Source organism: Microbacterium sp. JC 701, assembly GCF_021026215.1.
In the GTDB taxonomy this organism is placed as follows: domain Bacteria; phylum Actinomycetota; class Actinomycetes; order Actinomycetales; family Microbacteriaceae; genus Microbacterium; species Microbacterium algihabitans.
The window spans coordinates 1-57,671 of sequence record NZ_JAJNCV010000004.1 but is presented as its reverse complement, the minus strand read 5'-3'; the positions used below and the strand labels follow the sequence as shown (position 1 = coordinate 57,671).

The following is a 57,671-nucleotide window of genomic DNA, read 5'->3' as shown; positions in this document are numbered from 1 at the left end:
CAGTGGGTGCATCGCACCCCGGATGCCGTGGCATCCCATCCGAGCAGGTCGTCGAGGCGACCGGCCAGGGCATTGCCGTCGAGAAGCGTCATCACGAACCTCCGAAACGTTCGGTGCGGATGCGGGCGGCTGAGTGGCCCGCCTCGATGAGCCAGCCCGAGACCGCCTCGACGAAGGGGGTCGGTCCGCAGACGAAGACGCGCGGCCGCTGGTCGGCCGGGATGACCGCGGCGCGTAGGCCCTCGACGGTCAGTCGTGCGGGGGCACGCTCCGCGTTCGCGGGGGCCCGGCGGGTGTAGACGAGGTCGAGGGCGAACCGTTCGCCGACCAACGCCTCGAGCTCGTCAGCGAAGAACACGTCGTCGGGGGTGCGAACGGAGTAGAGCAGCCGGAAGGGGGTCGCGTCGGCGCTCGCCGCGTGCGCCGAGGCCATTGCGAAGAGGGGGACGACCCCGGAGCCGCCCGCGATCAGTTGCACCGGTACGGGGCCATCGGAGGGCATCCACACGAAGAACGCCCCGAGCGGCCCGTGCACCTCGATCTGGTCGCCGTCACGCAGGTCGTGCACGAGGAAGGGCGAGACCTCCCCGTCGGGCACCTCGTCGACGGCGAGGACGATGCGCGTACCCGGGCCGGCCGAGGCGATCGAGTACGACCGGCTCGCCTGGTAGCCGTCGGGTGCGGTGAGGCGCACGTCGAGGTGTGAGCCCGCCTCGTTGCCCGGCCAGGTGGGCACCTCGAGCTCGATGCGCCGGGCCGTCGCGGTCTCGGGGCGCGAGGCGACGACGGTCGCGGCGTGCCAGGCCGCGGTGCGCGCGGTCACCCGTACCGTTCCTCGCGCCAGGGGTCGCCGTGCAGGTGATAGCCGTTCTGCTCCCAGAAGCCGGGCTTGTCGGCCGGCATGGTGATGAGCCCCTGCACCCACTTCGCGCTCTTCCAGAAGTACAGGTGCGGCACGAGCAGGCGAGCGGGGCCGCCGTGCTCGGGCGTCAGGGGTGCCCCGTCGGCCTCGAAGGCGATCCAGCTCTTGCCGCCGAGCAGGTCGTCGAGGGCGACGTTCGTCGTGTAGCCGCCGAAGGAGTGCACCATCGCGAAGCGATGCGAGGTCTCGACCCCGGCGAAGAGGCGATCGAGCGAGACACCGCGCCACGGCATGTCGAGCTTCGTCCAGTGCGTGACGCAGTGGATGTCGACGGTGATGTCCTCGACGCCGAGGGCCTCGAGCTCGGCGCGGCTCCAGCGGTGCACGCCGTTCTCGGTGCCGATCGCGAACTCCCAGTCGTCGTCGGCGATGCGGGGTGTCGGCCCGGCCGACAGCACGGGCCAGTCGCCCACGAGGGTCTGACCGGGTGGGAGTCGAGGATCGCGCTCGCGTCGTCGTCCCGAGAATCCGCGTGTGATGAACGACATGGCTCTCCTCTGCGGTGGCGGTGGCTTCACCCTAGCGACGGCCGCGCGGCGACGACAGAGTGCCGACGCCGGCGCCACCCCGTCGGCGACGACCCCGCACCCCGATAGGGTCGTGCCTGCGGTGCGCACCTCGCGCGCCCTCGCACCCCGGGAGAAGCGCATGTCCGTCGGACTCCTCGCCGTCGTCGATGACATCCTCAGCGCCGCGATGCGCGCGAGTGCCAAGACGGCCGGCGTCGTGATCGACGACGCGGCCGTCACTCCGCAGTACGTGCAGGGGCTGACGCCCGCGCGCGAGCTGCCGGTGGTGTGGAAGATCGCGCTGGGCAGCATCATCAACAAGTACGTGATCATCATCCCGATCGCGTTGCTGCTCACCGCGTTCGCTCCGTGGGTGCTTCCCTACCTCCTCATCATCGGCGGCGGGTTCCTCTGCTTCGAGGGTGCCGAGAAGGTGCTCGAGTGGTTTGGCGTCCACCACTCCGAGGGCGACGCCGACGAGCCGCGCGACGAGAAGAAGCTCGTGCTGGGCGCCGTGCGCACCGACCTCATCCTCAGCACCGAGATCATGCTCATCGCCCTCTCGAGCCTCGACCCCGACTTCGGCATCTGGATGACGCTGGGGGCGCTGCTCATCATCGGCCTGGCCATGACCGTCGTCGTCTACGGCGCGGTGGCCCTGCTGGTGAAGATCGACGACATCGGTCTGCGTCTCATGAAGAGCGAGTCGCGGGGCGCCCGCCGCTTCGGGGCCCGGGTCGTGGCATCCATGCCCGCCGTCTTCCGCGTGATCAGCGTCATCGGCACGGTCGCGATGCTGTGGGTCGGTGGGCACCTGGTGCTGCAGAACCTCGCCGACACCTTCTGGTCGGGTCCCTACGACCTCGTCCACGTCGTCACTCACGCGATCGAGGCCGCAGGCCCGGTCGTCGAGTGGATCGTCGAGACGGCCATGTCGGCGGTGTTCGGGTTGATCCTCGGCCTGATCATCGTGGGGATCGTGACGGGCATCTCGCGGCTGACGCGCCGCGGAGCGACCGCCGCGCACTGACGCTCAGGCGCGGGCGGGTCGCTCGCGCAGCTCGACCCTCGACGGCGACATCGGCCACCGCGACGTGTTCTCCCGCGAGCGGCAGAAGAACGCCCGCTCGAAGATGTGCTCGTGGGAGAGTACGAAACGCGGTGCGGTGGTCGACATCGTCACGACGTAGGGCGCTCCTCAGTGACGGGCCTCGCCGGCCGCGACGGTGCGCGCGATCCCCGCGACCAACTCGGGCCAGAGCTCCGGCACGATGTAATGCCCCATTCCGGGGTGCACCTGGAGCTCGGCGGCGACGAGGGCCTCGGCCATGTCGACCGCGGCGCTCCAGTGCAGCACGTCGTCATCGCGGCCGTGGAACACCAGAACCGGGACGTCGACGTCTCGCAACAACTCGAGCCTCTCGGGCGCGCGCATCAGCGCCGCCCATTGCCGCGAGAACCCCTCCGGAGAGTAGCCGCGGTCGAACGCTTCGCCCGCGGCCCAGGCGTTCCACTCCACGTCGAGCGGGTACCGCTGGCCGGCGGTGGCGGCCGCGAACGCCGAGGCGCCGGCCACCACCTCGTCACGCGTGTAGCGCGCCGGGGCGCCCGTCAGATCGGGTTCGGCGTGCAAGACGTAGCGCGGGTCGCGCCCCGGGATCGTCGACAGCAGCCCCAGGCTCGCCACGCGATCCGCATGTCGCAGCGCGGTCATCTGCGCCATCATTCCGCCCATGGAGTGACCGACCAGATGCGCCCGTGCGACCCCGAGATCGTCGAGCACGCGCACGACGTCGTCGCCCATCTCCTCGAGGCCGTACCCGCCGTCGATGTCGTCGACCCCGCCGAAACGCGCCGAGAGGCCGACGTCGCGATTGTCGATGCGCACCACGTGCAGGCCACGGTCGACGAGCTGGGCGACGAGATCCACGTGCCAGGCGATGAGCTGCGCCCCGCCGCCGGCGATGAGCACCACCGTCGGATGGGCCGCGTCGCCGTCGGTGACGTAGTGGATCGCGGGTTCGGGGGTCAGCGGCATCCGGAGGCCTTCTCTCGTTCGCAGCGACGATAGTCGGAGTCAGCGGGAGGGCGGTATGGATGCCGCGTCCACCGCCTCGATGGAACCGCTGGAGGCCGCGTACGTCGCGCCCAGATCCTCGGACAGCCTCGCGGCGAGCATGCGGGCGGCTTCCTGCAGCTCGGGAAGGCGCATCGAGACGTCCTCGGTCGCGCCGACGATGCAGGCGGCTGCGGCGACGAGCCCGGCGGCATCACGGACGGGGGCGCTGATCGACGTGATCCCGAACTCGTCGACGGAGCGCATGGTCAGCGTGCCGTCGGCGCGTACCCGCTGGACGCGTCGGACGAATTGGTCGTACTCCGATGCTCCGTGCCGCCGTGGGAACAGGTGGGCGAGCTGAGCGGCGTCGAAGTCCATGGCGAGGGTGGGCCCGCCGTCGGAGCCGACCAGGGGGTGGGGGCGGCCGAGCCATGGGGCCATGAGCAGGCCCTCACCCATCGGCTCGATGTGCTCGACGACGGTGAAACTGCGCATGCCCGCGAGGGTCGTCACGAAGACGCACGCGCCGACGCGTTCGGCCGTCGTCATCGCGCGCGCGGACCCCCTGCGGGCGAGTGAGGGGAGGAATGCCGCCCGATGCCAGGCGTGGATCGCCGGGTCGACGTGCAACGCGTCGGTCTCGAAGTCGCGGGCGAGCAGGCGCGAGCGCACGAGAGCGTCCACCAGGCGCCGAGCGCGGTCGGGCCGCAACCCCACGGCCGCGGCTGCGGCCGTCGCCGAGCCAGGGGCGACGGCGAGGTGCTCGACCAGACGTAGGGCGGCTTCCTCCGTCCGGACGGACGTCGTGATCGTCGAGCGATCGAGCGGGGGCGGGACGACGGGACCGCGATGCCCTTCGTCGAGGGCACGTTCGAAGGCGCGGCGGGCGTCGGCGAGCAGACGTCGGATGCGAGGACGCGCTCGAGCGGCACGGTAGACGGGAAGGGCGATCGCCAACGACAGCAGACGGCGGCCGTCTGGAGCGGTGAGAGGGACGGCGATCTCGACAGCACGGCCCGCCTGCGACTCGACCACCGCCTCCTCCGCGTCGCCCGCGAGAGCGCGGATCACCGCGCGACGGGCGTCGGTGACCACGTCGCCGACCGCTGCGGGGACGTGCAGGGTCCACCCGGAGCCGACCGAGGCGATGATGCGTGCGCCCGTGCCCTCGGCGGCGGAGAGGATCACGGTTTCAGCGGTCTCCTGCGCGAGCCGGTGCAGCTCGAAATGAACGGTCGGCCCGAGCGCGGCGGCGGCGCTCCCGGACAGCGCTAACGCGCGAGGCCCCGTCGCGAAGGTCCCATAGGCTTCGCCTCGCTCCAACATGCCGCTCTCGACGAGTCCCGCGCACACCCGCGAGGCCGTGCTGAGTCCCGCTCCGACGGAAGCGGAGATCGCCGCCAGGGGGAGGGGAGATGTCGGGTCGGTGCGTCCGGCGACGGCGCGGAGGATGGCCACGGCTTGCTCGACGCGTGCGGTCACAGCGGTCTCCTCGCATAACTGCAATCCCGACGGCCGAGTATTGCAGCTGGTGGTGACCGTAACAGCGCCGCGACGGGCGGTTCGAATAATTACCGGTATCCGTCGCGGCATCCGTTCCCGCCGGTGGAAGGGACCCGTCATGGAGGAGTTCGACGTCGCCGTCGTCGGCCTCGGCGCGCTCGGCAGCGCCGCTGCGTACCACCTGGCCCGCCTCGGCGCGCGCGTCGTCGCCTTCGAGCAGTACGAGCTCGGTCACGTGCGCGGAGCCTCGCACGACACCTCGCGGATCGTCCGGACCTCCTACGGTGCCGCGGCGTACGTGCGGTTCGCGCAGGCGGCGTACCGGGAGTGGGCGGCGCTCGAGGTCGCGACCGGTGAGCGGCTGCTCACGGTGACCGGGGGAGTCGTGTTCATCCCCGACGACGGTCCGTACGACGCCGACGACTTCGCCCGGAGTCTCGCCGAGAGCGACGTGCCCTTCGAACTGCTCGACCCCGACGCGGTGCGGAGCCGATGGCCGCAGTTCGCGATCCCCGCGGGTGTCACGACCGTCTTCACACCCGATTCGGGCATCGCCCACGCGGCCCGCACCGTTGCGGCCCTCCATATCCACGCGCGGGTGCTCGGCGCCGACCTCCGTGACCGGACCCGCGTCGAGGGGCTGATGCCGGTGGACGGCGGGGGAGTCGTCGTCACCACCGACGCCGGTCAGGTGCGCGCGCGCCGCGTCGTCGTCGCGGCGGACGCCTGGACGAACACGCTGCTCGAGCCGCTCGGCATCCGGATCCCGCTCGAAGTGATGCAGGAGCAGGTGACGTATTTCGCCCCGGGTGAGCCGGGAGCGTTCGACCCTTCGCGCTTCCCGGTGTGGATCTGGGAAGACGAGCAGTGCTTCTACGGCTTCCCCACGTACGGCGAGCCGACCGTGAAGGCGGCCCGCGACGTCTCCGAGAACCTCATGACTCCTGCCGAGCGCACCTTCGTCCCTTCCGGCGAGCGCCTCGGCGAGCTCACCGCGTTCCTCGGGGCGGTGATTCCGGGGAGCGGACCGGCCCTGCGGACGGTGACGTGCCAGTACGCCCTGACGCCCGATCGGCGGTTCGTGCTCGGCCCCCTCGTCGAACACCCCGACGTCGTCGTCGCCCTCGGGGCCGGTCACGCCTTCAAGTTCACCCCCGCGTTCGGACTGGCTCTGGCAGAGCTCGCGACCGGTCGCCCGACCACCGACGACGTGTCGGCCTTCGCGGTCGACGCGACGGTCGTCCCGGCGATGTGAGCGACGTGCTGATCCAACGACGCGACGAAGCTCACCACGACTGGACCCTGTACGAGGGCGAGGGGCGCGTGGGCATCGAATGGTATTTCGCGGATGCCACCGCCCTCGGAACCCAGGTGATGCTGTACCGGCTCGACCCGGGGGCGTCGGAGGGGGAGCATCGGCACCTCGCCGGAGCCGAAGACAGCTGCTCGGCCGAGAGCAGCGACGAGCTCTACGTCGTCACGTCGGGAGAGATCGTCTTCACCGCTGACGGTGTGGACCGTGTCCTCACGGCGGGAGACGCGGCCTATGCGCGCGCCGGTGTCACCCACGGCGTCCGCAACGATTCGGCCGCCTCCGCCGAGCTCGTCCTCGTCTTCGGGCCGGCGGTGCGCCGATGAGGTACACCCCCGACTACGCCCTCGACGACGTCGACGCCGTGCGCGCTCTCGTGCGCGAGAACCCCTGGGCGACGCTGGTCAGCCATGTCCCGGGACGCGGGCTCGTGGCATCCCACTATCCCGTCCTCGTCGATGATGCGGAGCCTTTCGCGCTCGTCAGTCACGTCGGACGCCCCGACGAGGCGCTGCACGAGCTCGGCACGCGCGAGGTGATGGTCGTCGTGTCCGGTCCGAGCGGATACGTCTCACCGAGCTGGTACGACACCTCTCCCGCCGTGCCGACCTGGAACTTCGTCGTGGCGCACCTGTACGGGACGCCGGAGCTGCTGAGCGACGAAGAGAATCTCGCCGTGCTCGACCGGCTCGTCGCGCACTTCGAGGCACCGTTGCCGAATCCGTTCTTGATGCACCGGACGCTCGAGAACTCCGCGTACGCCGAGCGCATCGTGCACGGAACGGTTGGCTTCCGGCTGCCGGTGACACGGTTCGAGGCGAAGCAGAAGCTCAGTCAGGACAAGCCCGACGCGGTGGTCGACCGCGTGGTGGCGGCGCTGCGCGCCCCCGGACCCTACGAGAATTCGGCCCTGGCCGATCGGATGGACGCCATCCGCACCCGAGAGGAAGAAGCACGATGACCGGATTCGTTGGCGTGGATGCGATGGTGCGGTGGGTCTCCACGCACGGCGCCGAGCGGCTCATGTCCGAGATGGTCTCCTATCTGGAGGCCGACTACCGCCGATGGACCTCGTTCGACAAGGTCGAGCGCATGGCCAGCCACACGCCGTTCGGCGTGATCGAGCTGATGCCCGTCAGCGATCCCGACACGTATGCGTTCAAGTACGTCAACGGCCACCCCTTCAATCCCGGTCGCGGATACCAGACCGTCACCGCCTTCGGCGTGCTCGCCGACGTGCACAACGGCTACCCCGTGTTCCTGTCGGAGATGACGCTGCTGACGGCCCTTCGCACCGCGGCCACCTCGGCGATGGTCGCCCGACACCTGGCTCGACCCGATGCGCGAACGATGGCGATGATCGGGGCCGGCAGTCAAGCCGAGTTCCAGGCCCTCGCCTTCCGCGGTGTGCTGGGGGTGGATCGACTCCGCGTCTACGACGTGGACCCCGCGGCCACGGCCAAGCTGGTGCGCAACCTCGCCCCGATGGGCTTCGACATCGTGGTGTGCGACTCCGCGGCCGAGGCAGCACGCGGCGCGGACATCGTCACGACGTGCACCGCCGACAAAGCCTCCGCGACCGTGCTGCACGATGAGGACGTGGCATCCGGGATGCACATCAACGCGATCGGTGGAGACTGCCCCGGCAAGACCGAACTCGACCCCGCGATCCTGTCCCGCGGACCGGTGTTCGTCGAGTACACCCCGCAGACCCGGATCGAGGGCGAGATCCAGCGCGTCGCCGCGGACTTCCCCGTGACGGAGTTCTGGGAAGTCCTCGCCGGGTCGCGGGCGGGGCGCACGTCGGCCGAGCAGGTCACCGTGTTCGACTCGGTCGGCTTCGCGATCGAGGATTTCTCGGCCCTTCGCTTCTTGCGCGACAGCGTCGCCGGAACGGATCTCGCCCAACAGATCGACCTGGTGGCCGCCCCCGACGATCCGAAGGATCTGTTCGGCATGGTCGGCGCTCCGGTGCCCGCGCTGTGAACGCCCTCACCCTGCGCGGCGGACGCGCCTACGACGGGGCCGACCCGATCGACGTCGTGCTGAACAACGGGACGATCGCCGCCATCCGGCCGACCGGTGGTCCCGTCTCAGGCGAAGTGGTCGACCTCGATGGCCGCTTCGTCGGTCCGGGCCTGTGGGATGCGCACGTGCACTTCACGCAGTGGGTGATCTCGAGTCGGCGCATCGATCTCGCGGACACTCGCAGTCCTGAAGATGCGATCGCCGCCGTCCGTCGGGCCGTCGCGACCGACGCTCCGCGAACCGACGGGGTGCTCGTCGGCTACGGCTATCGCGATGGTCTGTGGTCGACCCCGCCCTCGCTCGCGGCGCTGGACGAAGCCTTCCCCGACGATGCGGTGGTGCTCGTCAGCGGCGACCTGCACGCCGGGTGGATGAACACACGAGGTGCCGAACGGTTCGGGCTGCGGCCGGACGCGACCGGAGTCGTGTCCGAAAGGGACTGGATCGGCTCGCTGCAGAGGTTCCAGGAAGCCGCCTCCATCCCCGTAGAGGCTTTCGCGCACGTGGCGGATGCGGCTGCCCGCCGCGGCGTCGTCGGCGTCGTCGATTACGAGAACGTGCCCAACTTCGCCGAGTGGCCCGCACGAGCAGCGGCAGGGGTGCGTTCGCTCCGCGTCGACGCGTCGGTCTGGCCGGATCGCCTCGAAGAGGCGATATCCCTCGGCCTGCGCACCGGCGACGTGCTCGATGGCGAGGGACTCGTGCGGATGGGCAGGCTCAAGGTCGTCGTCGACGGCTCGCTCAACACCCGCACCGCCTGGTGCTGGGACCCCTACCCCGGCTCCGGCCCTCACTCCGAGCACGGCTGCGGCGTGCAGAGCGTTCCCGTCGACGAGCTGCGCCGATTGCTGCTGCGTGCCCGGGAAGGCGGCATCCTGCCCGCCGTCCACGCGATCGGTGACCGGGCGAACACCGAGGTCATCGAAGTGTTCGAAGAGCTCGGGATGCCGGGGATCATCGAGCACGCGCAGCTCGTGCGCGACGAGGATTTCGCGCGCTTCGTTCGAGCCGGTCTCATCGCGAGCGTGCAGCCCGAGCACGCGATGGACGACCGCGACATCGCGGACGTGCATTGGGCGGGACGCACCGCGCGCGCGTTCGCATTCGGGTCGCTGCATCGGTCGGGCGCTGCCCTGCGTCTCGGATCCGACGCCCCCGTCGCACCTCTCGATCCGTGGCACGCAATCGCCTCGGGCACCACCCGCAGTCGTGGTGACCGCGACGCCTGGCACCCGGAACAGCGCCTCCCGCTCGACGTCGCCCTGGACGCGAGCACGCGCAGTCGCCTCGCGGTGGGCCAGCCCGCCGACCTCGTCGTCGTCGAACGCGACCCGTTCGCGAGCGAACGCGACGAGTTGCGCGAGATGCCGGTGGCGGCGACGCTGCTCGGCGGGCGTTTCACGCACCGGGCCGTGTGAGACGGGGGCGCCCTGGCGGCGCCGCGCGCGCAAATTCCGTGCGCGGAGGGGAGCGCTCACGCCCCGGCGTCGCGTGCCGTGCTCAGACGTCGAGGACCAGCGCCTCGCCGGACCGTGCGCGCGAGACGCACGGGTAGATCAGACGCGCGTCGTCGTCGGTCGTGAGCGAGTCGCGGTGCTCCACGGCTCCCGCGAGCACGGGCACGGCGCACGAACCGCACACCCCGCGCAGGCACGAGCCGCTGACCGCCACCCCGGCCCCCTGCAGGGACTCGAGCAACGATCTCGTCGGCGGCACGTCCACGGTGACTCCGGACCGAGCCGCTGTCGCAGTGAACGCCTCGTTCGGGCTGAATTCCCGCGCGCGCGGGACGAAGCGTTCGAGGTGGATGCCCGAACCCTCCGGCAGCGTCGGAGCGAGGGCATGAAGCGCGTCGGTGAAGGCGGCGGGGCCGCACGCGTAGACGTCGGTGCCCGGTGCGATGGTGCCGAGCAGGGTCGAGAGGTCGAGACGACCCTCCTCTGCGCTGACATGCACCGTCGCGCGTTCGCCCAGCGCGCCGATCTCATCGGCGAACGCGACCCCGTCGCGCGTGCGGGCGGCGACGATCATGCGCCACTCGGCATCCACGGATGCCAGGTGCCGCGCCATCGCAAGGATCGGGGTGACACCGATCCCGGCGGCCAGCAGCAGATAGGCCCGAGCCTCACCGAGCTCGAAGAGGTTGCGGGGAGGGCGCACCCACACGGTCGCACCCTCGCGAAGGAACGCGTGGATGTAATGCGAGCCACCGCGAGAGAGTTCCTCCCGGCGGACCGCGACACGGTAAGACGCGACATCGGCCGGGTCGCCGCACAGCGAGTACTGACGCTCGTGGCGTGTGATGAGCTGCAGGTCGACGTGGGCCCCCGGCTGCCACGCAGGGAGGGGCGACCCGTCGGCGTTCTGCATCCGGATGCTGACGATGTCGGGCGTCTGACGCGTGATCTCCCGGACCACCAGGGGCATCAGGCCTTCACGGGTGCGCATTCAGTACAGCGCCCGGTAAGCGCCGGACATCGCGTCGTCGATGACGTCGCCGACGGCGGTGTCCCAGCCCGACGTGCTCGCCCAGATCTGTCCGGACGTCGGCACCTGGGTCGCGAGGTCCTGCATGTCTGCGTCCCAGAGACCGCCGCGCAGAAGTGCGCGCCCGCAATGCAGGTAGACCTGCTCGACGTGCACGACGATCGCGAGGTCGGGAACGCTGTGGTCCTGCTCCAGCGCGCGCAGCAGAGTGGGGTCGTCGGTCACGACGGCTCGGCCGTTGATGCGCAGTGTCTCGATCATGCCCGGCACGAAGCAGAGCAGAGCGGCGTGACCGTTGTCGGCGATGTTGCGCATCGAATCGGCGATCTTGTTGCCGAGGCGATCGGGGATCACGATGGTGCGGTCGTCGAGTGCTCGCACGAACCCGGGGTAGTCCCCGCGCGGCGAACTGTCGCAGCGGCCCTCCGCGTCCGCCGTCGCCAGGGTGGCGAAGGGGGAATGGGCGAGGAAGCGCAGGCAGTTCTCGTCGAGGCGGTCCGTGATCTTCTGCATCGAAGGGCCCTCGGGCTCGCCCAGAGTGGCGCGGATGTCCTCGAGCCCGAGCACGCGGAAGTCGCTGGAAAGCATGCCTTCGACGCTATCCGCCGCCCGCCGATGCCTCTTCGTCTTCCCGGCACAGCATCGGTGGTCGCGAGTGTGCCACGGGCACAGGGGACTCAGCGGGTGGAACCGATGAGGCGCACGCGGCAGGCGAGTTCGACGGCGAAGCGCGTGTCGGGGTCGTCGAGGTCGACGTCGAGAACCTCGCGCACGCGACGGATGCGGTAGCCGACCGCGTTCGGGTGCAGGTTGAGTTCCCGCCCGGCTTGGGTGAGCGAGTTGCGGTTGCCGAGGTACGACAGGAGGGTGCGAACGGCCGTGGCCGATCGCTCCGGGCCGAGAGCATCGAGGGGGTGCAAGAGGTCGTCGAGCAGGTTGCGGCTGACGGGCGAGGCGTAGAAGTCCAGCAGGAGGCGTCGAAGTCCCGTCACGTCTGTGAGCTCGACGGCGTCGAGCCGTCCGGCCGCGATCGCGGAGTCGGCGGCCACACGCGCCTCGGCGGCCGACTGGCGTAGTCCGGCCGCGCCCGTTTGAGGAGTGCCGAGACCGACCGTGTAGGTCCATCCATCGCCGATGAGCCGACGCGCCTGCGCCTGCACGCGCACGATCACGTCGCGCAGGCGGCGCTGATGATCGCCCGCGCCGTGGTCCTCGCTGCTGACGAGGATGACGTCGTCCTGCAGGAAGGCGATGTGCCAGAGCTCGGGACGATCGTCGATGAGCTGGAGGGTGAACAGTTCGAGGGCCGCCTCGACGAAGCGCGGGGCGCGCAGTCCCGGGTCCACGCGGTGCTGCGGGCGCATCCACGCCACCGCATGGGACAGCTGCAGCGGCAGGCCGAGTCGCGCCGCGGGGGCGACAAAGCCGTCGACGCGTCCGGCCTCGGCCAGGATCAGTTCGACGATGAGGTCGGCGCGCGATTGGTTCGGGGCGAATCGATCCTGCAAGTGTCGCTGCATCGCGCGCGACACGAGCGAGGCGACGACGGGGAGCGCGACGGTGGCCGCGGGATCGGAGGTCTCGGCGATGAGACGTCCGATCGGCACCTCACCGGCGAACACGGCGTCGGCGTCGGTCCACGACGTGCCGGGGTCGTCTTGCAGACTCACGCGCACACCGAGTGCGGTGCCGGCGGCCTCCAGAATGGCGGCCACGGCATCCGTCTCCCCCGCGGATGCTGCGGCGGTGGCCTTCTCGACGGCGAAGGCCGCGCGGGTCATCGACTCCGCAGCCCCGCCGCTGATGACGCGGTCGATCGTGACGGCGAGGTCGGGGGCGCGGGCCGCCGAGGAGACGAGCACGGGGACGCCCCCGCGGTCGGCCAGCACCGTCGCCGTCTCGGCCGCGGTGAAGCCCACCGGCATCACGAGTCCCGCGAGACCGCGGGCACTGGCCTGCCGCAGGGCCACGTCGACGAGGTACGAGGCGGGCGGCTCGTCTCCGGCGACCACCGCGAGCGTGCCGGCGGGCAGGGAGGGGAGCTCCGACAAGGCGGCGACGTCGACGCGTTCGATGGTCGCGCCTGCCGTCGGGCCGGCGACGTGCGAGATACCCAGGCGTTCTGCCTGAGCAAGGAGGTCGGCGGTGGTGAGCTGTGCCACGAGCACAATGTACGCCGATTCCCTGGTACCCGAGCACATTGTCGCTCCGGGAAGTGGTCCCTAGGGTCGACTCATGGCATCCCCGTCCCTCGTCCCGCCCGCCGCCCGGCGCGCCCCCGAGCACGTCACGGCCGACGACATCGCCGCCCTCGCAGCGGGGGCCGCGATCTTCGGCACCGGTGGCGGCGGTGCGGTGTACACCTCGCAGCTGACCACCGAGCGCGCGATCCGCGAGCACGGCCCCGTGCGCCTGCTCTCCGTCGACGACCTCGGTCCCGACGATGCGGTCATCATGATGAGCGGCATCGGCGCTCCGACCGTCGGCATCGAGATGCTCTCGTCGGTGCGGCAGATCGAGACGCTGCTGGACGAGGCCGAGCGCGTTGCGGGCCGAAAGATCACGGCGATCATGCCCGCGGAGATCGGCGGCAGTAACGGCGTCTCCCCGGCCGGGTGGGCCGCGCGCCTGGGCGTTGCACTCCTCGACGCAGACGGCATGGGCCGCGCCTTCCCCGAGGCGACGATGATCTCCACCAACGTCGCCGGTGTGCCGTGCGACTTCGCCGTGCTCAGCGACGTGGTGGGCAACGTCGTCACCCTTCGCACCGTCGACCTGTCGTGGCTCGAGCGTCACGCACGGGCCGTCACCGTGGCCGCGGGCGGAATCTGCCTCGGCGCGCACTACCTGCTCACGGCCGACTCGGCGGCGGGCGCGGTCATTCCGAACACCATCAGCACCGCGATCCGCGTCGGGCACGCCCTGCTCGAATCGACCGAGCCCGTACGCGCCGTCGCCGATGAACTCGAAGCCGACGTGCTGATCACCGGCAAGATCACCGACGTCTCCCGTCGAACGGAGGGCGGGTTCGTGCGCGGTTCCCTCACGATCGCCGGCATCGGCGACGACCGCGGGCGTCTCCAGCGCGTCGAACTGCGCAACGAGAACCTCGTGGTCCTCGAAGACGGTGAGGTGCTCGCGACAGTCCCCGACCTCATCACCGTCGTCGACCTCGAGACCGGTCATGCCATCTCCACGGAGATGCTGCGCTATGGCCAGCGCGTGTCGGTGCTCGCGTGGGCATGCGATCCGCTGTGGCGCACCGAGCGCGGTCTCGAGCTCGCAGGGCCCCGCGCCTTCGGATACGACCTCCCCTACGTCCCCTTCGAACGGAAGGACGCTCGATGAGCGCCGTTCGCGACCTGTCCATCGGCGTCGACGTCGGCGGCACCAACACCGACGCGGTGGTGGTGGATGCCGCGGGGTCCGTCATCGCGTGGACCAAGCAGCCCACGACCGCCGACGTCATCGGCGGGATCCGCGCCGGCATCGCCGCGGTGCTGGCGCAGATCGGAGGGGATCGCGATCGCGTCTCGCGCGTGATGCTGGGCACCACCCACGCCACGAACGCGATCGTCGCCCGCCGGGGTCTCGACAAGGTCGCTCTCGTGCGCCTCGGGGCACCGGCCGCGACCGAATGGCCCCCGCTCACCGGCTGGCCGACCGATCTCAGCGAGCAGGTGCTCGCCGGAGCGGCGATGCTCGGCGGCGGCCACATGGTCGACGGTACGCCCATCGCCCCGTTGGATCGCGACGGCATTCGTCGCTTCCTCGACCGCCTCGGCGGCACATTCGACAGCGTCGCGATCTGCGGCATCTTCAGCCCTTCCTCGCCCGAGCAGGAGCGTGAGGTCGAGCAGCTCGTGCACGACCACCTCGGCGAAGCGATGCCGGTGTTCCTCAGCCAAGACATCGGGCCCGACGGCCTCCTCGAGCGCGAGAACGCCACTGTCCTCAACGCGGCGCTGCGCGGTGTGGCGAGCGAGGTGACGCGCGCGCTCGTCGACGTCGTCGCCGAAGAAGGGCTCGACGTGTCGACCTTCTTCGCCCAGAACGACGGCACGCTCATGTCGCTGGACTACGCGGTGCGCTACCCCGTGCTGACGATCGGCTCCGGGCCGGCCAACTCCATCCGCGGGGCGGCATTCCTTTCCGGCGCGAAGAACGCGATCGTCGTCGATGTCGGCGGCACCACGAGCGATCTCGGCGTCCTCGTCGACGGCTTCCCCCGTGAATCGACCCTTCCTCGCGACATCGGCGGCGTCCGTACCAATTTCCGCATGCCTGACATCCTGAGCCTCGGCATCGGCGGTGGCACGGTCATCGACCGGCGCACGGGCGCCGTGGGGCCCCGGTCGGTCGGCTACCGCATCACCGAGGAAGCTCTGCTCTTCGGCGGTTCGACGGCGACCCTCACCGACGCCGCAGCCGCGGCGGGTCAGGGGATCCCGGGCCGCTCGTTGCCGCCGCTCTCGAGCGCCAAGCGCGACATGCTGTCCGCCGCGCTCGCCCACGCCCACGAGCGCATCGAGGAGGCGGTCGAGCGTCTGTCGCTCGGTCGCCTCGACCTGCCGCTGGTCGTGGTCGGCGGCGGCGCCCTCCTCGTTCCCGACGACCTGCCGGGTGCCGGCGACGTTCTGCGCCCCGACCGGGCTGACGTCGCGAACGCGGTTGGAGCGGCCATCTCCCTCGCCGGGGGCCGCGCCGAGCAGATCTCCGACGCCGACGACCGGGATGCTGCCATCGCGGCCGCCTCGGAAGCGGCGATCGCCAAGGCCATCCAGGCGGGGGCCGATCCCCTCGCGGTCGAGATCGTCGATGTCCTCGAGACATCGCTGTCCTACACCGCTCGTCCGACCTTGAAGGTGTCGGTGAAAGCCGCCGGCCCCCTGAGTCACCTCGCCGCGCCCATCCCCGCGCGCTGACCCGCCCGCACCACGCCCACTCGCACCACCTCTCGAGCACCACGTCTGGCACCACTGACGCTTCACCCGAATCAAGGAGCAAGGCAATGAAACGCAGCACCGTCGCCCCGGCCGCCGCCGGGGTCGTCCTCCTCGCACTGACACTGGCGTCGTGCGCCGCACCCTCCGAGAACGGCGGAGGTGGGGGCTCGGTCGTGTCGGGCGGCACCTTCGTCAAGGCGATCAGCGACGACCCGGGCGATCTCGACCCGATGAAGACGGTCTCGCCCGACACCTTCGACGTGGTCACCATCGCCTACGAGTCGCTCATCTACGTCACCCCTGACGGCGAGTACGAGCCCTGGCTCGCCGAGAGCTGGACCGATGAGGGCACCTCGGCCACCTTCACCCTGAAAGACGGCATCACCTGTGCCGACGGCTCGCCCTTCACGGGGCAGACCGTGGCCGACAACCTCAACTACAACGCCGATCCGGCCAATGCGACCTTCTCGTACGGCACCGTGATCACCGAGGCCGTCTCCGCCACGGCCGAGGGCAACGTCGTCACAGTGACGAGCACCGTCAACGATCCGTTCCTCTCGGTCAACCTCGGCTCGATCATGATGGTCTGCGACGCGGGCCTCGCCGATATCGCGTCGCTGTCCGACACCACCGACGGCACCGGTCTGTTCCAGCTGAGCGAAGCCCGCCCCGGAGACGCGTACGTCTTCACCAAGCGCGACGGGTACACGTGGGGCCCGTACGGGGTCACCGGCGAGACCGAGGGCCTGCCCGACACGATCGAGGCCCGCATCGTGTCCGACCAGAGCACCGTGACCAACCTGCTGCTCTCCGGTGAGCTGAACACCGGTGTGGTCACCGGCCCCGACCAGGACCGCCTCCAAGCTGCCGGTATCGAGTACACGGGAGTCCGCAATCCCGTCGGCCAGATCCTCTTCAACGAGCGCGAAGGACGGCCGTTCTCCGACCCGCTCGTGCGAGAGGCGCTGTCGACCGCGATCAACCGCGACGAGGTGGGGCCGGTCATCGCCGGTGCCACCGGTCTGCCGTCGTCAGGTCTCGTGATGAAGACGCCCCTGCTCTGCGTGCAGGACCCGCCGAGCTGGTCGCTGCCCGACACCGACCTCGATCGTGCGGCGGAGCTGCTCGATCAAGCCGGGTGGACGCTCGGCTCCGACGGCATCCGCGAGAAAGACGGCAAACCGCTGGACGTGAAGTTCATCTACGACGCCCCGACCGCCTCGCACGCGCCGGCTGCCGAACTCGTGAAGGAGACATGGGACAAGCTCGGCGTCGTGACCGAGCTCTCCGCGAATGACGCCGCCGCCTGGTCGGACCAGCTCTACACGAGCTTCGACTGGGACACGGGCTGGGTTCAGATCGCCCCGGGCAGCCCCGTCGTGCTCGACCTGTTCTTCGGCGGGGCGACCCCCGATCAGGGCGGACTGAACTTCATGTTCGTCGACAATCCCGAGTACAACGCGCTCGCCACCCAGGCCAAGACCGCCTCTCCCGACGCGGCATGCGGGCTGTGGCAGCAGGCCGAGCAGAAGCTCATCGAGCGGTTCGACACCTTCCCTGTCGTCGACAACATCCTGCCGAACTACATGAGCGGCGCGACGTTCGAGCAGCCGAACTTCCTCAACCCCACCTCGATCCGGATGCAGGGCTGATCCCGTGACTGCGACCCCTCCGCCCGCCGTCGCCGACATGGCAGGCGCTCCGACCGCCGCCCTCGCGGTGCGGGCGGAGGGGCGCGCCCGCGGCCCGCAGCTCTCGCCGCGCGCCGCGTTCCTCCTTCGACGGATCGGCCGTCTGCTCGTCTCCCTCGTCGTCGTCGTGGTGGCCTCGTTCTTCCTGGTGCACCTCGTGCCGGGCGACCCGGTTCGCGCAGCCCTCGGTATTCAGGCTTCGCCCGAGCTCGTCGCCGCGACCCGTACGGAGCTCGGCCTCGACAAGCCGATCCCCGTCCAGTTCCTCGACTACGTCACGAACCTGCTGCGCGGCGACTTCGGCGACTCGATCCGCACCGGGCGCCCCGTCGCCGAGACGATCGGTCAGCGTTTTCCTGCGACCGTGACCCTCGGTGTACTCAGCTTCCTCGTGGCGCTCCTCGCCGCGGTGCCGATCGGCATCGGCGCGGCGGTGGCCCTGCAGCGGCCGGGACGGAAGCTCGCCGACGCCCTGATCTCGGGCACTCTCGGAATGCTGATCGCCGTCCCCGGCTTCCTCCTTGCGGTAGGACTCATCGCCCTGTTCGCCGTGCAGCTGCGGTGGCTGCCGGCGGCGGGATGGGGCAGCCCTCAGGATGCCGTCCTCCCCATCCTCGCCTTGGCGCTCGGTCCGCTCGCGTACCTCGCCCGCATCGTGCAGGTCGAGATGTCGGGAGTGCTCGGCGCCACCTACATGACCACCGCCCGCGCGAAGCGCCTGCCCGGGCGGCTCGTCTACCTGCGGCACGCCCTTCCGAACATCATCACCGCTTCGCTCACCGTCAGCGGGTTGCTGCTGAGCGGCATGATCGCGGGCACCGTGTTGATCGAGACCATCTTCGCCATCCCCGGCATGGGCGGCGTGATGGTCCCGGCAGTGGGGGCAAAGGACTACCCCATCGTGCAGGGGCTGGTCATCGTCTATGCGCTCATCATCCTCGGCGTGAACCTCATCGTCGACCTCATCCTCGTGACCGTCGACCCGCGGTCCTCGATCACGGAGGGCTGACCCATGACCTGGCGCTCCCGTCTGCTGTCCCCCTCCGGTATCGCCGCGGCGGTGGGCGTGCTGCTTTTCCTTTTCGTCGCGATCGCGGGAGGCTCGATCTTCCTGGCCGCCGCCGAGACCTCGAATGTTCCCGCCCGTCTGCTGCCGCCCAGCCTCGAGCACCCGTTCGGCACCGACGACCTCGGCCGCGACATCTTCGCACGCGTGCTCGTCGCGGCACGCGTCTCTCTTCTACTCACCCTCGGGGCGACGGCCGTCTCCACGGTCGGCGGCATCGCCTACGGGCTGATCGCGGTGATCCTTCCTCGCCACGTTCGACGTCTCGCGACCGGGTTGCTCGACATCCTCCTGGCCTTCCCATGGCTGCTGATGGTTCTCTTCTTCACCGTGATCTGGGGTGCCAGCGCGACGAGCGCGATGTTCGCCATCGGAATCTCCGGCATCCCCTTCATGGCGCGCCTGGTCTACAACCTCGCCTCCTCCGTCTCGGGGCGCGACTACGTCCGCGCGGCGCGCGTCGTGGGGGTGGGGCCTTTCGGCATCCTCGTCCGGCACATCCTGCCCAACATCGCCAACCCCCTCTTCGTCAACGCCGCCGCTACCGCGAGCGTCACGCTGCTGTCATTCGCCGGTCTGTCGTTCCTCGGCCTCGGCGTGCAGGCGCCCGAGTACGACTGGGGTCGATTGCTGCAGGACGGCATCACGCGCATCTACGTCAATCCGCTCGCCGCGATCGGCCCCGGCATCGCCGTCGTGCTCGCCGGCCTCGTCTTCACCTTCGTGAGCGAGGCCCTCGCCGACACGCGTGGCGGCGGACGCGGCGCCGTGGCCCGCCGCGCTCTCGGCGCGGTGTCGCCGACCCGCCGCGCGAGAGGGGCGGTCGCGTCCCGCGCGGGGGCGGCGCCGGGCGAGCCGATCGCCGAGATCGCCGACCTGCGTGTGGCGTTCGCGACGGCCGACGGTGGCGAGGTCGAGCGAGTGCGTGGCGTGAGCGTGCGGATCCAGCCGGGCGAGGTGGTCGGCATCGTCGGCGAATCGGGCTCGGGCAAGTCGCTCACAGCCATGTCGCTCGCGGGTCTTCTCGGGCCGGATGCGCGCATCGACACGAGCACGCATCGCTTCGACGGCATCGACATGACCCGCCCGCTGACCGCCGCGGACCGCTCGACCCTGGGCGTCGAGCTCGGCATGGTCTTCCAAGACCCGCTCACCTCACTCAACCCCGCTTTGACCATCGGGCGCCAGCTCACCGAGGTCCCGGAGGTGCACCTGAAGATGTCGCGTGGTGCGGCCCGCGCCCATGCGACCGCGGCACTCGAGGCCGTCGGCATCGCCGACGCTGCACGGCGACTGGGACAGTACCCGCACCAGTTCAGCGGCGGCATGCGGCAACGCGCGATGATCGGCCAGGCCCTCACCGGCCGCCCCAAGCTCATCATCGCCGACGAGCCGACGACGGCCCTCGACGTGACCGTGCAACGCCAGGTGATGGGTGTCCTGCGTCGTGCGCAGCGCGACACGGGAGCGGCCATCGTGTTCATCTCCCACGACATCGCCCTCGTTTCGGCGTTCTGCGATCGCGTGCTGGTGATGAAGGACGGAATCGTCGTCGAAGAACTCGACGCAGAGCGCATCCGCGAGGACGCGACGCATCCGTACTCGCGTGCTCTGCTGGCCTGCCTGCCCGACATGACGTCGGACCGCACCCGGCCGCTCCCGGTGATCCCGCCCGAGGTCGCCGCTTCCGCTCTCGCCGAGGAGGTGGGGGTGTGAACGCCCTCGAAATCGATCGCCTGTCCGTCCGCTACGGCCGAGCGACGGTCGTCGATGACGTCTCGCTGGTCGTCCCCGCCGGGCGCACTCTCGGTCTCGTGGGGGAGTCGGGGTCGGGTAAGAGCACGATCGCCGCCGCCGTCGTCGGGCTGGTCACGCCCGCCTCGGGCGCGGTGCGGGTGGGCGGGGTCATGGCGTCCGGCCACGGAGCCGCCGCCCGCGCGGCCAGACGCCGTTTGCAGCTCGTCTTCCAGGATCCGTTCTCCGCACTGGATCCCCGCATGACCATCGGCGACTCGATCGCCGAGGCGCTGCGGGCCAGCGGCAAGACGTTCTCGCGCGATGCGCGCGTGGACCGGGTGCGCGAGCTGTTGAGCCTCGTGCATCTCGACCCCGATCGCGCGGGAGACACCCCGGCCGCGTTCTCGGGCGGGCAGCGGCAGCGCGTCACGATCGCGCGCGCCCTGGCAGGGGAGCCGAGCGTTCTCATCGCCGACGAGGTGACCAGTGCCCTCGACGTGTCGGTGCAGGGGGCGATCCTCAACCTGCTGCGTGAGCTGCAGGAGCGGTTCGGGCTGTCGATGCTGTTCATCTCGCACAATCTCGCGGTGGTCCGGTACATCAGCGACGAGATCGCGGTCATGCGTCACGGCCGCATCGTCGAGTCGGGCCCGACCGAGCAGCTGCTCGCCGCTCCCACCGAGGCGTACACCCTCGACCTGCTCGACGCGGTGCCGGTGCTGGGTGTGCGGATGACGACGGAATGACCGCCTTCGCCGCCGCCGCGGCGGGCCTGGTCCCCGAGCTCATCGCGGTCCGACGCGAACTGCACGCTCTCGCCGAGACGGGGCTCCAGCTTCCGCGGACCCAGGCCGTGCTCTTGCGCGAACTACAGGGGTACGGTCTCGAGGTCTCCACGGGAGACGGCTTGTCGTCCGTCACCGCGGTTCTCCGGGGCGGGCGGCCGGGGCCTGTCGTCCTCCTCCGGGCCGACATGGACGCTCTCCCGATCACCGAGGCGACGGGTCTCGACTTCGCCGCCACCGACGCTGCGATGCACGCCTGCGGGCACGACCTCCACATGGCGGGGCTGCTCGGCGCCGTCCGCCTGCTGGCCGCGCGCAGGGATGAGCTGGCCGGCACTGTCGTCTTCATGTTCCAGCCCGGCGAGGAGGGGTTCGCCGGGGCGCGTCTCATGCTGGAGGAAGGGCTCCTGGATGCCGCGGGTGCGGCGCCCGTGGCGGCATACGCCCTGCACGTGGACACCATGACCGACGCCGGGACCTTCGTCACCCGTCCAGGACCCATGATGGCGAGCGTGAGCGCCGCGACGGTGACCGTGCGGGGGACCGGCGGGCACGCGGCGATGCCGCACCAGGGCGTCGACCCCGTGCCGGTCGCGGCGGAGCTCGTGCTGGCGGTCCAGACGTTCGGCGCGCGGCGCCTGCCGGCTACCGACCCCGCCGTGCTCTCGGTGACGGGCATTCGCAGTGATTCTGCGGCGGGCAACGTCTTGAGCGAGACCGTGACGCTCGTGTTGAACGTGCGGACCTTCTCCGCGACGACGCGCGACCGCGTGCGCGACGAGCTCCCCGCGCTCCTCAGCGGGATCGCGGGTGCACACGAGTGCACTCTCGACGTGGACTGGGTCGACTCCTATCCCGTCACCGTCAACGACCCTCGCGAGACCGACCTCGTCCTCGCGACGCTGCGCGCCGCCCACGGCGATGAGCGGGTGAGCGTCCTGGCCGCCCCCTCCCCGGCGTCCGAGGACTTCGCCTACGTGCTCGAGCGGGTGCCCGGCGTGCTCGTCTTCCTCGGCGTCGCGCCCGCGGGTCGGCGGGCGCCCCTGCACTCCGATCGCGCGGTCTTCGACGACGGACAGCTCGGCCTGCACGCCGCGACCCTCGCCGATCTCGCCTGGAGCCGCCTGCACGGCCGGGGAGCGTGAGTCGACGGTGCCGTCGTCGAATCCCACCCCGCCGTCGCCCGCCCCGGGCGTCGACGATGTCGCGGGCCTGCGCCGCCGCACGGCCGAGTTGACGGCGCTGTTCGCCAGCGCTCGCGAGTTGACGGCGGTCCGTGACACCGATGCCGTGCTCGCCCGCCTCGTCGAACGCGCCCAGGAGCTGCTCGCGGCCGACGTCGCTTATCTCTCGGAATTCGACGACGTCGATGCGACGCTGCGAGTGCGGGCGACCCGCGGTGCGGTCACCACGGCGCTACGCGAACTCGTGGTCCCTCCCGGGCGAGGGCTGGTGAGTGCGATCGCGGAGAGTCGGATGCCACGGGCGGTGCGCCGCTACGACCTCGTCGCCGCGGAACGTCATTCGATCGGGGTGGATGCCGCGGTGACCGGCGAGGGCATCGTGTCGATGCTCGGGGTGCCCCTGCTATCCGATACGCGGGTATTGGGCGTGCTGTTCGTCGCGGAGCGACGCGAGCGCGTCTTCACCCCCGATGACACCGCCCTGCTGGCGGCGCTCGCCGACCATGCTTCGGTCGTGCTGCAGACGGCCGCGGCCCTCGCCGATGCCCGACGGCAGGCTGATCTCGCGCGCGCCGCCGTCGCCGAGCTCACCGCTCACGTGGCCGCTCGCGACCGCGCCAACCGCGTGCACCGCGAGCTCGTCGATGCGGTGCTCGCGGGCGGCGGTCTCGCCCCCGTCGCCGGTGCCCTCGCGCACGCTCTGCAGGCGCCGATCGTGATCGTGGACGCAGCGGGGTCGATCCGCGCGGCCGACGGCGGGGCCGACGCCGATCTCGCGAGTGGCGCGCTCGGCCCCGTCGGCGACGCGGAAGACGCCTACGAGCGCACCGTCAGCCTCCTCACCGCCGGTGGGCGGGTGCTGGGCGCGATCGTCGTGGGGACGCCCGCTCGTCCCCTCGACGACGTCGATCGCCGCACGATCGAGCGTGCGGCGCAGGTCGCCGCCCTCCTCGCCCTGTCGGAGGAGGCGGTGGCCGAGGCCGATCACCGTCAGCGTTCCGATCTGCTCGTCGACCTGGTCACCGCGTCGCCGCAGAGACGTGCCGACGTGGCCTCGGCCCTGCGGCGGGCCGGGGTCGAGGAAGAAGCGCTCACCGCGGTGACGGCCTTCGCGGTGGTGGGGATCGAACGCGCGGCGACGGCCCGCGCGGTGGCGCATCATCTCGGAAGTTCCGCCCTGGTCGGCGAGCTCGATGGTCTCGTGGTGGCTGCGCACGCGACGGCTCTCGACGCGGCTGCGTTCGCCGCGCTGCGCGAGCATCTCGACACCGAGGTGTTGGCGGTCACGGGCACGGTCGACGACGGAGGGCCATCACGGGCGGCAGGGCAGGTCCGCTCCGCCCTCGCCCTGGCTCGCGCCCTCGGTCTCCGCAATGCCCTCGTCCCTGCCGACGAGATGCTCCCCTACGCGGCGACGATCGGAGCGGACCGCCGCGCGTTGCTCTCGTTCCTCGACGCGTCGCTCGGGGCGGTGCGGCGACATGACGACGCCCGTGGAAGCGACCTGCTCGCGACGCTCCGTGCGTTCGTCCGCCATGGAGCGAGCCCCACCCGCACGGCCCGCGCGCTGACGTTCCACACGAACACGATCCTGCAGCGGCTCGAGAAGCTCGACGCGCTGCTCGGTGACGGGTGGCGCGACGACGAGCGCTTCTTCCGTCTGTCCGTCGCGGTACGGCTCGACGAAGTGCGCGAGCGGATGGAACGCGGTGCGGGTGGATGAATCGCCCACCCGCGGTCCTTCGGTGTGTGCGACCCGTCCCTACTCGGCCGGCCCACGTCGACCTAGCGTCGAAGGGACGCCGCGGTCGACGCGGCTCATCACCGCCCGCAAAGGAGCCCGCGTGACCCCCACCAGCCGACTCTCCGGACTCCGCGACCACGACCCGCTCGAGCGTCGGGCTCTCGTCGAAGAAGGCGCCGGCCTCGGACCCGGGGCTCTCGCCTGCCTCGACCCGGCTCAGGGGCTCACGCTGTCTCAGGCCGATCACATGGTGGAGAACGTCGTAGGGATTCTCGGCGTGCCCGTGGGCATCGCGACGAACTTCCGCATCGACGGTGTCGACCGACTGGTCCCGATGGCGACCGAGGAGCCGTCCGTCGTCGCAGCCGCGTCCAATGCGGCGCGCATCGCCCGTGCGACCGGCGGTTTCTCCACCTCGACGACGGGCGATGTCATGATCGCGCAGGTACAGGTGGTCGACGCCGTCGACCCCGAAGGGGCGCGACTGCGTCTGCTCGAAGCCCGAGACGAGCTGCTCGCGCTGGCCGACGCCCAGGACCCCCTGCTCGTCTCTCTCGGCGGCGGAGCGAGCGACATCTCCGTGCGGACGCTCCCCACCCGCACCGGTACGCAGGTCATCGTGCACCTGCACGTCGATGTGCGCGACGCGATGGGCGCCAACGCGGTGAACACGATGGCGGAGGCGCTCGCTCCGCGGGTCGCCGAGATCGCCGGTGCCCGCACCCTCCTGCGCATCCTCACCAACAAAGCGGACCTGCGTCTCACCCGTGTACGGGCCGTGTTCCCCGCCGATCTGCTGGGCGGCGCTCAGGTGGTGGCCGACATCGAGGCGGCCAGCGCCTTCGCCGAGGAAGACGCCTATCGCGCCGCCACCCACAACAAGGGCATCATGAACGGCATCACGGCCGTGGTGCTCGCCACGGGCAACGACACCCGCGCAGTGGAGGCCGGATGCCACTCGCACGCGGCCCGTGACGGTGCGTACCGGTCGCTGTCCCGGTTCGAGCGCACGCCCGACGGCGACCTCGTCGGAACCCTGGAGGTGCCGCTGGCGGTGGGACTGGTCGGCGGTGCGACCCGCGCGCACCCGACGGCCCGCGCGGGCGTCGACCTCCTGCGGATCGATTCGGCCCGCGAGCTTGCCGCTACGATCGCCGCAGTGGGGCTCGCGCAGAATCTCGCGGCGTGCCGGGCCCTCGCCGCAGAGGGCATCCAGCGCGGTCACATGACCCTCCACGCTCGCACGATCGCCGCCAGCGCGGGGGCGACGGTGGGTGAGATCGCCGAGGTCGCCGCGCGCATCGTGGCGGACGGACGCATCCGCGTCGAGCACGCCGTCGAGGTGCTCGCCGATCTGCGCAGGAGCTCGTCGTGAGCGATCCCTTGCCGGTACGCCGTCCCCGGCCCGTTCCTGTCGAGGGGATGCCGGCTGCGGTCAGTGTCTACGAGGTCGGACCCCGCGATGGGTTGCAGGCCGAGAGCGACGTCATCCCCACTGCGGTGAAGGTCGCACTGTGCTCCCGCCTGTATGCCGCGGGGGTGCGCGCCCTCGAGGTCACGAGCTTCGTGCCGCCGTCGTGGATCCCGCAGCTCGCGGATGCGCGCGAGGTCGTGGCATCCGTCGACGTGCCTGACGGCGCGCGAGGTGTCGCCCTCGTCCCGAACCGTCGCGGACTCGACGACGCCCTGTCCGCGGGGGTGCGGGAGGTCGCCGTCGTCGTGAGTGCGACGGACTCGTTCGCGCGGGCGAACCTGAACACCGACCGCGCGGGATCGATCGCCCGCGCGACCGAGGTCGTCGCGGAGGCTCGGGCGGCCGGCATCCCCGTCCGCGGGTATGTCTCCATGTCGTTCGGCGACCCCTGGGAAGGGGCGGTCGACACCGCAGCCGTGGTCGATGCCGCCTCCGCGTTGAGCGCATCCGGATGCCGCACGCTCGCTCTCGGCGACACGATCGGGGTCGCGACGGCGGGCCACGTCGAGCGCACGATCGATGCGGTGGCGGCCGCCGGAATCTCCCGTTCCGCTCTCGCGCTTCACCTGCACGACACGTACGGCCAGGCCCTCGCCAACGTCTACGCGGGCCTTCGCAACGGCGTGGTCGAGTTCGACTCCTCGGTGGGTGGGCTCGGCCGCTGCCCTTACGCCCCGGGGGCCACCGGCAACCTCGCGACCGAGGACCTCGTCTGGATGCTGGAGGGCCTCGGCATCCGCACGGGAGTCGACCTCGTCGCCCTCGCGCGCACGAGCGCATGGCTTTCGAGGATCCGCGGGCGCCCGTACGCCTCCCGGGTCGCCGCCGCACTCGACGCCTCGCCCATTCCCGACTGGGAGGAGACCCCCGCATGACCACCCTTCTCGACCCCGGTGCCGGCTCGCTCAGCGGCGTCGTCGTGCTCGACCTGTCGCGCGTGCTCGCCGGGCCATACGCGGCGCAGATGCTCGCCGACCTCGGCGCGACCGTGATCAAGATCGAGAACCCCCGCGACCCCGACGTCTCGCGCGGGTTCCCGCCCTATCTCACCGACGGCGACGAAGAGTTCAGCGGGTACTACGCGCAGTACAACCGCGGCAAACTCGGCGTGGGACTCGACCTGACCGCCCCCGGCGGCGTCGAGACGCTGCGCGAGCTGGTGCGTCGCGCCGACATCCTGGTCGAGAACTTCCGCCCTGGCACCATGGCGAAGCTCGGCGTGGGCTACGAGGTGCTGCGCGAGGTGAATCCGCGGCTGGTGTACGTCGCCATCTCCGGGTACGGCCAGACCGGATCGCGCAGCCGCCGTCCCGCCTTCGACAACACCGCGCAGGCGGCCGGCGGGCTGTGGTCGATGAACGGCTACCCCGATCAGCCGCCCGTACGCGTCGGCGTGACCATCGGCGATCTCTCCGCCACGTTGTTCGCCGTCGTGGGAACGCTCGCAGCGCTGCGTCACGCCGAGCGGACGGGGGAGGGGCAGTTGGTCGATGTGGCCCAGGTCGACAGCGTGCTCGCCCTCACCGAGACGGCGGTCGTCGACTACACCGTGCGGGGAGTCGAAGCCACGCCGGCCGGCAACGAGCACGCGTGGGTGCGGCCCTACGAACTGTTCGACTGCGCCGACGGACAGGTGTTCTTCGGGGCCTACACCGACAAGCTGTGGCGCGCGAGCTGCGAACTCTTCGGTGACCCCGAGGCCGCCGACGACATCGAGATCGACACGATGCGCAAGCGGTTCGACCCCGAGGTCTACGCTCGGCGGGTCAAGCCGCTGGTGAGCCGCTGGCTTGTCACCCGCACCAAAGCCGAGCTCGAGGAACTGGCGGGAGATGTCATCCCGCTCACCGCCATCAAGACCATCGGAGAGGTCGTCGACGACCCGGGCACCGCCGAGCGCGACATGGTCGTCGAGGCCGATTACGGTCCACTGGGCGTGCTGCGCATGTTCGGACAGCCGATCAAGCTCAGCGCCACCCCGGCGACTCCGAACCGTCGGGCCAACCGCTTCGCCGAGCACTCGGACGCCGTGCTGATGGGTCTCGCGGGGTACGACGCCGAGCAGATCGCCCGACTCCGGGCGACGGGAGCGCTGTCATGACGGTCGTACGCACGCAGGCGGTGGACGCCGCGCATGCGGAGGGCTATCGAGGCACTTTCGCGGCGGGGCAGTCGCCTCTGACCGCATCGGGGGCGCTCCCTCCCGCGTGGGAGGGGATCCTCTTCCCCTTCGCCGTGCCCTTCGCGGATCTCCGGCCGGATGGAACGCCCGCGCGCGACGGCATCCTTCCCGAGATCGACCTTCCTCGCCGCATGTATGCGGGGGAGGACACGGTCTTCGAGGCTCCGCTCCGCATCGGCGACGATGTGACGCAGGCGGCGCGGGCCGGGACCCTCACGGAGAAGAGCGGCGCCCGCGGGCGGCTCGTGTTCGCCGACATCGAGCGCACCTTCGCGGTCGGAGGCCGCGTCGTCGCGCGCAGCACCTGGCACGACGTCTTCCTCGGCGCGGCGGACGGCCCTCCCCGCCCACCGCGCATCGACTCCGCCGCGGTGGCCGACGCCGACTGGATCGAACTCGTTCATCTCGACGCCCGGTATCTGTTCCGGTTCTCGGCGCTCACCGGCAACACCCACCTCGTGCATTACGACCGGCGGTGGGCGCAGGACGTTGAGGGACTCGCCGACCTTCTCGTGCACGGGCCCCTGCTGCGGATCTTGATGGCGGACGCCGCGCGTCGTCACGCGGGGGGCCGTCGTATGACGGCGTTGAGCGTGCGGATGACGGCGCCCGCCTTCGTCGACACGGACATCCGCCTATGCGGCAGTGCCGAAGCGTCCCGTGTGCTCGCCGTCGGCCCGGGCGACGAGGTGCTGGCGACAGCCGAGATCGCCTTTTCCGACGCCGGGGCGTTCTGACCCACATCCACGCGGAGAGGTAGATTTCGTCCACGGCGGAAGGAGCGCGGATGCGGTGGACACTCGCGGTGATCCCCGCGCTCGTGCTGTGCCTCACGGGATGCGCGCCGACCGCCCCGGCCGAGCCCGCCCCCGCACTGTCGGCCGACCTGTACCAACCCCGCTCCGACATCGCCAAGGGGCGCATCGCCGTCAGCGTCACCAACGGCAGCGAGCGCACCGTGACGATCACGGGCGTGCGACTCGTCTCGGGGGACCACCCCGGCGACCCGGCGTGGGATGGTCGGCCCGTCGACCTCGAGCCGGGGAAGGGATCGCCCGACCTGCGGATCGCCCTTCCGGATGCCGTCTGCGGCGAGCAAGCGGCATCCGCCGTCGTCGAGGTGGACTGGCGGGATGCCGCGTCGTCGGGCACGCAGACCATCACGCCCGGCGATCGGTTCTCGTTCCTCCCGGCAGCTCACGCGACAGCGTGCTTCACCGCTGCGGTCGACGAGGTGGCGACGATCGAGTCGGCCGACTTCGAGGGCGGCGGGCCGGGGACCTCCGCCGACCTGGTCGTGGCCATCGGCGCGGGCAGCGGTGACGGATCGTTCACCATCGACTCCGTCGAGGGGACGACGTTGCTGGCGCCGTGGGACGGCACGGGTGGGGCCCCGACGGTGATGATCTCGCGCGTCGTGCGGGGGACCGACGCCGCAAGCGAGCTGCGCGTGCCCTTCGTCTCCAACCGCTGCGATGCGCACGCGCTCGCCGAAGACAAGGTCGGCACGCTCATCCCGTTCGCCGTCACCACGGCCGACGGCCAGACGGGGACGGTACGGCTGGCGGCGTCCGACGACCTGCGCCGCAAGATGTACGACTTCTACGCGGCGTTCTGCGGCCTTTGACGCGATTTCGCGGGGCCCTTCACGCTGAGACTGCATTTCGCTGACGAGTCCGTTGCAGCCTGACGCCGGGTCGTCAGCGAGTTGCAGTCTCGCCGACCGAGGCGACCGAGCCGGCCGAGCCGACCGAGGTGGGCCCGCCCCGACCCACTGGGATCAGTCGAGCCGCGAGTGCTCGCCGAGGCGGTGCCAGGTGCGGTTGTGGTAGACCAGCGCGGCGCCGGGCTCACCGGGCTCGAGGTCGCGCTCGACGTCGACCTGCAGGGCTTGGGCGGCGATGACCGTGGAGCCGCCGGCATCCATTCGGCTGACGATCTTGCACCGCAGCCACGCCCGCACGCCGTGGTAGACGGGCTCGCCGGTGGCCAGGCGCGACCAGGTCGACGTGTCGGCGAAGCGGTCGAGGCCGCTGGTCGCGCCCGCGCGGGCGAGCGAGATGTCTTCGGCGTCGAGCAGGTGCACCACGATCGTGTCGGCCGCGATGATCGTGGGCGTCGCTGACGACAGCGCCGACACCGAGAAGATCAGCAGCGGCGGATCGGCGCTGACCGACGACACCGACGACGCGGTTAAGGCGACGGGGCCGTTCTCTCCGTACGCGGTGATGACCGCGATCCCGCCCGGGTGCCCGCGGAACGCGCGCTTGAAGTCGTCCGCCGAGACCGAGGTGCCGATGGCGGGAGTGCTCTCGGGGGCTGCATGCGGAAGGGAAGTCATACATCCACGGTAGGCGCTCACCGGGCGCGGGGCATCGCTGGGCGCAACACGACGAAACGCTCCCGTGCCCGTCATCGACCGTTCGTGCGCGGATCCCCGGCAGGCCGGCGGCCGCACTCGCGCCGTCGCGCCCCGGCGGCGAAGGCCTCCGTCGCCCCGCCATGCGCCCAGTGTGAAGCTTCACATTTATCAATCTGTGACATTTGCCGGAGCGAGATTGCTTGACAGCACGCGTTGTGTGAGCGCTAACATTCCCACACGGCGCACCCGAGGTGCTGCATACATGACACCGGCACAGGCGCCGGCGAAACGAGGAGGTTTCATCATGAAGGCGAACAAGATCATCGCGGGCGCAGCGCTCGTCGGAGCGATCGCACTCACCGCGACCGGCTGCGCAGGCGGCGGGGGAGCAGCGGCGGGCGGCGGCGGAGGCGGCAGCGACGTCATCACGGTCGGCTTCGCGCAGACCGGCTCCGAGAGCGGCTGGCGCAGCGCGAACACCGAGTCGATGAAGGAGGCGTTCAGCGAGGCTAACGGCTTCAACCTCATCTTCAACGCGGCCGACAACAAGCCCGAGGCGCAGATCGCCGCGGTCCGCAGCTTCATCAATCAGGGCGTCGACGCGATCGTGCTCGCTCCCATCGTCACCGACGGCTGGGACGACGTGCTCAAAGAGGCCAAGGACGCCAACATCCCGGTGATCCTCGAAGACCGCACGGTCTCGGCATCCGAAGACCTCTACGCCAGCTGGGTCGGACTCGACTTCAAGAAGGAGGGCGAGACGGCCGGCAAGTGGGTGGCCGACAACTTCGGCTCGACGCCCACCAACATGGTCGTGCTCGAGGGCACCACCGGATCGTCGGCGGCGACCGACCGGGCCGAGGGCTTCAACTCCGCGATCTCGGGCACCGACATCAAGGTGCTCGACTCGCAGACCGGCAACTTCACCCGCGCCGAGGGCAAGACGGTGATGGAGGGCTTCCTGCAGAAGTACGGCTCGCAGATCAACCTGCTCTTCGCGCACAACGACGACATGGGTCTCGGCGCGCTCGAGGCGATCAAGGCGGCGGGTCTCACGCCCGGCACCGACATCAAGATCGTCACGATCGACGCTGTCAAAGACGGCATGACCGCGCTGTCCAAGGGCGAGTTCAACTACATCGTCGAGTGCAACCCGCTGCTGGGTGAGAAGGCTGCCGAGATCGTGAAGAAGGTCGTCGCGGGCGAGTCCGTCGACAAGAGCTACATCGTCGAAGACCAGGCCTTCGACCAGGAGCAGGCCGCCAAGGTCCTCGACAGCCGCCCCTACTGATCCGCAGGGATCGGCCGTCGTTCCCACGGCGGCACCCGTCCGATCGCCACGGCATCGACGGAACATCCTCCCCGGCGTGCGGGGCCGGGCCCTCCCCGGTCCCGCACGCCACCGATCAGAGAAAGCGATCGACATGACACCCGAACGATCCGCCGTGGTCGAGATGAGCGGCATCACGATCCAGTTCCCCGGGGTGAAGGCGCTCGACGACGTGGACTTCACCCTCCGCGCCGGCGAGGTGCACTCGCTGATGGGCGAGAACGGAGCCGGCAAGTCCACTCTCATCAAGGCGCTGACCGGGGTCTACGGCATCGACGCGGGCAGCATCCGCGTCGCCGGTGAGGAGCGGCAGTTCCGCACCACCGCCGACGCACAGGCCGCCGGCGTCGCCACCGTCTACCAAGAGGTCAACCTCTGCCAGAACCTCACCGTCGGTGAGAACGTCATGCTCGGCGCCGAGATCCGCCGAGCGGGCATGGTGGATTGGAAGGCCACGCACGCCGCGGCCGCCACCTACCTCGCCGAGCTGGGCGTGCACATCGACACGCGTTCGATCCTCGCCAGCCACTCCATCGCGGTGCAGCAGCTGGTCGCCATCAGCCGCGCGATGGTCGTCGACACCAAGGTGCTCGTGCTCGACGAGCCGACCTCGAGCCTCGACCGGGGCGAGGTGGAACAGTTGTTCTCGGTGATCCGCGACCTGCGCGACCGGGGGGTGGCGATCCTGTTCGTGTCGCACTTCCTGGACCAGATCTACGAGATCTCCGACCGGCTGACGGTGCTGCGCAACGGCACGCTCGTCGGCGAGTACGCCATCACCGAGCTCGGCCGCGAGCAACTCGTGGCCAAGATGATCGGCCGCGAGCTGGGGGAGCTGGAATCGCTCTCCGCCAGTGCCGAGCGGCCCATCGACCGCACGGGTACGCCCGTGCTGCGGGCCTCGGGCCTCGGCCGCAAGAACGCCCTCGAGCCCGTCGATCTCGAAGTGTTCGGGGGCGAGATCGTCGGGCTCGCAGGGCTCCTGGGTTCGGGTCGCACCGAGCTCGCGCGACTGCTCGCCGGTGCGGACCGTCCCGACCAGGGATCCGTCGACGTCGGCGGCACCGCATCGCGCACGGGCTCGCCCCGTCACGCCCTCGACCGCGGCATCGCGTTCTCGTCGGAAGACCGTCGTGCCGAGGGCATCGTCGGCGACCTCACCGTCGCCGAGAACATCGTGCTCGGCATCCAGGCCCGACGCGGGGCGATGCGCCGCATCAGCGCCGCCGAGAAGCAGGCGGTGGTCGACGAGTACATCACCGCCCTCGGGGTGCGGCCCGCCGACCCGAACGCCCTCATCCGCAACCTCTCGGGGGGCAACCAGCAGAAAGTGCTGCTCGCCCGGTGGCTGGCCACCGCCCCCGAGCTGCTCATCCTCGACGAGCCCACGCGCGGCATCGACGTCGGCGCCAAGGCCGACATCCAGCGCAAGGTCGCCGAGCTCGCCGAGAAGGGCCTGTCGGTCGTCTTCATCTCGTCGGAGCTCGAGGAGGTGCTGCGCATCGCCCAACGGGTGGCGGTGCTGCGCGACCGTCGTAAGATCGGCGAGCTGGCCACCCGCGACGTCGATCTCGACGCCCTGGTGACCTACATCGCCGAGGGGCAGTCGCAGCAGGCCGCGCCCACCGTACCCGAGACAGTGTCGTCCGATCGGGAGAAGATCGCATGAAGAAGTTCCTCGCGCACCGCCTCGTCTGGCCGATCGCCGCGCTCCTCGCGCTGATCGCCGTCAACACGATCTCGCGCCCCTCGTTCTTGAGCGTCACCGTGCAGAACGGTCAGCTCTACGGCTCGCTCATCGACATCCTGCGCAACAGCGCACCGTTGATGCTGGTCGCGCTCGGTATGACCCTGGTCATCGCCACGCGCGGCATCGACCTCTCGGTCGGGGCGATCATGGCCGTCTCGGGAGCCGTCGCGCTCACCGTGATCGAGGCCTCGCCCGACCCGGGCAACCTCGGCGTCGTCTTCACCGCGATCGCCGCGGCCGTGGGCGTCGCCCTCCTGCTCGGGGTCTGGAACGGGTTCCTCGTCTCGGTCCTCGGCATCCAACCCATCATCGCCACGCTCGTGCTCATGCTCGCCGGTCGCGGTGTCGCCCTGCTGATCACGGGCGGCTTCATCACGACCATCAACAGCGATCCGTACAAGTTCATCGCGGGCGGGTACGTCCTGGGACTGCCGTTCGCGTTCTACGTCTCGATCGTCGCGGTGCTCGTCATCGGCGTGCTCGAGCGGCGAACGGCCCTGGGCATGCTGACCGAGGCGGTCGGCATCAACCCCGAGGCGAGCCGTCTGGCGGGCGTCCGCTCGCGCGGCATCATCTGGGGCGCCTACATCGCCAGCGGTGCCTTGGCAGGCATGGCGGGAATCCTCTACAGCTCGAACATCATGGCGGCGGATGCCAATGCGGCAGGGCTCTACATCGAGCTCGACGCGATCCTCGCCGTCGTCCTGGGCGGCACCTCGCTCGCGGGCGGCAAGTTCAGCCTCGCGGGCACCGTCGTGGGCGTCTTCACCATCCAGACGCTCAAGAGCACGATCACCTTCCTCGGTGTGCCGCCCGCGGTCAGCCCCGTGTTCATGGCCGTGGCCGTGCTCATCGTGGTGCTGCTGCAGTCGCGTCGGTTCCGCGCGTACTTCCACACGGCGGGCCGCTCCGCGGCGCGCCCGCTCACCCGACGTCCTGACGCAAAGGTGCTGTCCTGATGGCCACTCTCACCGAAGAACGGCGCACGGCGTCGTCGTCGCCCACCTCGACCTACCGTCGCTTCCTCAGCCGCCACATCTCGTGGGTGCCGGTGTTCGCCGCGGTGATCATCCTGGTCGTGATGATCGCGGGGGCCATGTACTGGTTCCCCAACTTCCAGCTCCCGCGCATCATGTCGTCGATCCTGCTCGACAACGCGTACCTGCTCGTGCTGGCCGTCGGCATGACCTTCGTGATCCTCACCGGGGGCATCGACCTGTCGGTCGGAGCGGTGATGGCCTTCACCGGCATCCTTTGCGCGAAGATGCTCTCCGACGGCGTTCCCGTCGCCGTCGCCCTCCCCGCCATGGTGCTCATCGGTGCGGCGATCGGCCTGCTGATCGGCGTGCTCGTGCAGTTCTTCGACGTGCAGCCGTTCATCGCGTCGCTCATCGGCATGTTCCTCGCGCGAGGTCTCGCGTTCGTGGTGAGCCTGGAGTCCATCAAGGTCGACAACGAGGGTCTGCTGTGGCTGCAGTCGACGCGCTTCTCGTTCGCCGGGTGGTACATCACCCCCACCGGCATCATCGCGCTGCTGGTCGTCGCGCTCGCCGCCTTCGTGCTGCGGTACACGCGCTTCGGCCGCACCGTGTACGCGGCGGGCGGCAACGAGCAGTCGGCACGCCTGATGGGTCTGCCCGTCGTCCGCGCCAAGCTGTCGGTCTACGTCATCAGCGGGGTGTGCGCGGGGCTGGCGGGCATCGTGCTCACGGCCTACTCCGGTGCGGGATATCCGCTGAACGGTGTGGGTACCGAGCTCGACACGATCGCGGCGGTCGTCATCGGCGGCACGCTGCTCACCGGCGGCAGCGGCTTCGTGGTGGGCTCCATGATCGGCGTCTTCGTCTACGGCCTGATCCGCACGATCATCTCGTTCTCGGGTGCCGAGCAGTCGTGGACGCGCATCACGGTGGGTGCCCTGCTGCTGCTGTTCGTCGTCGTGCAGCGGGTCATCGTGTCGCGCTCGGCGCTGAGTCGGTGATTCTTCCGGGTCGTGTCGGCGCAGCAGGTGCGGCGCGGGCATGATTGACCCCATGTCCGCCGTCGCTCCGCCCCTCCTCGAGGTGCGCGGAGCGACGGTGCGTTTCGGGGTCGAATCGGCCCTCGCCGACGTCGACTTCCGGTTGCTGCCCGGCGAGGTGCACTCGCTCATGGGCGAGAACGGCGCCGGCAAGTCGACCCTCATCAAGGCGATCACGGGGGCGTTGCGCCTCGACGCCGGCGAGATCGCGCTCGACGGCCGCGTCGTGCGGCTGTCGTCGCCGGCCGACGCGCAGGCCCGTGGCATCTCCACCGTCTACCAAGAGATCGACCTGCTGCCCAACCTGACCGTCGCCGAGAACATCTCGCTCGGCCGCGAGCCGCGCCGCTTCGGCGTCATCGATCACCGGGCCATGCGGCAGCGGGCCGACGAGGCGCTCGCGGCGCTCGGCGTCGACATCGACGCGGCCTCGGTGCTGTCGTCGCACCCGCTGGCGGTGCAGCAGCTCGTCGCGATCGCCCGCGCCGTCTCGACCGACGTTCGCGTGCTCGTGCTCGACGAACCCACCTCCAGCCTCGATGCCGACGAGGTCGCCGAACTGTTCCGCGTCATTCGCGACCTCAAAGCGCAGGGGATCGCGATCGTGTTCGTCTCGCACTTCCTCGACCAGGTCTACGAGATCTGCGATCGCGTGACGGTGCTGCGCGGAGGACGCCTGGTCGGCGAGTACGGCACGCGCGAACTCCTGCGCATCGATCTCGTCGAGAAGATGCTCGGCGCCACCGCCGAGGCGCTCGCCCCGCTCGGGCAGCGCTCCACCGACCCGGCCGAGGGCCCCACCGTGCTGAGCGCCCGGGGCATGGCATCCGGACCCCGCCTGCGCGGCGCCGACCTCGACATCGCCGAGGGAGAGGTGATCGGGGTGGCGGGCCTGCTGGGCTCCGGCCGCAGCGAGCTCGCGCGGGCACTCACCGGCGTCGACCACCCCGACTCCGGCGAGCTGCGCATCGACGGCGACCCGGTGCGCCTGTCGACTCCGCGAGAGGCGATCCGGTGTCGCGTCGCGTACTCGTCTGAGAACCGGCGCACCGAGGGGGTCATCGGCGACCTCAGCGTGCTCGACAACATCACCCTGGCGCTGCAGGCCCAGCGGGGCGTGTTCCACCGACTGAGCACGGCGCGGCGGCGCGAGCTCGCGATGAGCTGGGTCGAGGCGCTGCACATCCGCCCCGCCGACATCGATCGTCCCGTCTCGACGCTGTCGGGCGGCAACCAGCAGAAGGTGCTCCTCGCGCGCCTCCTCGCGCTGTCGCCGCGCCTCATCGTGCTCGACGAACCGACCCGCGGCATCGACGTCGGCGCCAAGGCCGAGATCCAACGCCTCGTCGGTGAACTCAGCGACAACGGCCTGTCGATCGTCTACATCTCCGCCGAGCTCGACGAGGTGCTGCGCGTGGCCCATCTGGTGGCCGTGATGCGCGACGGCGAGCTCGCCCAGATCGTGCCGGCCGCCGATCTCACCTCCGACGCGCTGCTCGCACTCGTCGCCGGTCACACCACCCCGGAAGCGGGTGACGGTGGCTGACGACAAGACCTCCCGCACCGCCAACATCTTCGACGTCGCACGCCTGGCGGGGGTGTCGCACCAGACGGTGTCGCGCGTGCTCAACAACATGCCCAACGTGCGCCCCGCCACCCGCGCGCGCGTCGAGCAGGCGATCGCGCAGCTGCGGTACAGCCCGTCGCCGGCCGCACGCGCGCTGGTCACGCGGCGCACGCGCACGATCGGCCTCGTCACCCCCGGCACGGTCGACTACGGCCCGTCGTCGATCGCGACGAACTTCAACTTCGCCGCCCGCGCGGCGCGCTACAACGTCGACGCCATCAGCTCGCCGCAGAACGACGTGGCCGCGGTGCGCACCGCCATCGACGGGTTGTTGAAGCAGCGAGTGGATGCCATCGTGCTCGTCGTGGTCGACACCGAGGTGCTCGCGGCAGTGCAGGCCCTCGACATCGACATCCCCGTCGTCGCCTCGGCCAGCAGCGCCCGGCCGCACCCGCGCCTCGTCGCGATCGACCAGTACCGCGGGGCTCGGGGAGCGGTGCGCCACCTGCTCGAGGCGGGCTACGACACGGTGCGCCACATCGCCGGCCCGGCCCGCAACCCCGATGCCGTCGAGCGTCTGCGCGGATGGCGCGACGAGGTCGCGGCGGCGCGCGCGCAGTCGACCCCGGCCGTGCACGGCGACTGGTCGGCGGCGAGCGGCTACCGCATCGCGTCGGAGGCCGACCTCGCCCCCGGCGAGGGGATCTTCGTCGCCAACGACCACATGGCGATCGGCGTGTTGTCGGCCCTGCGCGAGCGGGGCCTGCGGGTGCCCGAAGACATCGGCGTCGTCGGCTTCGACGACGTGCCCGAGGCCGCGTTCGTCTACCCCTCGCTGACCACGGTGCGGCAGGACTTCGCCGCTCTGGGCGAGATCCTCATGCAGAAGGTGCTGCTGCTCGTCGAAGAGCCCGACACCGTCACCGAGAGCACGCCCCTGCCGACGCGCCTGATCGTGCGCGCCTCGGCCCCGCCCGCGCGCTGAGTCGTTCCCACGAGAAGACCCCGGATGCCATGGCATCCGGGGTCTCGTCGCATTCGGGCCTCAGCCCAGCAGAGGCACCGCGCCGACGAGCACGCCGACCGCGAGCATCACCAGCGAGACCACGGTCGCGCGCCACAGCACCTTCTTGTGGTGGTCGCCGAGGTTGACCCCGGCGAGCGAGACGAGCAGCAGGATCGCGGGGACCAGAGGGCTCTGCAGGTGCACCGGCTGACCGGTGATCGAGGCGCGGGCCATCTCGACCGGGGCGATGCCGTAGTTCGCCGCGCTCTCGGCCAGCACCGGGAGAATGCCGAAGTAGAACGCGTCATTCGACATGAAGAACGTGAACGGGATCGACAGCACACCCGTGATGACGGCGAGGAACGGCCCCATCGACGCGGGGATGACCTGGGTGATCCAGTCGGCCATGGCGGTGACCATGCCCGTGCCGTTGAGCACGCCGACCAGCACGCCGGCCGCGAGCACCATCGACACGACCCCGACGATGCTGGGTGCGTGGGCGACGATCTCGTCGGCCTGCGAGCGCAGCTTCGGGAAGTTGATCACGAGCGCGATCGCGGCGCCGACCATGAACACGAAGGCCAGGGGGAACAGGTCGAGCACCAGCAGCACCATGACCGCGATGGTCAACGCGAGGTTGAACCAGATGAGCTTGGGTCGCAGGGTCGCGCGGTTGGGGTCGAGCATCGTGTCGGCCATCGCCGTGTCGGCGGCCTCGACGAGCTGCGGGGCGGCGACGGCGGCCCCGCCACCGCGGACGGTGACGATGTTGCCGGTGCGCAGCGACGCGAGGGCGCCGGGCTTGTGCTCGGCTCCGCGGAAGATCTTCGGGGCGCCGAGGCGACCGAAGCCTCCCGGGCCGTCGATCTTGGCGGTGTCGATCGAGCCGGCGAGGCGCTTGCGCTCCGACAGGCCGAGGAACCAGGCGAAGGCGAGAGAGACGACCAGGCCCGCGAGCAGCGAGGGGATCATCGGCACGAAGACGTCGGTGGGCTGCAGGCCGAGGGCGGTGGCGGCGCGAACGGTCGGGCCACCCCACGGCACGATGTTCAGCGTGCCGTTCATGAGGCCCGCGACGCAGGTGAGCACGACGGGGCTCATGCCCAGGCGCAGGTAGAGCGGCAGCATCGCCGAGGTGGTGATGATGAAGGTGGTCGAGCCGTCGCCGTCGAGCGAGACCGCGCCGGCGAGGATCGCCGTGCCGAGCACGATCTTGGCCGGGTCGTCGCCCAAGAAGCGCGTGATGACGCGGATGAGCGGGTCGAACAGTCCGACGTCGATCATGATGCCGAAGTACATGATGGCGAACAGCAGCAGGGCCGCCGTGGGGGCCATCTTGCCGATCGCGTCGATCACCATGTCGCCCAGGCCGAAGCCGGCGCCCGCGATGAGGCCGAACACGGTGGGCACGATGATGAGGGCGACCATCGGGGTCATGCGCCGCGTCATGATCAGCGCCATGAACGACAGGACCATGAGGAAGCCGAGGGCGACGAGCACTCCGTCGGCGGGCGTGTAGGCCACCGCGTACTCTTCGGCTTCGGCCGCAAGGATCAGGGGGGTCATCGCGACTCCTTCGTCGTGGATGCCGGCACGGGGCGCGCCGTCGATTCGGTGACACTACGGACGCGGGGTGCTCGGCCGCGCGCTTGCTCGCATTGCGGGGCGTTATGCGCGTACCGTGTGTTCTGCGCATTTCGCGCACAGAGCCGTGCGCGCCGCCCCGTGCGCCGAAGACGACGAGCGAGGAGGTGCGCATGCGGTTCGCCACGCGGATGCTCCTCGTGCAGATCGCCACCCAGCTCGTGGTCGTTGTCGTCTGCACCGCCGTCTTCGCCTGGCTCGGCGTGCAGCAGCTCAAGGCCGAGGCCGATTCCTCCGCCCTCAACATCGCCCGCTCCGTGGCCGAGGCGCCCGAGGTGCGCGAGCGCGTGGCGCAGTACTCGGCCGATCCCGGGACTCCGGATGCCGCGGACCTCCGCGGCGGCGCGCTGCAGCAGTACGCGGCCGATGTGACCGCCCGCACGCAGGGCCTGTTCGTCGTGATCACCGACGACCACGGCATCCGCCTCGCCCATCCCGATCCGAATCGCTTGGGCGAGGTGGTCAGCACGAGCTTCGCCGACGCTCTCGCCGGGCGCGAGGTCGTGACGTGGGAGACGGGGACGCTGGGCGAATCGGCCCGCGCCAAGGTGCCGGTCTATCCGCCCGGCGGGGGAGCGCCCGTGGGCGAGGTGAGCGTCGGCTTCGAGCGCGCGAGCGTGTTCGACGACCTCCCTGCCCTCATCGGCGGGATCGCGGTGGCCGTGGCGCTCGCCGTGGCGATCGGGGCGGTGGTCGCCCTGCTCATGCGCCGACGGCTCGAGCGACTGACCCTGGGCGTCCAGCCCGAAGAACTCGTCTCGCTCGTGCAGACGCAGACCGCCGTGCTCGAGAGCGCCGACGAGGGAGTGCTCGCCCTCGACGACGCCGGTGTCGTGCGGGTGTGCACGCCCTCCGCCGAGCGGCTTCTCGGGATCACGGATGCCGTCGGCCACCGCCTCGACGAGCTCGGGCTCCCGCCCGCCGTCGTCGCCGCCCTGTCGGCACCGGGTGCGTCGAGCGGGCTCCCGCTGGGAGATCGCGTGGTCTTCCTCGACGTGCGTCCGGTGCGCCGCGGCACGCGGACACTCGGCCGGGTGGCGACGTTGCGCGACCGCACCGACGTCATCGCCCTGTCCGGCCGTCTCGACAGCGTGCGCGCCATGGGCGATGCCCTGCGCGTGCAGCGCCACGAGAACGCCAACCGCCTGCACGCCGCGGTGGGCCTTCTCGACGCCGGACGCATCGACGAAGCACGCGCGTTCCTCGCCGATCTCGTCGACCGCGGATCGGTGGACTGGGCCGTGCCCGGCATCGAGCTCGTCGGCGACCCCATGCTGCAGTCGTTCCTCGGTGCCAAGGCGCTGTCGGCGCGCGAACGCGGGGTCGCCCTGCGCGTGGCTGACGACACGTTCTCGAGCGCGCCCATCGACGACGTCGAAGACGTGGTCGCCGTGCTCGGCAACCTCATCGACAACGCCGTGACGGCGGCGGCATCCGCTCCCGAACCCCGTGGGGTCGAGGTGAGCGTGCTCGACGACGCCGACGCGGTCGTGCTGACGGTGGCCGACACGGGACCGGGCATAGCCGACGTCGAGGCGATCTTCGCGCCGCGCGAGCGCGGAGACGATTCCGATGCCGTGCACGGGCTGGGTATCGGACTCCCGCTCTCGCGCGAGTTCGCCCGACGCCGGGGCGGCGAGGTGTGGGTGGTCGACGCCGGGGGCGGTGATCACGGCGCGGTGGTTGCGGCAAGACTGCCGGGCGTGCGGGGCGGGACGAGCGAGCGAGAGGGAATCAGCGAGTGAACGGCATCCGGGTTCTGGTCGTCGACGACGACTTCCGCGTGGCGGGGCTCCACCGCGATGCGGTGGCGGCGCGGCCGGGCTTCGTCGCGCTCGAACCGGCGCGCACGGTCGGCGAGGCTCGCGCCGCGGTGGCCGCGCACGCGCCCGACCTCGTGCTGGCCGACGTGTACCTGCCCGACGGCGACGGCATCGAACTCGTGCGCTCGCTCGACGTCGACGCGTTCGTGCTGTCGGCGGCGACGGATGCCGCGACCGTGCGCCGCGCGTTCTCGGCCGGTGCGCTGGCCTATCTCGTCAAGCCGTTCGACACGCGCGTGCTCGCCGACCGCCTCGACCGCTTCGCGCGCTACCGCAATCTACTGTCGAGCCCGCGCCCGCTCTCGCAGGATGACATCGATCGGGCAGCCGCCGCGATGCGGGGCGAGCGCGACGGACCCTCGCTCGCGCGGTCGGCGACCGAGCAGACCGTGCTCGCCGCGCTCGGCGCCGACGAGGCGTCGGCGACCGAGGTGGCCGAGCGCATCGGGGTCTCGCGTGCGACGGCGCAGCGCCACCTCACGGCGCTCGCCGAACGCGGGCTCGTGCAGGTGAGCCTGCGGTACGGCAGCACCGGTCGCCCCGAGCACCGCTTCCGCGCCGGCGCCTGACGCGGTCGCTGAGCCTGTCGAAGCGCGGTCGCTGAGCCTGTCGAGGCGTCCGCGGTCGTTTGCGGGTCCTGGTCCCGGTGAGCGGTCGCTGAGCCTGTCGAAGCGCGGTCGCTGAGCCTGTCGAAGCGCGGTCGCTGAGCCTGTCGAAGCGTCCGCGGTCGTCTGCGGGTCCCGGTCCCGGCGGGCGGTCGCTGAGCCTGTCGAAGCGCGGTCGCTGAGCCTGTCGAAGCGTCCGCGGTCGTCTGGGTCCCGGTCCCTTCGACAGGCTCAGGGACCTCGCTGTCGGCTCAGGGACCTCGCTGTCGGCTCAGGGACCTCGCTGTCGACTCAGGGACCTTGCTGTCAGCGCAGGGACTCAGCCCTCGAGCACCGCCCACCCGCGCGGGCCGAGCTCGACCCGCCCGTCGGCGAGAGTGCCGTCACCGGTGACGACCGTGCGCGCGTCGGCGGCCGGCACCGACACCGCCTCGTCGCCGATGTTCAGCGCCACCACGACCGCGTCGTCGCCGACCGCGGTGCGCAGCACGATCGCGGCGTTGGCGACCTCCACCACGTCGGTGTGCGCGCGCCAGAGCCACGGCTTGCGGCGGCGCAGCGCGATGAGCGCGCGGTGCGTCTCGAGGATCCGCTCGTCCACCTCGCCGACCTCCGCGGCCGATGCCGGAAACTCCGGCCGCACCGCGTCGTCGCCGCCCTCGCGCTCCTCCTTCACCCCGGTCCACCCGAACTCGTCGCCGGCGTAGACCGACGGGGTCCCCGCGACAGTGAAAAGCACGGCGAGGGCGTGCGGCACGAGATCGGATCCGATGGCCGAGGCGATGCGGGTGACGTCGTGGTTGCCGACGAACGTCTGCGGCGCGAAGGTGGCGAGCAGTTCGTCGTGCCGCTCGATCGCGTGACTCAGTTCGAAGAGGTTTCCGTCGGCGATGCCGTGCCAGATGCCCTGCCACAGCTCGTACTGCGTCAGCGAGTCCATCGTCGAGGCGCGCACGATCGCGGGGCCGTCCCCGTGGATGACCTCGCCGACGAACCACGCCTCGGGGAACCTCTCGCGCACCCGCGGAAGCACCGCGGCCCAGAACTCCGGCGGCACCGCGTACGCGGCATCCAGTCTCCACCCGTCGATCCCGCGCTCGAGCCAGTGGCACATCACGTCGACCACGAGGTCGGCGACCGCCGGCGACGAGTGGTCGAGGGCGACGAGCGCGCCGTGCCCCTCGAACACCTCGGCCTCGAACCGTCCGTCGACCCACCGCCCGCGGAACAGCTGCGGACCGTCCTCGGTCGCGGTCCGGAACGCGGGGTGCGCGCGCCCGACGTGGTTGAAAACCCCGTCGAACAACACGCGGATGCCGCGCTCCCGAGCCCCCGCGAGCAACCGGTCGAGATCGCCGTCGTCGCCGAGTCGCGGGTCGATGCGCAGGTGGTCGACGGTGTCGTAGCCGTGGGTCTCCGACGCGAACACCGGTCCGAGCAGGAGCCCGTTCAGGCCGAGCTCGATGACGTGGTCCAGCCAGGGGTCGAGCCGGCCCAGACGGTGCACGATCTCGGCATCCGGCCCCTCGCCGTCGCGGATCGGTGCGCCGACGAAGCCGAGCGGGTAGACGTGCCACCACATGACGTGTTCGGGCCACGAAGGCATGGGGTCTCCACCTGCCCGGGGATCGGACCGGACCCCTCGACGCTATCCGTCCGCGCGATCCGCGCCGCGGGGGTTGTCCTGTCGTTCCGGATGCCGTGACTCAGGCCCGCACGCGATCCTCGGGCAGCGCGAAGACGGGCAGATCGAGGGCGTTCTCGCGCGCCGCCTCGACGGCGGCGGCGACGGCGCCGATCGAGACGATGTCGGCGCCGAGGGCCGAGGCGACGATCTCGGGGGCGGGCAGGTCGAGAGCTCGCGGAAGGGCGGCGATCGCGGCGTCGATGATGGGACCCGCGCCCGCGGCGATCGCTCCCGAGACGATCACGCGGTCGACGTCGAAGAGGCTGCCGAAGATGCCGACCACGCCGGCCAGCGCCCCGCCCACCCGACGGGCGATGGCGAGCGCCCCGGCGTCCCCCGCAGCGGCGAGGTCGAGCACGGTCTTGGCGTCGAGGGACTCGGGGTCGATCCCGCGCAGCGCGCTGTCGGCCGGAAGGCTGCCGTCGGCGAGCGCCGCCCGCGCCGCGTCGACGCAGCGGGGCGCGAGCCCCTCGGCGCTGCCCACGCCCTCGACACGGTCGAAGGCGACGGTCTCACCGGCGCCGCCGTGTTTTCCGCGCAGAAGGCGGCCGTCGAGGTGGACGCCGGCGCCGAAGCGCTCCCCGGCGAGCAGGGCGACGAAGTCGTCGCAGCCGACGGCGGCTCCCCGTGCGCGCTCGGCCACGGCGGCGAGAGAGGCGTCGTTCTCCACGCGGACGACCGGCGACCAGGCCTGGAACGTGTCGACGAAGCCGGGGTTCATGCGCTCCCAGAACCGGTCGTGGTGCACGGGCGAGCGTCCGTGACGGTCGACGGGGGCGGGCACCCCGACGCACATCGCGACGATGTCGCTCCTCTCGCGTCGCGCGCGCGTGAGGGTCGCGTCGACGATCGTCTCGGCGGCGCGTCGGCGTCGCTCGGGGGAGTCGCGTTCGGGGTCGACGGCCAGGCGGGAGGTCGCGAGCGTCGCGCCGCGCAGGTCGGCCACGGTGGCGGTCACGTGCCCGCGACCGGCGTCGACGCCGACGACAACGCCGGAGCCGGGCTGGAAGGCGAAGCGTCGCGCGGGCCGGCCCTTGGAGTACTCCCCGACGGCGCGGGCGTTCGGCATCTCGGCCAGCAGTCGTCGGGCCGTCAGCTCGTCGAGCACGTCGATCGCCGTCGACCGGGTCACCCCGACGGTCGCGATCACATCGCTCGCGGTGAAGGCGTCGACATCCCACGCGTGGCGCAGCACGGCGTCGAGGCTGTGCCGACGCAGCGAGGGCGTGGCGGTCACGGCGTCCATCGGCATCCGCCCCTCTGTCGCGTCGCGCCCGGTGCTCTTGACCGGCCTGCGTCCCGATGCAATACTGCCTCCACGACATTGATTTGGCGACTAGATTTAGTCGCTGATACAACATATTCGCAGTGCGGCGGAGGAGGAAACCAGGTGTCGACGAAGACCAGAGCCGGGCGACGATGGCTCGCGGCGACCGCGGTGGGGGTGCTCGGGGCGAGTCTGCTCGCGGGATGCTCGGCCGACGGGCGCGAGACCATCCGCTTCACCTTCAGCAAGCGCGAGGCGCTGTCGTTCATGAACGACGTCGTCGCGCAGTACAACGCCTCTCAAGACGAGGTGCGCGTCGAGATGGACAGCTCGGGTGTCGACGTCGTGTCGGCGAGCTTCGTCCGCGGCAACCCGCCCGACATCATGCTCGCCAACTACAACTACGAGGTCGCCCGCTTCGTCCAGCGCTGCGCGCTCAGCGATCTCAGCGGCACCGCGGCCGCCGCGAGCGTCCGCGAAGACCTCCAGCCGCTCATGGACCAGTACGGCTCGTGCGCGGGTCGCACCAGCGCCCTGCCGTACTCGGTGATGGCGGCATCCGTCATCTACAACACGCAGATCTTCGACCAGCTCGGGCTCCAGGTGCCCACCACCTACGACGAGCTCATCCAGGTCGCCGAGACCCTGAAACAGAACGGCGTGACCCCGTTCTACGGCACCTTCAAAGACGACTGGACCGTCGCGCAGGGCTGGTACGACTACTCCGTGGGCGGCTCGCTCGACGTCATCGACTTCTTCGACGGCCTCGCCGGCGAGGGCGCCGAGGTCGGACCCGACTCGCCCGTCTCGTTCGGCAAGGACTTCACCGAGCCCATGGACCGCATGCTCGAGCTGGCGCAGAACTACACGAATCCGGATGCCGAGAGCCGGGCCTACGGCGACGGCAACCTCGCCTTCGCCCAGGGCGAGGCGGGCATGTACCTGCAGGGACCGTGGGCGCTCGGCGAGATCGCCAAGACGGCGCCCGACCTGGCCGTCGGCACGTTCCCGCTGCCCATGACCGACGACCCGGCCGACCTCAAGGTGCGCGTCAACATGGACCTCGCCGCGATCATCCCCGAGGCATCGCGCCATCAGGATGCCGCCCGCGACTTCCTCGAGTACCTCTACCAGCCCGAAATCATCCAGGCCTACAACGAGTCGCAGCTCGGGTTCGCCCCCACCACGGACGCCCCCTCACCGAGCGACCCGCGCGTGGCCGGGATGATCCCGTACTACGACGAGGGGCGCATCTACCAGGGCGCCTCCGTCCTGGTGCCCAAGACGATCCCGACCTTCAACTACGCCCAGGCGATGATCTTCGGCGCCTCGCCCGAGGCCACCCTGCGCACGATGGACGAGGACTGGTCGCGCCTGGCGTTCCGCCAGCCCCCGGCCTCGACGAACGATGCCGCTGGCGAGGAGGCCGCGCGATGACCACCACCACCACGATCGTCACGGGAGGCAAGGCGACAGCGCGTCGCAGCTCCCGTCGGGTCGAGCCGATCTACTACCTGTTCCTGCTGCCGACGCTCGTGCTGTTCACGCTCGCGATCACGGTTCCGGGTCTCATCGGCATCTTCTTCAGCTTCACCGACTCGATCGGCCTGGGGGAGTGGAACTTCACCGGGCTCACCAACTACATCGCGATTTTCAGCGACCCGGCCATCCTGCAGGCGTATCTGTTCACGTTCGGCTTCTCGGTCGCGACCGTGATCGTCGTCAACGTCGCGGCGTTCCTGCTCGCGGTCGGGCTGACCGCGCAGATCCGCTTCAAGAAGGCGCTGCGCACGGTCTTCGTCATCCCGATGGTGATCTCGGGCATCATCATCGCCTACGTCTTCAACTTCCTGTTCAGCAACTCGGTGCCCGAGGCGGGGGCGGCCCTCGGCATCCCGTGGCTCGAGACGAGCCTGCTCGCCAACCCCGACCTCGCATGGGTCGCGATCGTGATCGTCACCGCGTGGCAGGCCATCCCCGGCACGCTCCTGATCTACATCGCGGGTCTGCTGGCGGTGCCCGGCGACGTGTACGAGGCCGCCGGCCTCGACGGGGCGAGCAAGACCCAGCAGCTGCTGCGCATCACGCTGCCGCTGGTGGCCGGGTACGTCGTGATCAACGTCATCCTCGGCTTCAAGGGCTTCTTGAACGCGTACGACATCATCGTCGGTCTCACCGGCGGTGGCCCCGGCACCGCGACCCGCAGCGTCGCGATGTCGATCATCCTGGGATTCAACGGAGGCGACTACGCCTACCAGATGGCCAACGCCGCGCTCTTCTTCGTGGTCGCCGTCGTCATCTCGCTCCTGCAGCTCTCGCTGACCCGGGGAAGGAACACCCTGTCATGACCGCCCTCAACCAGCCCGCCCTCGCCGTCGAGCAGGCGGAGCTCACCCTTCCCGAGCGTCAGGGGCCCGCGGGCACCGAGCCCTCGCGCCGCCGCTCGCGTCGCGTCGGCATGGAGCGCGTCAACTGGCCCACGACGACCATCCTCGTGCTGTGCGCCCTGACCGTGCTGCTGCCCCTCTACGTCACCGTCTCGATGGCCCTGAAGAGCGGCACCCAGGTCGTCGACGGCAACGCCTTCTCGTTCCCGTCGCCGATCAGCTTCGACGGGTTCGTCCAGGCGTGGACGCTGACGAAGTTCCCGGTGGGCCTGGCGATCTCGCTGCTGGTCACCGCCGGCACCGTCGTCGCCACGATCATCCTCGCGGCCTTCGCCTCCTACGCGATCGCCCGCAACTGGGATCGCAAGCTCTTCCGCTACTCGTTCTTCTACCTGCTCGCGGCGATGTTCATCCCGTTCCCGGTCGTGGCGCTGCCGCAGATCCAGCTCACGGGTCGCGTCGGGCTCGACAACCCGTTGGGCGTGATCATCCTCGCCACGATGTTCCAACTCAGCTTCAGCGTGCTGCTGTTCACCGCGTTCCTGCGCTCGATCCCCCTCGAGCTCGAAGAGAGCGCGCGCATCGACGGCGCGACCACGTGGCAGACGTTCTGGCAGCTGATCTTCCCGCTGCTGGCGCCGATGAGCGCGACGGTCGGCATCTTCGCCTTCCTCTACGCCTGGAACGACTTCATGATGCCCTCGCTCATCATCAGCGACCCGGCCTTGCAGACACTGCCGGTGCGTCAGAACCTGTTCCAGACGCAGTTCTCCAACAACTACAACGTCGCCTTCGCCTCGTACCTCATGGCCATGGCCCCCGCGATCGTCGCCTATCTCTTCACCCAGCGCTGGGTGATGGCGGGCGTCACGCAGGGCGCCGTCAAGGGCTGACCGACCATTCCCTCGAAAGGACAACCGTGACCACCGCAGCACCGTCCGCACACGCTCGCGAACTCTCCGACGCCCCCGACTGGTGGCGCCAGGCCGTCGTGTACCAGGTCTATCCCCGCAGCTTCGCCGACACGAACGGCGACGGCCTGGGCGACATCCCCGGCATCACCTCGCGCGTTCCGTACCTGGCCGAGTTGGGGGTGGATGCCATCTGGCTCAGCCCCTTCTACCCCTCGGCCCTCGCCGACGGCGGCTACGACGTCGCCGACTACCGCGACGTCGACCCGCGGCTGGGGACCCTGGCCGACATGGACGAGCTCATCGCGCAGCTGCACGCCCACGGCATCCGCGTCGTCGTCGACATCGTGCCGAACCACACCTCGAACGACCACGCCTGGTTCCAGGAGGCCCTGGCCGCCGGCCGCGGGTCGGCCGCCCGCGAGCGCTACATCTTCCGCGAGGGCACCGGACCCGACGGGGCCGAGCCGCCCACCGACTGGGTGTCGGTCTTCGGCGGATCCGGGTGGGAGCGCGTCGCCGACGGCCAGTGGTACTTCCACAACTTCGACGTCTCGCAGCCCGATCTGAACTGGTCGAATCCCGAGGTGCGCGCCGACTTCGTGAAGACCCTGCGGTTCTGGAGCGACCGCGGCGTCGACGGGTTCCGCATCGACGTGGCGCACATGCTCACCAAAGACCTCAGCGAGCCCCTGCCCTCGCAGGCCGAGCTCGACGCGATGCCGATCGATGGGAACCACCCGCTGCTCGACCGCGACGACGTGCACGAGGTCTACGCCGAATGGCGCGCGGTGTTCAACTCGTACGACCCGCCGCGCACCGCCGTGGCCGAGGCGTGGGTGCACCCCTCGCGCGTGCCGCTGTACGCGAGCGCCGAGAGCCTCGGCCAGTCGTTCAACTTCGACCTGCTCGAGGCCGACTTCGACGCGCGCCAGTTCCGCCCGATCGTGGCCGACAACCTCGCCCTCGCCGCGACCTCGGGCTCGTCGACCACGTGGGTGCTGTCGAACCACGACGTCGTCCGTCACGCCACGCGGTACGGCCTTCCCGACGCCGAGCGCGGCGACGACGGGCGCCCGACGCTCAAGCACGGCAACGAGTGGCTGCTCTCGGGTGGGCAGTCGCCGACCCTCGACGCCGAGCGAGGCGAGCGCCGTGCGCGCGCGGCCGCACTGTTCGTGCTGGGCCTGCCCGGCTCCGCGTACCTGTACCAGGGCGAGGAGCTCGGCCTGCACGAGGTGGCCGAGATCCCCGACGACCAGCGCCAGGACCCGACGTTCTTCCGCAGCCGCGGAATCGATCAGGGACGCGACGGATGCCGCGTGCCGTTGCCCTGGTCGGAGTCGGGAACCGCTTTCGGGTTCGGAGAGGGCGGGGCGCACCTGCCGCAACCGGACTGGTTCGCCACCTACGCCGTCGATCTGCAGGACGGCGACCCCGCGTCCACCCTCACGCTCTACCGCCGCGCCCTCGGTCTGCGGCACGAACTGCAGACCGACGAGCAGCTCACGTGGGTCGACGCGGCCGGCGACGAGGTCGTGGCGTTCGAGCGCCCGAACGGCTGGACCGTGGTGACCAACTTCGGCGACCAGCCGGCGCCCCTGCCCGCCGGCGAGGTGCTGGTGTCGAGCCGCGCGCTCGACGGCGACACGCTGCCGGGCGAGACGACGGTCTGGCTGCGTCGCGCCTGACGCCCTGACTGCCCGTCGCGTCCCGGCTCCCGCCCCGTCCCGCGCCCCGCGATCCGTGTGGGGAGCGGGGCGGCGGGCGCCTCGCACACACCGCTGAGCGTCCACGACACCCGGTCCGGGTCTCCCGGCACTCCGGGTGTCGTGGACACCCCGCAGGCCTCAGGCCGTGCGCACCCACTCGTCGCCGCGGCGCTCGATCGCCCCGGCCGCGGCGAAGGCGTCGAGCCATCCGCCCATCGGCCACGACCCCCATCGGCGGTGGAACGTCGCACCGTTGCGCAGGATGTCGTCGAGATGCTGCCACGGGGGAGACGACACCGGATGCCACTGGTGGAACGCATCGGCCCCGCCCACCCAGTGCATCTCGACGTCGGCGTCGCGAGCCGTCCAGGCGAGGTCGGTGTCTTCGGCGCCGTAGCCCTCGTAGTCGGCGTGGAAGCCGCCGATCCGGGCCCAGGTCGCGGGTGCCACCGCGAACGACAGCGACCAGAACAGGTCGTACTCCGGCGGGGCCGCGGGTCGCGTCCACCCCGACGGCAGGGCCGGTCGCGCCCGGTGAGGGCGTACGAGGAACGGCAGGTCGGATGCCGACTCCGGGCGTTGCACGCTCGCCAGGTACGTCACGGCTCCGGCCAGGATCGCGTCGGGGTGCGCGGCCGCGGCGGCGCGGTACGTGGGCAGGAGGTCGGGACCCGGCAGGCAGTCCACGTCGAGGAAGACGAGAAGTTCCGCACCCGCTTCCAGGGCCCGTGCGGCGGCGCGGTTGCGCCCTTCGCCCACGCGCATTCCGTGCGGCCCCGGCGGCACGTGCAGCGTGAGGGTGTCGGCATCCGGAACCTGCGTCGGGGGCGTCTCGTCGAGCCACGCCTCGACCCGTACGATGTCGTCCGCCACCTCCGCCAGCACGCGTCGCTGTCGTTCGAGGTGTTCCTGCCGCGCCGCCGAGGCGACGGTGATGACGGCCGTCTTCACGGCAGTACCGCTTCGATGGCCGAGGCCATGCGCCGGGCGGCTCCCGCGACCTGCCAGAGCGCCCAGTCGGGGTCGTCGCCGGCGGCGCTCTCGACGAGGGTCACGAGGTCGTCGGCCGAGACGGTCTGATCGGCGCGACGCGCGAGCCCCCATCGGCCGAGGGCGTCGGCGGTGTGGTGCTGCTCGTCGAACGGTCGGTCCTGCGAGATGACGACGGCTCGAGATCCGGATGCCGCGAGGTCGGCGACGCTGTTCTGGCCCGCCGCGCTGACCACGACGGTGCTGCGCGTGAGCAGGGGCCACGGGTCGTCGATGCGGGAGGCCTCGTCGTGCCCGATCGCGGTGACCTCCCACCCGCGGGCGCGCAGGCGGTCGGTCGCCTCTTCGCGGATGTCGTCGTCGAGCACTCGACCCAGCAGCAGCACGGATCGCTCGTCGCGGGCGCCGTCGTCGGGCCGGCCGTCGTACCGTGAGATCCCACCGGTCCACATCACGCGGTCGGCGTGCTCCGCGAGTCCCGTGGTCGAGACGGCGCCGTGGGCCCAGGGCGCGACGATGCGGTCGGCCAGGGCGTAGGCCAGGGCGTGCGGAAGGTCCGTGCGTTCGCCGGGCTGCGTCACCGCGACGGTGTGCAGTCCGAGCAGGCGCCCGAAGGCCGCGACCTCGGCGCTCACATCGACGACGAGCACGCGCAGGTCGCGGTCATCGGCGGTGGCCGCGATCGCCGCCAAGCGCGCGCGATGCCCGGGGTGCCCGTGCGGGGCCCAGTGCAGGTGTCCGCGGGCGGTCGGCTCGGCGTGACGCGGATCGACGATCGTGCCGTCCGCGTCCTCGAACGAATCGGCGTCCGGGGGCAGTTCGATCCACTCGACCTCGGGCGACAGGCCCGCCGGCCGCGGCATCGACGAGAACGCCACGACGGGCTCGTGCAGGTGCGGTGAGACGGCGAGGAAGCGGGCGACGTGCCCGTATCCGTGGTGGTGGACGTACCAGCCGATCACCACGACACCGCCGGCACGCGGCGCGCCGGTACCGGCTGCGCGATGTGGGCGAGCACGCGCTCGACCTCGCGGTGGCGCTGCGCGAGCGAGTGCTGCCGCACGGTGGCGCGACGCGTCCACACGCGGGTGAGCGGCTCGCGTGCACCGGTGGCGGCGAGATGAGCAGCGGCCTGGGCGAGGGCCACGACGTCCCCGGCGGTGACGGTGATGGCGCCGGGGATTCCGGCGATCACCTCCGACACCCCGCCGATGTCGAACGCCGCGACGGGGGTCCCCGTCGCGAGGGCCTCGACGATCACCAGACCGAACGGTTCCTCCCACATCGGGGTGACCAGGGCGACGGCCGACGAGCCGACCAGGCGGCAGAGATCCGGTTGCCGCAGCGGTCCCACGTACCGCGCGTGCACTCCCAGGCGCGGAACGATCTCCTGCTCGAAGTAGTCCACGTCGCCGATGCGGCCGGCCAGCACGATGTGCGCTCCGGCTTCGCGGGCGGCCTCGATGGCGAGGTGCGGCGCCTTCTCGGGCACGACGCGCCCCGTCCAGACCCACGAGGTCCCGCCCGCGCCACGGGTCCACTGCTCGGTGTCGACGCCGTTGGGGAACACGAACGCGTCGACCCCTTCGACCGACCACGCCCGCGCCGTCGCCTGGCTCACCGCGACGAATCGATGCGAGCTGTCGCGCACGTCGGCGGCGGCTTCGAGCAGAGGCTCGAGCGGAGGGGTGTGCAGCGTCGTGACGACCGGGATGTCGGCCTCGCGGCTCCAGCGGATGGGAGCGGGGTGCAGGCTGTGGTTGTCGACGACGTCGTACAGGTGACGGTCGGCGATGAGGCGGTCCCGCGCGACGGCGAAGGCGGCGTCCACCGCGTCGGCGTAGCCGCTGGGGTAGTCGGTGTCGGAGGCGTCTTCGGGCCGTGTCCACTCGGGGGTCGGCAGGCGGAACTCCGCGGTCTCGCCCAGGAAGTCCGAGCCGTCGGCGGCGCACAGCGTCACGTCGTGGCCGCGGGAGCGCAGCCAGCGCACGCGATCCCAGACGGCCGCTTCGAGTCCGCCGGCGTGCGGCTGCCGCAGGGCGTAGCGCGAGGGTGCGACCACGAGCACGCGCAGCGGTCGCTGCCCGCGGATCACGCGGCCACCTCCGCCGAGAGAGCCCGTCGGTAGACCTCGCGGTGCGCCGCGCGCACCGCCGCCCACTCCGTGAGGCGGTCGGCTCGGCGCCTTTCGACCTCGGCGGCGCGACGCCGTGAGCCCGGTGTCGACCACGCGGGATCGGTCGCGCCGACGATGGCGCGGGCGAGCGAGAGCGGATCGCCGACGCCGAAGGTGTGGAAGTCGCCCGGGTGCTGCGCCGCGATGTGACCGACGCGCGTGCCGATCACGGGAACGGCCAGGTCGTAGCAGAGTTCCGCCCAGCCCGACTGGGTGCCGTGGCTGTAGGGAAGCAGGCACGCGTCGAGGTCGGCGAGCCACGTCGAGAGCTCGTCGTCGTCCTGCCGCGGACCGCGTTCGACCCGCACGCCGTCGCACTTCTCGGCGAGCAGGGCGATGGATGCCGCGGCCTCGTCGTCGCGGACGCGTTCGTTCATCCGCACGACGCCCTCGACGCGCGCATCTTGCGCGCGCAGGTCCGCGATCGCACGCACGAGGGTGGCGACGGTGCCGACGCCGTCGATGTTCGGACGCAGGTCGCGCAGATGCACGCCCACCCGCGTCAGATCGTGTGCGGTGCCCATCGGCCGCTCAGCCTCGCCCAGCAGCGTGGGGTGCGCGATGACCGTGGGGGAGCGGTGCGCGATCGCGCGGACCTCCTCCGCGGCGGTGTCGGTCAGGGTGATGAGCTCGTCCGCGGCCTCCGCGAGCACGGCGACCGAGGCGCGATGCTCCTCCTGGGCGCTCAACTGCGGGTTCTCGAGGTCGTGCACCGTGTAGACCAGCGGCTTTCCGAGGCGGCGCAGGGTTGCGACGGTGTCGGCGAGCTCGTCGGGGCGGTACGACTCGATGCCGAAGTGCACGTGCACGAGGTCGAACTCCGCGGCGTGCTGCTCGAGCCACGTCGGCAGCAGCACCTGGGGCGGCCACCATTGCCCGGCCGGAGCGCCGGGCGGCGGCGGATCCGCCAGCAGGTGCACGTGCGCGGGGTCGGCGACGGCGGTGACGTAAGGGTGGGCCGAGGGAACGGCGGCGACTCGAACCGGGGGGACGGTGGTGGCGACGATCTTCTCCTCCTCGTGGCGTTGCGTGCGTAGGGATGCGCGTACCGCATCACCAGGCACATCGCAATGCAACGGGGCGGTTGTGACGACGATGGCACCGACGGATACGTTCCTCATCATGGGTGGCGAGAGGCCGGGGCTGCACAGCCTTGCGGATCACGGCGACGCGGTGATAGCGCGCCGGGCGCACTACGCCGCCTTCTTCGGCGACGCGGCTCCCCCCGCGGGCTTCGGGCTCGTCGTGGGCAACTGCCAGGCGGAGTCGCTGCGCCTTGTCATCTCCTCCGACGGGCTGCCGGCGATCCGCGTGCCGGCGGTGCACGAACTCGGCGCGGCCGACGCGGAACGCCTGCACGCATTGCTGGCCGAGGCGGCGTTCCTGGTGGTCCAGCCGATCCGCGACGACTACCGCGGACTCCCGCTCGGCACCGCGCAGCTGCGCGCGGCCCTGCCGTCCGGGGCCCGCACGGTCACCGTCCCGGCCGTGCGCTTCGCCGGCCTGCATCCCTTCCAGGCGGTGCTGCGCCTCCCCGATTTCCCCGAAGATCCGCCGATCGTGGCGTATCACGACGTGCGCACGGTCGCTGCGGCGGCGGGGATCGCGGTGCCCCCGCGACTTCCGGCGCGCACCGTCCGCGAGATCGCCGACGCCTCGATCGCCGAACTGCGCCGCCGCGAGGCGATGGGGCTCGACGTCTCGGCATCCGACCTCTTCTCGCCCGTCGTCTCCGACCTCGCCCGCACGGTGAACCACCCTGGCAACGCGCTGTTCCTGCCCCTGGGCGAACGCATCGTGGCCGCGCTCGGCCGCCCGGGCCGGGTCGTCGACCCCGGCCGCCCGATCCTCGCGTCGGTGCGCGCGCCCCTCGAGTCGTGGGTCGTCGACGCGTGGGATCTCGACGACGCTCCCGAGCCCGACTGGATCGTCGCGGGGGAGCGTGTGTCCGCGGAGGCCGTGCGCGACGCGCAATCGGCGTACTACGCCGCGCATCCCGCCCTGCTCGCGGCCGTCGTCGAGCGCATGACCCCGCTCCTGCGCACCTGGGCGGCTGCGGCGTGACCGCGACGTCTTCGGTTCCGGATGCCGCCCCGCCCGTGCTCCTCGCGCCCCCGGGGCCGCACGGCGTCGCCGTCTACGCCCGGCAGATCGCGGCGGAGGTCGTGCGACGGGAGCCGTCGACGCGAACGGTGACGCCCGATGCTCTCGCCGAACTGCCGAGCGGGACGCCCGTTCACGCGCACGTGACCGACCGCCTCTGGGGCGCCTCGCCCGAGGACGCCGCGCGGGCCGTCGAGGCCCTCGCTTCCCGCCACCCGCTCACCGTCACCCTGCACGACGTGCCGCAGGAGTCCGATGGGGAGCAAAACCGCCCGCGCCGCCGGGCGTTCTACCGCGCGGTGGTCGAGGCCGCGCGCGGCGTGGTCGTCAACAGCGCCCATGAGCGCGAGCTGCTGCGTGAAGAGGGGGTGTGGAACGGCCCCGTCGCGGTCGTGCCGCTTCCCGTCGATTCCCCCTCGGACACCTCGGCCGGGCCCCTCGATGATTCGGTCGGTGTCCTGGGCTTCTTCTATCCCGGCAAGGGCCACGACGAGGCGCTGGACGCCGCGGTCGAGGCCGGCATGACGCGCCTCACCGTGCTCGGTCGCGCCTCCGACGGACACGCCGACGACCTCGCCGCCTTCGAGCGGCGCGCCGCGGATCGCGGAGTCCGGGTGGAGGTCACGGGGTGGCTCGACGATGTCGACATGGCCACGCGCGTGGGCCGGGTCGCGGTGCCGGTGATCGCGCATCGCCACGTCTCGGCATCCGGATCCCTCGCGTCGTGGATCGGATGGGGTCGCCGCCCTCTCGCCGTGCGCAACCGCTACGTCGACGAGATGGCCGCCCTGCGGCCCGGGACCCTGTCGCCCGTCGAGCCCGACGCCCTCGCGGCTGCCGTCTCGGCCGCGCGCGCCGATCCCGGGTCCACCTGGCACGGCCTCGACCGGGTGCCCTACGGTCGCGCCGACGCCGCGCGTGCCTACCTCGACTGGTGGAAGCAGGCGAGCGCGTGAGCGAGTCGCCGACCGGCGCATGGAACGACCGGATGCCGTGGGTGCCGGGCAACCGGTGGGATCTGCTCGCGCACCGCGAGCCCGAGCCGGTCCGGGTGAGCGTCATCGTCACCCACTACGACCAGCCCGCCGAGCTCGCCCGCACCCTCCTCGCCCTCGGCGCGCAGAACTATCCGGCCGATCTGCTCGAGGTGATCGTCGCCGATGACGGATCCCCCGACGAGCCCGCCGTCCCCGCCGGTGTCCGTCTCGTCCGGCAGGACGACCGCGGGTTCCGCGCCGCGGCGGCCCGCAACCTCGGGGTCGCGGCCGCCACGGGCGAGGTGCTGTGCTTCCTCGACGCCGACACGACACCCGAGCCCGACTACGTGCGCAAGATGGTGCGCCTGCCGACACTGCTCCCCGAAGCGGTGACCGTGGGACGCCGCCGCCACGCCGACCTCTCGGAGGCCCCGCTCGACGCTCCGATCGCGGAGGTGGCTCCCGCGCGAGAGCTCGACGAGCCCGCATGGCTGCGCGACGCCTATGCGCGCAGCGGAAACCTGCTCGACGCCGACGACCGTTCCTACCGCTACGTCATCAGCGCGGTGCTCGCGTGTTCGCGGAGCTTCTTCGCGGAGTCCGGGGGGTTCGACGAATCGTTCTCGTCGTACGGCGGCGAGGACTGGGAGTGGGCGCATCGTGCGTGGCAGGCCGGCGCGGTGTTCGCGCACGTCCCGGATGCCATCGCCTGGCACGACGGCCCGGATTGGGCCGGCCGGGAATCGGCCGACCACCGTCGCGCGGGCAACGAGCAGACCCTGCGTCTCGCATCGCTGATCCCCGTGGACGGGTCGTCCGCGCGAGGACTGCTGCCGGCTGCGCCCGACCTCGAGGTGCGCCTACCCGCGGGGGTGGGGACCGCTGCGGCGTTCGTCTGCGTCGATTCCCTGCTCGTCGCCTTCCCCCGTGCACGAGTGGTGACGGATGCCGCGCGCGAGTCGGCGGTGCTGGGCCAGGACCCCCGTGTGTCCGCCGAGGCGGAGGACGACGTCCGCGTCGTGCTCGAGCTGCGTGTACCGGTGGTGGTGCTCGACCCCGAGCCTCTGGTCCGTGCGATCGCCGTGTTGAGTGGCGCGTCGGTCGGCACCGTGGAACTGGTGTCGCCCGAGGGAACGACGCTGGGCCACGCGATCAGTCGACGCGCGCTCCAGCGCCGACGCCGCTGGGACATGAGTGACGGGCATCACGTACGCACCGTCATCGTCGACGGAACGCACGCGGTGGGGCCGGAGCCCCACGTGGAGGCGTGGGTCGGGGGATGGGGCGGAGCAGACCGCTTCGCCTGAGAACCCGCATCCTTCCGCGGCCCCGGGGGCGCGACACGCCCGGGGAGCGGCTGGATTCGACGGGTCGGCCGTTCCCGCGTAACTTATTACTTGTTCGCCCCACAGGGGAGAGCGGAGCGGCCGAAAGGCCCCGCAGCCCCTCAAGTAGCGAACCACCCCCCAACACCAGATGTTGAGAGTTTCGACTCTTTGGTCTACAGTTGGGATCCTGCCAATCGGCACACATCCCCAGCAGAACATCTCCTTCCGGAGTTTTCGTGCTGTCGGTCGTGCCGAATCGGCAATCTAGTGAACTGCCTCACGGGTAGGTCGGAAGACTGTTTCCTGTGGGTGCGTCCGTTCCTTGAGAACTCAACAGCGTGCACTTGTCAAATGCCAATTTATTCCTCGTCGGTCCGTGTATTCGGATTGCGAGAAA

General features: G+C 70.9%; 50 protein-coding genes (1 of these 50 running past the window's edge). 34 read left to right on the top strand and 16 right to left on the bottom strand.

Features of this window, described 5'->3' with window-relative positions; translation table 11 throughout:
• The 3 genes in view from LPW41_RS14520 to LPW41_RS14510 are tightly spaced (each overlapping or abutting the next) and all read right to left on the bottom strand, a layout consistent with a single transcriptional unit that may run on beyond the window.
• Positions 1 to 92, bottom strand: partial view of a DUF6510 family protein gene (locus LPW41_RS14520; protein ID WP_230705231.1) — the beginning only. 169 nt of this gene lie to the left of the window's left edge; only the first 92 of its 261 coding nucleotides appear in the window; the start codon lies at positions 90 to 92; its stop codon lies beyond the left edge, outside the window.
• Positions 92 to 823: an FAD-binding oxidoreductase gene (locus LPW41_RS14515; RefSeq protein ID WP_230705230.1), complete on the bottom strand. Its 732-nt coding sequence runs from the start codon at positions 821 to 823 to the stop codon at positions 92 to 94. The genes LPW41_RS14520 and LPW41_RS14515 overlap by 1 nt, the downstream gene beginning before the upstream one ends.
• Positions 820 to 1,410 carry a molybdopterin-dependent oxidoreductase gene (locus tag LPW41_RS14510; RefSeq protein ID WP_230705229.1) on the bottom strand — a complete coding sequence of 197 codons (591 nt, stop codon included), beginning with the start codon at positions 1,408 to 1,410 and terminating at the stop codon, positions 820 to 822. The genes LPW41_RS14515 and LPW41_RS14510 overlap by 4 nt, the downstream gene beginning before the upstream one ends.
• A 160-nt stretch (positions 1,411 to 1,570) precedes the next feature.
• Here LPW41_RS14510 and LPW41_RS14505 point away from each other — a divergent pair, with 160 nt between their 5' ends.
• The gene (locus LPW41_RS14505; protein ID WP_230705228.1) at positions 1,571 to 2,461 is read left to right on the top strand and encodes a DUF808 domain-containing protein; all 891 of its coding nucleotides are present in this window, start codon (positions 1,571 to 1,573) and stop codon (positions 2,459 to 2,461) included.
• Between the two features lie 168 nt (positions 2,462 to 2,629).
• Here LPW41_RS14505 and LPW41_RS14500 read toward each other — a convergent pair whose 3' ends face one another.
• Both LPW41_RS14500 and LPW41_RS14495 read right to left on the bottom strand, forming a co-directional pair.
• Positions 2,630 to 3,469: an alpha/beta fold hydrolase gene (locus tag LPW41_RS14500; RefSeq protein WP_230705227.1), complete on the bottom strand. Its 840-nt coding sequence runs from the start codon at positions 3,467 to 3,469 to the stop codon at positions 2,630 to 2,632.
• 39 nt (positions 3,470 to 3,508) lie between these two features.
• The gene (locus tag LPW41_RS14495) at positions 3,509 to 4,972 is read right to left on the bottom strand and encodes a helix-turn-helix domain-containing protein (RefSeq protein ID WP_230705226.1); all 1,464 of its coding nucleotides are present in this window, start codon (positions 4,970 to 4,972) and stop codon (positions 3,509 to 3,511) included.
• A gap of 139 nt (positions 4,973 to 5,111) precedes the next feature.
• Here LPW41_RS14495 and solA point away from each other — a divergent pair, with 139 nt between their 5' ends.
• The 5 genes from solA to LPW41_RS14470 are packed head-to-tail and all read left to right on the top strand — an operon-like array spanning position 5,112 to position 9,751.
• Entirely contained in the window at positions 5,112 to 6,248 is a 1,137-nt protein-coding gene (gene solA / locus LPW41_RS14490) for an N-methyl-L-tryptophan oxidase (RefSeq protein ID WP_230705225.1), read from the top strand.
• On the top strand, positions 6,245 to 6,631 hold the full coding sequence (locus tag LPW41_RS14485; RefSeq protein WP_230705224.1) for a cupin domain-containing protein: 387 nt from the start codon (positions 6,245 to 6,247) through the stop codon (positions 6,629 to 6,631). The genes solA and LPW41_RS14485 overlap by 4 nt, the downstream gene beginning before the upstream one ends.
• Positions 6,628 to 7,266 carry an FMN-binding negative transcriptional regulator gene (locus LPW41_RS14480; protein ID WP_230705223.1) on the top strand — a complete coding sequence of 213 codons (639 nt, stop codon included), beginning with the start codon at positions 6,628 to 6,630 and terminating at the stop codon, positions 7,264 to 7,266. Before LPW41_RS14485 ends, LPW41_RS14480 begins: the two co-directional genes overlap by 4 nt.
• Positions 7,263 to 8,291: an ornithine cyclodeaminase gene (locus LPW41_RS14475; protein WP_230705222.1), complete on the top strand. Its 1,029-nt coding sequence runs from the start codon at positions 7,263 to 7,265 to the stop codon at positions 8,289 to 8,291. Before LPW41_RS14480 ends, LPW41_RS14475 begins: the two co-directional genes overlap by 4 nt.
• Positions 8,288 to 9,751 carry an amidohydrolase gene (locus LPW41_RS14470; RefSeq protein WP_230705221.1) on the top strand — a complete coding sequence of 488 codons (1,464 nt, stop codon included), beginning with the start codon at positions 8,288 to 8,290 and terminating at the stop codon, positions 9,749 to 9,751. Before LPW41_RS14475 ends, LPW41_RS14470 begins: the two co-directional genes overlap by 4 nt.
• A gap of 82 nt (positions 9,752 to 9,833) precedes the next feature.
• Here LPW41_RS14470 and LPW41_RS14465 read toward each other — a convergent pair whose 3' ends face one another.
• The 3 genes from LPW41_RS14465 to LPW41_RS17115 form a co-directional block, all read right to left on the bottom strand.
• Positions 9,834 to 10,760, bottom strand: coding sequence for a PDR/VanB family oxidoreductase (locus tag LPW41_RS14465; protein WP_230705220.1), 927 nt, complete (start codon positions 10,758 to 10,760; stop codon positions 9,834 to 9,836).
• Positions 10,761 to 10,781: 21 nt separating this feature from the next.
• Positions 10,782 to 11,408 carry an MSMEG_1061 family FMN-dependent PPOX-type flavoprotein gene (locus tag LPW41_RS14460; protein ID WP_230705219.1) on the bottom strand — a complete coding sequence of 209 codons (627 nt, stop codon included), beginning with the start codon at positions 11,406 to 11,408 and terminating at the stop codon, positions 10,782 to 10,784.
• Between the two features lie 89 nt (positions 11,409 to 11,497).
• A complete protein-coding gene (locus LPW41_RS17115) occupies positions 11,498 to 12,982 on the bottom strand; it encodes a CdaR family transcriptional regulator (RefSeq protein WP_230705218.1) in 1,485 nt (494 codons plus the stop codon).
• A gap of 73 nt (positions 12,983 to 13,055) precedes the next feature.
• Between LPW41_RS17115 and LPW41_RS14450 the strand changes: the two genes are divergently transcribed.
• The 13 genes from LPW41_RS14450 (at position 13,056) to LPW41_RS14390 (ending at position 29,256) form a co-directional block, all read left to right on the top strand.
• A complete protein-coding gene (locus LPW41_RS14450; RefSeq protein ID WP_154097757.1) occupies positions 13,056 to 14,168 on the top strand; it encodes a DUF917 domain-containing protein in 1,113 nt (370 codons plus the stop codon).
• Positions 14,165 to 15,745 carry a hydantoinase/oxoprolinase family protein gene (locus LPW41_RS14445; protein ID WP_230705217.1) on the top strand — a complete coding sequence of 527 codons (1,581 nt, stop codon included), beginning with the start codon at positions 14,165 to 14,167 and terminating at the stop codon, positions 15,743 to 15,745. The genes LPW41_RS14450 and LPW41_RS14445 overlap by 4 nt, the downstream gene beginning before the upstream one ends.
• Positions 15,746 to 15,831: 86 nt before the next feature.
• Positions 15,832 to 17,418 (top strand): ABC transporter substrate-binding protein, encoded by a 1,587-nt coding sequence (locus tag LPW41_RS14440; RefSeq protein WP_230705216.1) that lies wholly within the window; start codon positions 15,832 to 15,834, stop codon positions 17,416 to 17,418.
• Positions 17,419 to 17,422: 4 nt separating this feature from the next.
• Positions 17,423 to 18,466 (top strand): ABC transporter permease, encoded by a 1,044-nt coding sequence (locus tag LPW41_RS14435; protein WP_222846098.1) that lies wholly within the window; start codon positions 17,423 to 17,425, stop codon positions 18,464 to 18,466.
• A 3-nt stretch (positions 18,467 to 18,469) separates the two neighbouring features.
• A complete protein-coding gene (locus tag LPW41_RS14430) occupies positions 18,470 to 20,239 on the top strand; it encodes a dipeptide/oligopeptide/nickel ABC transporter permease/ATP-binding protein (protein WP_230705215.1) in 1,770 nt (589 codons plus the stop codon).
• Positions 20,236 to 21,006 carry an ABC transporter ATP-binding protein gene (locus tag LPW41_RS14425; RefSeq protein ID WP_154097753.1) on the top strand — a complete coding sequence of 257 codons (771 nt, stop codon included), beginning with the start codon at positions 20,236 to 20,238 and terminating at the stop codon, positions 21,004 to 21,006. Before LPW41_RS14430 ends, LPW41_RS14425 begins: the two co-directional genes overlap by 4 nt.
• Entirely contained in the window at positions 21,003 to 22,190 is a 1,188-nt protein-coding gene (locus LPW41_RS14420; protein WP_230705214.1) for a M20 family metallopeptidase, read from the top strand. The genes LPW41_RS14425 and LPW41_RS14420 overlap by 4 nt, the downstream gene beginning before the upstream one ends.
• A gap of 7 nt (positions 22,191 to 22,197) precedes the next feature.
• On the top strand, positions 22,198 to 23,952 hold the full coding sequence (locus LPW41_RS14415; protein WP_230705213.1) for a GAF domain-containing protein: 1,755 nt from the start codon (positions 22,198 to 22,200) through the stop codon (positions 23,950 to 23,952).
• A 121-nt stretch (positions 23,953 to 24,073) separates the two neighbouring features.
• Positions 24,074 to 25,348 carry a hydroxymethylglutaryl-CoA reductase, degradative gene (locus LPW41_RS14410; RefSeq protein WP_230705212.1) on the top strand — a complete coding sequence of 425 codons (1,275 nt, stop codon included), beginning with the start codon at positions 24,074 to 24,076 and terminating at the stop codon, positions 25,346 to 25,348.
• Positions 25,345 to 26,322 carry a hydroxymethylglutaryl-CoA lyase gene (locus tag LPW41_RS14405; protein WP_230705211.1) on the top strand — a complete coding sequence of 326 codons (978 nt, stop codon included), beginning with the start codon at positions 25,345 to 25,347 and terminating at the stop codon, positions 26,320 to 26,322. The genes LPW41_RS14410 and LPW41_RS14405 overlap by 4 nt, the downstream gene beginning before the upstream one ends.
• Positions 26,319 to 27,548 (top strand): CaiB/BaiF CoA-transferase family protein, encoded by a 1,230-nt coding sequence (locus tag LPW41_RS14400; RefSeq protein ID WP_154097749.1) that lies wholly within the window; start codon positions 26,319 to 26,321, stop codon positions 27,546 to 27,548. Before LPW41_RS14405 ends, LPW41_RS14400 begins: the two co-directional genes overlap by 4 nt.
• On the top strand, positions 27,545 to 28,366 hold the full coding sequence (locus tag LPW41_RS14395) for a hypothetical protein (protein ID WP_230705210.1): 822 nt from the start codon (positions 27,545 to 27,547) through the stop codon (positions 28,364 to 28,366). Before LPW41_RS14400 ends, LPW41_RS14395 begins: the two co-directional genes overlap by 4 nt.
• Positions 28,367 to 28,416: 50 nt before the next feature.
• Positions 28,417 to 29,256: a hypothetical protein gene (locus LPW41_RS14390; RefSeq protein WP_230705209.1), complete on the top strand. Its 840-nt coding sequence runs from the start codon at positions 28,417 to 28,419 to the stop codon at positions 29,254 to 29,256.
• A 153-nt stretch (positions 29,257 to 29,409) separates the two neighbouring features.
• On the opposite strand, the gene LPW41_RS14385 is transcribed toward LPW41_RS14390, so the two are convergent.
• Positions 29,410 to 29,970 (bottom strand): flavin reductase family protein, encoded by a 561-nt coding sequence (locus tag LPW41_RS14385; protein WP_144834659.1) that lies wholly within the window; start codon positions 29,968 to 29,970, stop codon positions 29,410 to 29,412.
• 325 nt (positions 29,971 to 30,295) lie between these two features.
• On the opposite strand from LPW41_RS14385, the gene LPW41_RS14380 reads away from it, so the two are divergent.
• The 6 genes from LPW41_RS14380 to LPW41_RS14355 all read left to right on the top strand — a co-directional run bounded on the left by LPW41_RS14380 (position 30,296) and on the right by LPW41_RS14355 (position 37,643).
• Positions 30,296 to 31,282, top strand: coding sequence for an ABC transporter substrate-binding protein (locus LPW41_RS14380; protein WP_144834661.1), 987 nt, complete (start codon positions 30,296 to 30,298; stop codon positions 31,280 to 31,282).
• A 133-nt stretch (positions 31,283 to 31,415) separates the two neighbouring features.
• A complete protein-coding gene (locus LPW41_RS14375) occupies positions 31,416 to 32,990 on the top strand; it encodes a sugar ABC transporter ATP-binding protein (RefSeq protein WP_230705208.1) in 1,575 nt (524 codons plus the stop codon).
• Positions 32,987 to 34,030, top strand: coding sequence for an ABC transporter permease (locus LPW41_RS14370; protein WP_144834665.1), 1,044 nt, complete (start codon positions 32,987 to 32,989; stop codon positions 34,028 to 34,030). The genes LPW41_RS14375 and LPW41_RS14370 overlap by 4 nt, the downstream gene beginning before the upstream one ends.
• Complete coding sequence (locus tag LPW41_RS14365; RefSeq protein WP_230705207.1) at positions 34,030 to 35,052, top strand: sugar ABC transporter permease YjfF; 1,023 nt, start codon at positions 34,030 to 34,032, stop codon at positions 35,050 to 35,052. Before LPW41_RS14370 ends, LPW41_RS14365 begins: the two co-directional genes overlap by 1 nt.
• 52 nt (positions 35,053 to 35,104) lie before the next feature.
• The gene (locus LPW41_RS14360) at positions 35,105 to 36,637 is read left to right on the top strand and encodes a sugar ABC transporter ATP-binding protein (RefSeq protein ID WP_230705206.1); all 1,533 of its coding nucleotides are present in this window, start codon (positions 35,105 to 35,107) and stop codon (positions 36,635 to 36,637) included.
• Complete coding sequence (locus LPW41_RS14355; RefSeq protein ID WP_230705205.1) at positions 36,630 to 37,643, top strand: LacI family DNA-binding transcriptional regulator; 1,014 nt, start codon at positions 36,630 to 36,632, stop codon at positions 37,641 to 37,643. Before LPW41_RS14360 ends, LPW41_RS14355 begins: the two co-directional genes overlap by 8 nt.
• A 60-nt stretch (positions 37,644 to 37,703) precedes the next feature.
• Here the strand turns inward: LPW41_RS14355 and LPW41_RS14350 are convergent, their stop codons facing one another.
• Positions 37,704 to 39,230, bottom strand: a complete 1,527-nt coding sequence (locus LPW41_RS14350; RefSeq protein WP_144834673.1) for a CitMHS family transporter — start codon at positions 39,228 to 39,230, stop codon at positions 37,704 to 37,706.
• 191 nt (positions 39,231 to 39,421) lie between these two features.
• Here LPW41_RS14350 and LPW41_RS14345 point away from each other — a divergent pair, with 191 nt between their 5' ends.
• Positions 39,422 to 41,053, top strand: a complete 1,632-nt coding sequence (locus LPW41_RS14345) for a sensor histidine kinase (RefSeq protein WP_230705204.1) — start codon at positions 39,422 to 39,424, stop codon at positions 41,051 to 41,053.
• A complete protein-coding gene (locus LPW41_RS14340) occupies positions 41,050 to 41,700 on the top strand; it encodes a response regulator (RefSeq protein ID WP_230705203.1) in 651 nt (216 codons plus the stop codon). Before LPW41_RS14345 ends, LPW41_RS14340 begins: the two co-directional genes overlap by 4 nt.
• Before the next feature lie 355 nt (positions 41,701 to 42,055).
• Here LPW41_RS14340 and LPW41_RS14335 read toward each other — a convergent pair whose 3' ends face one another.
• Together LPW41_RS14335 and LPW41_RS14330 are read right to left on the bottom strand one after the other, a co-directional pair.
• Positions 42,056 to 43,342, bottom strand: a complete 1,287-nt coding sequence (locus tag LPW41_RS14335; RefSeq protein WP_230705202.1) for an alpha-amylase family glycosyl hydrolase — start codon at positions 43,340 to 43,342, stop codon at positions 42,056 to 42,058.
• A gap of 100 nt (positions 43,343 to 43,442) precedes the next feature.
• Positions 43,443 to 44,669, bottom strand: coding sequence for an ROK family protein (locus LPW41_RS14330; RefSeq protein WP_230705201.1), 1,227 nt, complete (start codon positions 44,667 to 44,669; stop codon positions 43,443 to 43,445).
• Positions 44,670 to 44,813: 144 nt separating this feature from the next.
• Here LPW41_RS14330 and LPW41_RS14325 point away from each other — a divergent pair, with 144 nt between their 5' ends.
• The 4 genes from LPW41_RS14325 (at position 44,814) to LPW41_RS14310 (ending at position 49,679) form a co-directional block, all read left to right on the top strand.
• Positions 44,814 to 46,127 (top strand): extracellular solute-binding protein, encoded by a 1,314-nt coding sequence (locus LPW41_RS14325; protein WP_230705200.1) that lies wholly within the window; start codon positions 44,814 to 44,816, stop codon positions 46,125 to 46,127.
• Complete coding sequence (locus LPW41_RS14320) at positions 46,124 to 47,038, top strand: carbohydrate ABC transporter permease (RefSeq protein WP_144784467.1); 915 nt, start codon at positions 46,124 to 46,126, stop codon at positions 47,036 to 47,038. Before LPW41_RS14325 ends, LPW41_RS14320 begins: the two co-directional genes overlap by 4 nt.
• A gap of 110 nt (positions 47,039 to 47,148) precedes the next feature.
• The gene (locus LPW41_RS14315; RefSeq protein ID WP_144784729.1) at positions 47,149 to 47,970 is read left to right on the top strand and encodes a carbohydrate ABC transporter permease; all 822 of its coding nucleotides are present in this window, start codon (positions 47,149 to 47,151) and stop codon (positions 47,968 to 47,970) included.
• A gap of 26 nt (positions 47,971 to 47,996) precedes the next feature.
• Entirely contained in the window at positions 47,997 to 49,679 is a 1,683-nt protein-coding gene (locus LPW41_RS14310; RefSeq protein ID WP_230705199.1) for a glycoside hydrolase family 13 protein, read from the top strand.
• Between the two features lie 159 nt (positions 49,680 to 49,838).
• On the opposite strand, the gene LPW41_RS14305 is transcribed toward LPW41_RS14310, so the two are convergent.
• Genes LPW41_RS14305 through LPW41_RS14290 form a run of 4 tightly spaced genes read right to left on the bottom strand, consistent with a single transcriptional unit; the run spans position 49,839 to position 53,930 of the window.
• Positions 49,839 to 50,651, bottom strand: coding sequence for a glycosyltransferase family 2 protein (locus tag LPW41_RS14305; protein WP_230705198.1), 813 nt, complete (start codon positions 50,649 to 50,651; stop codon positions 49,839 to 49,841).
• On the bottom strand, positions 50,648 to 51,655 hold the full coding sequence (locus tag LPW41_RS14300) for a hypothetical protein (RefSeq protein WP_230705197.1): 1,008 nt from the start codon (positions 51,653 to 51,655) through the stop codon (positions 50,648 to 50,650). The genes LPW41_RS14305 and LPW41_RS14300 overlap by 4 nt, the downstream gene beginning before the upstream one ends.
• Entirely contained in the window at positions 51,649 to 52,785 is a 1,137-nt protein-coding gene (locus tag LPW41_RS14295) for a glycosyltransferase (RefSeq protein WP_230705196.1), read from the bottom strand. Before LPW41_RS14295 ends, LPW41_RS14300 begins: the two co-directional genes overlap by 7 nt.
• Positions 52,782 to 53,930 (bottom strand): glycosyltransferase, encoded by a 1,149-nt coding sequence (locus LPW41_RS14290; RefSeq protein ID WP_230705195.1) that lies wholly within the window; start codon positions 53,928 to 53,930, stop codon positions 52,782 to 52,784. The genes LPW41_RS14295 and LPW41_RS14290 overlap by 4 nt, the downstream gene beginning before the upstream one ends.
• Before the next feature lie 31 nt (positions 53,931 to 53,961).
• Here LPW41_RS14290 and LPW41_RS14285 point away from each other — a divergent pair, with 31 nt between their 5' ends.
• The 3 genes from LPW41_RS14285 to LPW41_RS14275 are packed head-to-tail and all read left to right on the top strand — an operon-like array spanning position 53,962 to position 57,253.
• The gene (locus LPW41_RS14285) at positions 53,962 to 54,930 is read left to right on the top strand and encodes a WcbI family polysaccharide biosynthesis putative acetyltransferase (RefSeq protein WP_230705340.1); all 969 of its coding nucleotides are present in this window, start codon (positions 53,962 to 53,964) and stop codon (positions 54,928 to 54,930) included.
• On the top strand, positions 54,927 to 55,925 hold the full coding sequence (locus LPW41_RS14280; protein WP_230705194.1) for a glycosyltransferase: 999 nt from the start codon (positions 54,927 to 54,929) through the stop codon (positions 55,923 to 55,925). Before LPW41_RS14285 ends, LPW41_RS14280 begins: the two co-directional genes overlap by 4 nt.
• Positions 55,922 to 57,253 (top strand): glycosyltransferase family 2 protein, encoded by a 1,332-nt coding sequence (locus tag LPW41_RS14275; protein WP_230705193.1) that lies wholly within the window; start codon positions 55,922 to 55,924, stop codon positions 57,251 to 57,253. Before LPW41_RS14280 ends, LPW41_RS14275 begins: the two co-directional genes overlap by 4 nt.
• Positions 57,254 to 57,671 lie beyond the last annotated feature (418 nt).

Coding starts and splice junctions, on each gene's coding strand:
- LPW41_RS14510 (WP_230705229.1), bottom strand. CDS start 1,410: ATGTCGTTCATCACACGCGGATTCTCGGGACGACGACGCGAGCGCGAT.
- LPW41_RS14505 (WP_230705228.1), top strand. CDS start 1,571: ATGTCCGTCGGACTCCTCGCCGTCGTCGATGACATCCTCAGCGCCGCG.
- LPW41_RS14500 (WP_230705227.1), bottom strand. CDS start 3,469: ATGCCGCTGACCCCCGAACCCGCGATCCACTACGTCACCGACGGCGAC.
- solA (WP_230705225.1), top strand. CDS start 5,112: ATGGAGGAGTTCGACGTCGCCGTCGTCGGCCTCGGCGCGCTCGGCAGC.
- LPW41_RS14480 (WP_230705223.1), top strand. CDS start 6,628: ATGAGGTACACCCCCGACTACGCCCTCGACGACGTCGACGCCGTGCGC.
- LPW41_RS14475 (WP_230705222.1), top strand. CDS start 7,263: ATGACCGGATTCGTTGGCGTGGATGCGATGGTGCGGTGGGTCTCCACG.
- LPW41_RS14465 (WP_230705220.1), bottom strand. CDS start 10,760: ATGCCCCTGGTGGTCCGGGAGATCACGCGTCAGACGCCCGACATCGTC.
- LPW41_RS14460 (WP_230705219.1), bottom strand. CDS start 11,408: ATGCTTTCCAGCGACTTCCGCGTGCTCGGGCTCGAGGACATCCGCGCC.
- LPW41_RS14450 (WP_154097757.1), top strand. CDS start 13,056: ATGGCATCCCCGTCCCTCGTCCCGCCCGCCGCCCGGCGCGCCCCCGAG.
- LPW41_RS14445 (WP_230705217.1), top strand. CDS start 14,165: ATGAGCGCCGTTCGCGACCTGTCCATCGGCGTCGACGTCGGCGGCACC.
- LPW41_RS14440 (WP_230705216.1), top strand. CDS start 15,832: ATGAAACGCAGCACCGTCGCCCCGGCCGCCGCCGGGGTCGTCCTCCTC.
- LPW41_RS14430 (WP_230705215.1), top strand. CDS start 18,470: ATGACCTGGCGCTCCCGTCTGCTGTCCCCCTCCGGTATCGCCGCGGCG.
- LPW41_RS14420 (WP_230705214.1), top strand. CDS start 21,003: ATGACCGCCTTCGCCGCCGCCGCGGCGGGCCTGGTCCCCGAGCTCATC.
- LPW41_RS14400 (WP_154097749.1), top strand. CDS start 26,319: ATGACCACCCTTCTCGACCCCGGTGCCGGCTCGCTCAGCGGCGTCGTC.
- LPW41_RS14395 (WP_230705210.1), top strand. CDS start 27,545: ATGACGGTCGTACGCACGCAGGCGGTGGACGCCGCGCATGCGGAGGGC.
- LPW41_RS14390 (WP_230705209.1), top strand. CDS start 28,417: ATGCGGTGGACACTCGCGGTGATCCCCGCGCTCGTGCTGTGCCTCACG.
- LPW41_RS14385 (WP_144834659.1), bottom strand. CDS start 29,970: ATGACTTCCCTTCCGCATGCAGCCCCCGAGAGCACTCCCGCCATCGGC.
- LPW41_RS14380 (WP_144834661.1), top strand. CDS start 30,296: ATGAAGGCGAACAAGATCATCGCGGGCGCAGCGCTCGTCGGAGCGATC.
- LPW41_RS14375 (WP_230705208.1), top strand. CDS start 31,416: ATGACACCCGAACGATCCGCCGTGGTCGAGATGAGCGGCATCACGATC.
- LPW41_RS14370 (WP_144834665.1), top strand. CDS start 32,987: ATGAAGAAGTTCCTCGCGCACCGCCTCGTCTGGCCGATCGCCGCGCTC.
- LPW41_RS14365 (WP_230705207.1), top strand. CDS start 34,030: ATGGCCACTCTCACCGAAGAACGGCGCACGGCGTCGTCGTCGCCCACC.
- LPW41_RS14360 (WP_230705206.1), top strand. CDS start 35,105: ATGTCCGCCGTCGCTCCGCCCCTCCTCGAGGTGCGCGGAGCGACGGTG.
- LPW41_RS14350 (WP_144834673.1), bottom strand. CDS start 39,230: ATGACCCCCCTGATCCTTGCGGCCGAAGCCGAAGAGTACGCGGTGGCC.
- LPW41_RS14345 (WP_230705204.1), top strand. CDS start 39,422: ATGCGGTTCGCCACGCGGATGCTCCTCGTGCAGATCGCCACCCAGCTC.
- LPW41_RS14335 (WP_230705202.1), bottom strand. CDS start 43,342: ATGCCTTCGTGGCCCGAACACGTCATGTGGTGGCACGTCTACCCGCTC.
- LPW41_RS14330 (WP_230705201.1), bottom strand. CDS start 44,669: ATGGACGCCGTGACCGCCACGCCCTCGCTGCGTCGGCACAGCCTCGAC.
- LPW41_RS14320 (WP_144784467.1), top strand. CDS start 46,124: ATGACCACCACCACCACGATCGTCACGGGAGGCAAGGCGACAGCGCGT.
- LPW41_RS14315 (WP_144784729.1), top strand. CDS start 47,149: ATGGAGCGCGTCAACTGGCCCACGACGACCATCCTCGTGCTGTGCGCC.
- LPW41_RS14285 (WP_230705340.1), top strand. CDS start 53,962: ATGGCACCGACGGATACGTTCCTCATCATGGGTGGCGAGAGGCCGGGG.